This is a genomic window from Cupriavidus sp. GW823-FHT07A04, from assembly GCF_058794615.1.
This window is the reverse complement of sequence record NZ_JBXAHA010000012.1, coordinates 115,343-170,951: the sequence shown is the minus strand read 5'-3', so window position 1 is coordinate 170,951 and position 55,609 is coordinate 115,343. Positions and strand designations below refer to the sequence as shown.

At 62.0% G+C, this 55,609-nt stretch carries 58 protein-coding genes and 2 pseudogenes (2 of these 60 cut by a window edge); 29 read left to right on the top strand and 31 right to left on the bottom strand.

Annotated features, from left to right (window positions below):
* The 4 genes and pseudogenes from AC1Q7Q_RS21740 to AC1Q7Q_RS21725 form a co-directional block, all read left to right on the top strand.
* On the top strand, positions 1-69 hold the final stretch of the coding sequence (locus AC1Q7Q_RS21740; RefSeq protein ID WP_492371010.1) for a hypothetical protein. 174 nt of this gene lie to the left of the window's left edge; 69 of the gene's 243 nt are visible here — the last part of the coding sequence; its start codon lies off the left edge, out of view; the stop codon is at positions 67-69.
* Positions 70-81: 12 nt separating this feature from the next.
* Positions 82-1,119, top strand: a complete 1,038-nt coding sequence (locus tag AC1Q7Q_RS21735) for a ParM/StbA family protein (protein WP_492371009.1) — start codon at positions 82-84, stop codon at positions 1,117-1,119.
* Positions 1,120-1,557: 438 nt separating this feature from the next.
* A complete protein-coding gene (locus AC1Q7Q_RS21730; RefSeq protein ID WP_492371008.1) occupies positions 1,558-2,166 on the top strand; it encodes a hypothetical protein in 609 nt (202 codons plus the stop codon).
* A gap of 10 nt (positions 2,167-2,176) precedes the next feature.
* Positions 2,177-2,446, top strand: a pseudogene (locus tag AC1Q7Q_RS21725) (type II toxin-antitoxin system RelE/ParE family toxin); the annotation flags it as partial.
* A 227-nt stretch (positions 2,447-2,673) separates the two neighbouring features.
* Here the strand turns inward: AC1Q7Q_RS21725 and AC1Q7Q_RS21720 are convergent.
* A complete protein-coding gene (locus AC1Q7Q_RS21720; protein WP_492371007.1) occupies positions 2,674-3,690 on the bottom strand; it encodes an RNA-guided endonuclease InsQ/TnpB family protein in 1,017 nt (338 codons plus the stop codon).
* A 66-nt stretch (positions 3,691-3,756) separates the two neighbouring features.
* Positions 3,757-4,206 (bottom strand): IS200/IS605 family transposase, encoded by a 450-nt coding sequence (gene tnpA, locus AC1Q7Q_RS21715; RefSeq protein WP_492371006.1) that lies wholly within the window; start codon positions 4,204-4,206, stop codon positions 3,757-3,759.
* A gap of 39 nt (positions 4,207-4,245) precedes the next feature.
* Here tnpA and AC1Q7Q_RS21710 point away from each other — a divergent pair, with 39 nt between their 5' ends.
* The gene (locus AC1Q7Q_RS21710) at positions 4,246-5,523 is read left to right on the top strand and encodes an RNA-guided endonuclease InsQ/TnpB family protein (RefSeq protein WP_492371005.1); all 1,278 of its coding nucleotides are present in this window, start codon (positions 4,246-4,248) and stop codon (positions 5,521-5,523) included.
* Between the two features lie 19 nt (positions 5,524-5,542).
* Here AC1Q7Q_RS21710 and AC1Q7Q_RS21705 read toward each other — a convergent pair.
* Positions 5,543-5,713: pseudogene (locus tag AC1Q7Q_RS21705) on the bottom strand (helix-turn-helix domain-containing protein); the annotation flags it as partial.
* 98 nt (positions 5,714-5,811) lie between these two features.
* Positions 5,812-6,282 (bottom strand): lytic transglycosylase domain-containing protein, encoded by a 471-nt coding sequence (locus AC1Q7Q_RS21700; protein WP_492387210.1) that lies wholly within the window; start codon positions 6,280-6,282, stop codon positions 5,812-5,814.
* A gap of 908 nt (positions 6,283-7,190) precedes the next feature.
* On the opposite strand from AC1Q7Q_RS21700, the gene AC1Q7Q_RS21695 reads away from it, so the two are divergent.
* The 7 genes from AC1Q7Q_RS21695 (at position 7,191) to AC1Q7Q_RS21665 (ending at position 12,704) form a co-directional block, all read left to right on the top strand.
* The gene (locus AC1Q7Q_RS21695) at positions 7,191-8,195 is read left to right on the top strand and encodes a CAP domain-containing protein (protein ID WP_492371003.1); all 1,005 of its coding nucleotides are present in this window, start codon (positions 7,191-7,193) and stop codon (positions 8,193-8,195) included.
* A 120-nt stretch (positions 8,196-8,315) separates the two neighbouring features.
* A complete protein-coding gene (locus tag AC1Q7Q_RS21690) occupies positions 8,316-9,314 on the top strand; it encodes a CAP domain-containing protein (RefSeq protein ID WP_492371002.1) in 999 nt (332 codons plus the stop codon).
* A 63-nt stretch (positions 9,315-9,377) separates the two neighbouring features.
* Positions 9,378-9,575: a YqaE/Pmp3 family membrane protein gene (locus tag AC1Q7Q_RS21685; RefSeq protein ID WP_492371001.1), complete on the top strand. Its 198-nt coding sequence runs from the start codon at positions 9,378-9,380 to the stop codon at positions 9,573-9,575.
* A 418-nt stretch (positions 9,576-9,993) separates the two neighbouring features.
* Positions 9,994-10,284 carry an RNA chaperone Hfq gene (gene hfq, locus AC1Q7Q_RS21680; RefSeq protein WP_492371000.1) on the top strand — a complete coding sequence of 97 codons (291 nt, stop codon included), beginning with the start codon at positions 9,994-9,996 and terminating at the stop codon, positions 10,282-10,284.
* Positions 10,285-10,410: 126 nt separating this feature from the next.
* Entirely contained in the window at positions 10,411-10,587 is a 177-nt protein-coding gene (locus tag AC1Q7Q_RS21675) for a hypothetical protein (protein WP_492370999.1), read from the top strand.
* Positions 10,588-10,598: 11 nt separating this feature from the next.
* The gene (locus tag AC1Q7Q_RS21670; protein WP_366942072.1) at positions 10,599-10,679 is read left to right on the top strand and encodes a BcsR/BcsP family cellulose biosynthesis protein; all 81 of its coding nucleotides are present in this window, start codon (positions 10,599-10,601) and stop codon (positions 10,677-10,679) included.
* Positions 10,680-11,165: 486 nt separating this feature from the next.
* Complete coding sequence (locus AC1Q7Q_RS21665) at positions 11,166-12,704, top strand: Fic family protein (RefSeq protein ID WP_492370998.1); 1,539 nt, start codon at positions 11,166-11,168, stop codon at positions 12,702-12,704.
* Between the two features lie 93 nt (positions 12,705-12,797).
* Here AC1Q7Q_RS21665 and AC1Q7Q_RS21660 read toward each other — a convergent pair whose 3' ends face one another.
* The 22 genes from AC1Q7Q_RS21660 to AC1Q7Q_RS21555 form a co-directional block, all read right to left on the bottom strand.
* A complete protein-coding gene (locus AC1Q7Q_RS21660; RefSeq protein WP_492370997.1) occupies positions 12,798-14,144 on the bottom strand; it encodes a shufflon system plasmid conjugative transfer pilus tip adhesin PilV in 1,347 nt (448 codons plus the stop codon).
* Between the two features lie 111 nt (positions 14,145-14,255).
* Positions 14,256-14,873 carry a type 4 pilus major pilin gene (locus tag AC1Q7Q_RS21655; protein WP_400103176.1) on the bottom strand — a complete coding sequence of 206 codons (618 nt, stop codon included), beginning with the start codon at positions 14,871-14,873 and terminating at the stop codon, positions 14,256-14,258.
* A 198-nt stretch (positions 14,874-15,071) separates the two neighbouring features.
* On the bottom strand, positions 15,072-16,199 hold the full coding sequence (locus AC1Q7Q_RS21650; RefSeq protein WP_400096860.1) for a type II secretion system F family protein: 1,128 nt from the start codon (positions 16,197-16,199) through the stop codon (positions 15,072-15,074).
* Positions 16,200-16,228: 29 nt separating this feature from the next.
* Positions 16,229-18,007 (bottom strand): GspE/PulE family protein, encoded by a 1,779-nt coding sequence (locus tag AC1Q7Q_RS21645; RefSeq protein WP_492370996.1) that lies wholly within the window; start codon positions 18,005-18,007, stop codon positions 16,229-16,231.
* Between the two features lie 16 nt (positions 18,008-18,023).
* Entirely contained in the window at positions 18,024-18,482 is a 459-nt protein-coding gene (locus AC1Q7Q_RS21640) for a hypothetical protein (RefSeq protein WP_400096862.1), read from the bottom strand.
* A 15-nt stretch (positions 18,483-18,497) separates the two neighbouring features.
* Positions 18,498-19,748, bottom strand: a complete 1,251-nt coding sequence (locus AC1Q7Q_RS21635) for a hypothetical protein (RefSeq protein ID WP_492370995.1) — start codon at positions 19,746-19,748, stop codon at positions 18,498-18,500.
* 41 nt (positions 19,749-19,789) lie between these two features.
* Positions 19,790-21,556: a secretin GspD/PilQ domain-containing protein gene (locus AC1Q7Q_RS21630; RefSeq protein ID WP_400096864.1), complete on the bottom strand. Its 1,767-nt coding sequence runs from the start codon at positions 21,554-21,556 to the stop codon at positions 19,790-19,792.
* A gap of 43 nt (positions 21,557-21,599) precedes the next feature.
* Positions 21,600-22,058, bottom strand: a complete 459-nt coding sequence (locus AC1Q7Q_RS21625; protein WP_400096865.1) for a toxin co-regulated pilus biosynthesis Q family protein — start codon at positions 22,056-22,058, stop codon at positions 21,600-21,602.
* A 74-nt stretch (positions 22,059-22,132) separates the two neighbouring features.
* Positions 22,133-22,747 carry a hypothetical protein gene (locus AC1Q7Q_RS21620; RefSeq protein ID WP_492370994.1) on the bottom strand — a complete coding sequence of 205 codons (615 nt, stop codon included), beginning with the start codon at positions 22,745-22,747 and terminating at the stop codon, positions 22,133-22,135.
* Positions 22,744-24,012, bottom strand: a complete 1,269-nt coding sequence (locus AC1Q7Q_RS21615; protein ID WP_400096867.1) for a TraB/TrbI/VirB10 family type IV secretion system protein — start codon at positions 24,010-24,012, stop codon at positions 22,744-22,746. Before AC1Q7Q_RS21615 ends, AC1Q7Q_RS21620 begins: the two co-directional genes overlap by 4 nt.
* Positions 24,012-24,824, bottom strand: coding sequence for a TrbG/VirB9 family P-type conjugative transfer protein (locus AC1Q7Q_RS21610; protein WP_400096868.1), 813 nt, complete (start codon positions 24,822-24,824; stop codon positions 24,012-24,014). The genes AC1Q7Q_RS21615 and AC1Q7Q_RS21610 overlap by 1 nt, the downstream gene beginning before the upstream one ends.
* Positions 24,821-25,537, bottom strand: a complete 717-nt coding sequence (locus tag AC1Q7Q_RS21605) for a VirB8 family type IV secretion system protein (RefSeq protein ID WP_400096869.1) — start codon at positions 25,535-25,537, stop codon at positions 24,821-24,823. The genes AC1Q7Q_RS21610 and AC1Q7Q_RS21605 overlap by 4 nt, the downstream gene beginning before the upstream one ends.
* 154 nt (positions 25,538-25,691) lie before the next feature.
* Positions 25,692-26,984 (bottom strand): type IV secretion system protein, encoded by a 1,293-nt coding sequence (locus tag AC1Q7Q_RS21600; protein WP_492370993.1) that lies wholly within the window; start codon positions 26,982-26,984, stop codon positions 25,692-25,694.
* 28 nt (positions 26,985-27,012) lie between these two features.
* A complete protein-coding gene (locus AC1Q7Q_RS21595) occupies positions 27,013-27,756 on the bottom strand; it encodes a hypothetical protein (protein WP_492370992.1) in 744 nt (247 codons plus the stop codon).
* Entirely contained in the window at positions 27,753-30,215 is a 2,463-nt protein-coding gene (locus AC1Q7Q_RS21590; protein ID WP_400096872.1) for a VirB4 family type IV secretion system protein, read from the bottom strand. The genes AC1Q7Q_RS21595 and AC1Q7Q_RS21590 overlap by 4 nt, the downstream gene beginning before the upstream one ends.
* A gap of 5 nt (positions 30,216-30,220) precedes the next feature.
* Complete coding sequence (locus AC1Q7Q_RS21585) at positions 30,221-30,526, bottom strand: VirB3 family type IV secretion system protein (protein ID WP_253932276.1); 306 nt, start codon at positions 30,524-30,526, stop codon at positions 30,221-30,223.
* The gene (locus AC1Q7Q_RS21580; protein WP_492370991.1) at positions 30,526-30,849 is read right to left on the bottom strand and encodes a hypothetical protein; all 324 of its coding nucleotides are present in this window, start codon (positions 30,847-30,849) and stop codon (positions 30,526-30,528) included. The genes AC1Q7Q_RS21585 and AC1Q7Q_RS21580 overlap by 1 nt, the downstream gene beginning before the upstream one ends.
* Positions 30,821-31,810: a TadA family conjugal transfer-associated ATPase gene (locus AC1Q7Q_RS21575; RefSeq protein ID WP_400096873.1), complete on the bottom strand. Its 990-nt coding sequence runs from the start codon at positions 31,808-31,810 to the stop codon at positions 30,821-30,823. Before AC1Q7Q_RS21575 ends, AC1Q7Q_RS21580 begins: the two co-directional genes overlap by 29 nt.
* Before the next feature lie 72 nt (positions 31,811-31,882).
* Positions 31,883-32,518, bottom strand: coding sequence for an IncC plasmid conjugative DNA transfer DtrJ family protein (locus tag AC1Q7Q_RS21570; protein WP_400096874.1), 636 nt, complete (start codon positions 32,516-32,518; stop codon positions 31,883-31,885).
* A gap of 10 nt (positions 32,519-32,528) precedes the next feature.
* Positions 32,529-33,038, bottom strand: coding sequence for a hypothetical protein (locus AC1Q7Q_RS21565; protein ID WP_492370990.1), 510 nt, complete (start codon positions 33,036-33,038; stop codon positions 32,529-32,531).
* Positions 33,039-33,056: 18 nt separating this feature from the next.
* Entirely contained in the window at positions 33,057-34,913 is a 1,857-nt protein-coding gene (gene traD / locus AC1Q7Q_RS21560) for a conjugative transfer system coupling protein TraD (protein ID WP_400096876.1), read from the bottom strand.
* On the bottom strand, positions 34,913-36,049 hold the full coding sequence (locus tag AC1Q7Q_RS21555; RefSeq protein WP_492370989.1) for a TraI domain-containing protein: 1,137 nt from the start codon (positions 36,047-36,049) through the stop codon (positions 34,913-34,915). The genes traD and AC1Q7Q_RS21555 overlap by 1 nt, the downstream gene beginning before the upstream one ends.
* Before the next feature lie 647 nt (positions 36,050-36,696).
* On the opposite strand from AC1Q7Q_RS21555, the gene AC1Q7Q_RS21550 reads away from it, so the two are divergent.
* Genes AC1Q7Q_RS21550 through AC1Q7Q_RS21540 form a run of 3 tightly spaced genes read left to right on the top strand, consistent with a single transcriptional unit; the run spans position 36,697 to position 38,763 of the window.
* On the top strand, positions 36,697-37,632 hold the full coding sequence (locus AC1Q7Q_RS21550; RefSeq protein ID WP_492370988.1) for a hypothetical protein: 936 nt from the start codon (positions 36,697-36,699) through the stop codon (positions 37,630-37,632).
* Complete coding sequence (locus AC1Q7Q_RS21545) at positions 37,616-38,242, top strand: hypothetical protein (RefSeq protein ID WP_400096879.1); 627 nt, start codon at positions 37,616-37,618, stop codon at positions 38,240-38,242. The genes AC1Q7Q_RS21550 and AC1Q7Q_RS21545 overlap by 17 nt, the downstream gene beginning before the upstream one ends.
* A complete protein-coding gene (locus AC1Q7Q_RS21540; protein ID WP_400096880.1) occupies positions 38,239-38,763 on the top strand; it encodes a FlhC family transcriptional regulator in 525 nt (174 codons plus the stop codon). Before AC1Q7Q_RS21545 ends, AC1Q7Q_RS21540 begins: the two co-directional genes overlap by 4 nt.
* A 63-nt stretch (positions 38,764-38,826) precedes the next feature.
* On the opposite strand, the gene AC1Q7Q_RS21535 is transcribed toward AC1Q7Q_RS21540, so the two are convergent.
* The 4 genes from AC1Q7Q_RS21535 to AC1Q7Q_RS21520 all read right to left on the bottom strand — a co-directional run bounded on the left by AC1Q7Q_RS21535 (position 38,827) and on the right by AC1Q7Q_RS21520 (position 42,339).
* On the bottom strand, positions 38,827-39,360 hold the full coding sequence (locus AC1Q7Q_RS21535; protein ID WP_400096881.1) for an AAA family ATPase: 534 nt from the start codon (positions 39,358-39,360) through the stop codon (positions 38,827-38,829).
* Between the two features lie 336 nt (positions 39,361-39,696).
* On the bottom strand, positions 39,697-39,837 hold the full coding sequence (locus AC1Q7Q_RS21530) for a hypothetical protein (RefSeq protein ID WP_400096882.1): 141 nt from the start codon (positions 39,835-39,837) through the stop codon (positions 39,697-39,699).
* 3 nt (positions 39,838-39,840) lie between these two features.
* Positions 39,841-40,353, bottom strand: a complete 513-nt coding sequence (locus AC1Q7Q_RS21525; RefSeq protein WP_400096883.1) for a hypothetical protein — start codon at positions 40,351-40,353, stop codon at positions 39,841-39,843.
* Positions 40,354-41,307: 954 nt separating this feature from the next.
* Complete coding sequence (locus tag AC1Q7Q_RS21520; protein ID WP_492370987.1) at positions 41,308-42,339, bottom strand: carbon-nitrogen hydrolase family protein; 1,032 nt, start codon at positions 42,337-42,339, stop codon at positions 41,308-41,310.
* A 279-nt stretch (positions 42,340-42,618) separates the two neighbouring features.
* Between AC1Q7Q_RS21520 and AC1Q7Q_RS21515 the strand changes: the two genes are divergently transcribed.
* Both AC1Q7Q_RS21515 and AC1Q7Q_RS21510 read left to right on the top strand, forming a co-directional pair.
* Entirely contained in the window at positions 42,619-43,689 is a 1,071-nt protein-coding gene (locus AC1Q7Q_RS21515) for a hypothetical protein (protein ID WP_492370986.1), read from the top strand.
* Complete coding sequence (locus AC1Q7Q_RS21510; RefSeq protein ID WP_492370985.1) at positions 43,689-45,554, top strand: ATP-dependent helicase; 1,866 nt, start codon at positions 43,689-43,691, stop codon at positions 45,552-45,554. Before AC1Q7Q_RS21515 ends, AC1Q7Q_RS21510 begins: the two co-directional genes overlap by 1 nt.
* Here AC1Q7Q_RS21510 and AC1Q7Q_RS21505 read toward each other — a convergent pair.
* A complete protein-coding gene (locus AC1Q7Q_RS21505; protein ID WP_492370984.1) occupies positions 45,551-46,069 on the bottom strand; it encodes a hypothetical protein in 519 nt (172 codons plus the stop codon). The two genes, AC1Q7Q_RS21510 and AC1Q7Q_RS21505, sit on opposite strands and share 4 nt — an antisense overlap.
* Positions 46,070-46,401: 332 nt before the next feature.
* Between AC1Q7Q_RS21505 and AC1Q7Q_RS21500 the strand changes: the two genes are divergently transcribed.
* The 12 genes from AC1Q7Q_RS21500 to AC1Q7Q_RS21445 form a co-directional block, all read left to right on the top strand.
* On the top strand, positions 46,402-46,536 hold the full coding sequence (locus tag AC1Q7Q_RS21500) for a hypothetical protein (protein WP_492370983.1): 135 nt from the start codon (positions 46,402-46,404) through the stop codon (positions 46,534-46,536).
* A gap of 143 nt (positions 46,537-46,679) precedes the next feature.
* Positions 46,680-48,110, top strand: a complete 1,431-nt coding sequence (locus AC1Q7Q_RS21495) for a recombination directionality factor (RefSeq protein WP_492370982.1) — start codon at positions 46,680-46,682, stop codon at positions 48,108-48,110.
* 54 nt (positions 48,111-48,164) lie between these two features.
* Positions 48,165-48,695: a hypothetical protein gene (locus tag AC1Q7Q_RS21490; protein WP_492370981.1), complete on the top strand. Its 531-nt coding sequence runs from the start codon at positions 48,165-48,167 to the stop codon at positions 48,693-48,695.
* A gap of 143 nt (positions 48,696-48,838) precedes the next feature.
* Positions 48,839-50,179, top strand: coding sequence for a metallophosphoesterase family protein (locus tag AC1Q7Q_RS21485; protein WP_492370980.1), 1,341 nt, complete (start codon positions 48,839-48,841; stop codon positions 50,177-50,179).
* A 59-nt stretch (positions 50,180-50,238) separates the two neighbouring features.
* The gene (locus AC1Q7Q_RS21480; protein WP_492370979.1) at positions 50,239-50,592 is read left to right on the top strand and encodes a hypothetical protein; all 354 of its coding nucleotides are present in this window, start codon (positions 50,239-50,241) and stop codon (positions 50,590-50,592) included.
* Positions 50,593-50,621: 29 nt separating this feature from the next.
* Positions 50,622-50,843, top strand: a complete 222-nt coding sequence (locus tag AC1Q7Q_RS21475) for a hypothetical protein (RefSeq protein ID WP_492370978.1) — start codon at positions 50,622-50,624, stop codon at positions 50,841-50,843.
* Positions 50,844-50,928: 85 nt separating this feature from the next.
* Positions 50,929-51,171, top strand: a complete 243-nt coding sequence (locus AC1Q7Q_RS21470) for a hypothetical protein (protein WP_492370977.1) — start codon at positions 50,929-50,931, stop codon at positions 51,169-51,171.
* 99 nt (positions 51,172-51,270) lie between these two features.
* Positions 51,271-51,726, top strand: a complete 456-nt coding sequence (locus AC1Q7Q_RS21465) for a hypothetical protein (protein ID WP_492370976.1) — start codon at positions 51,271-51,273, stop codon at positions 51,724-51,726.
* A gap of 78 nt (positions 51,727-51,804) precedes the next feature.
* Positions 51,805-52,050, top strand: a complete 246-nt coding sequence (locus AC1Q7Q_RS21460; RefSeq protein WP_492370975.1) for a hypothetical protein — start codon at positions 51,805-51,807, stop codon at positions 52,048-52,050.
* A gap of 367 nt (positions 52,051-52,417) precedes the next feature.
* Positions 52,418-54,832, top strand: a complete 2,415-nt coding sequence (locus AC1Q7Q_RS21455) for a hypothetical protein (protein WP_492370974.1) — start codon at positions 52,418-52,420, stop codon at positions 54,830-54,832.
* A 182-nt stretch (positions 54,833-55,014) separates the two neighbouring features.
* Entirely contained in the window at positions 55,015-55,530 is a 516-nt protein-coding gene (locus AC1Q7Q_RS21450) for a hypothetical protein (RefSeq protein ID WP_492370973.1), read from the top strand.
* On the top strand, positions 55,530-55,609 hold the beginning of the coding sequence (locus AC1Q7Q_RS21445) for a hypothetical protein (RefSeq protein WP_492370972.1). The gene runs 1,009 nt beyond the window's last position; only the first 80 of its 1,089 coding nucleotides appear in the window; it begins with the start codon at positions 55,530-55,532; its stop codon lies off the right edge, out of view. Before AC1Q7Q_RS21450 ends, AC1Q7Q_RS21445 begins: the two co-directional genes overlap by 1 nt.

Here is a 55,609-nt window from a genome sequence, read left to right as displayed (position 1 = left end):
GTTTTCCCGGCGCATTCGCCAGTTGCGGCAAGCCAAACCGCATCCAGAATCGGGAAACACGACTTTTAAGGAGAAGAGGGTATGTCGACTCACAACGGAGCCCGCTTTGCGGTAGGGATGGATGTTGGCTTTGGAAACCTGAAGACTTGCTGGGGCGACGGCGAACTGATGTACCCCGCACGCACCAAGTCAGAGGGCGCTGCGCATAGGAGAGATTCGCATCGTCTAAATCGCAAGGAACATACCCTGGACGAGATACGGGTTACCGTCGACGGGCAAACCTACCTCGTTGGCCCAGATACGCATCTCCACACCTTGGAACCGATGGTCGCGGACGATTTCTGCAACCGTCCGGAGTACAAAGCGCAGGTGATCGGCGGCCTCTATTACATGCTTCGAAAGACCGGCGTTCTTCGCCGCACTATCCCGGTTCTGGTCCTCGGTCTTCCGGTTTCGACCTTTAAGATCCACCGCGATCAGCTGCTCGATCAGTATCAGCACAAGGCACTCACCGTCCCGGTCCCGAGCTCGCTGCAGGGTACTTATGGAAAGGAGGTGATGGTCAGGGTCGAAGAGGTCAACATCCTCCCGCAACCGGTCGGCAGTCTGATCGCCTGGTCCGTGGACGAAGGACAAGATCGGAGTCGCGAGATTCAAGACGACCGCAACAACCTTACGATTGACCCTGGCGCCCGCACGTTCGATTGGTACGCCTCAAGAGGAACAAAGCCGGTCTACGACGAGTCCGGCGCAATTCCAGGTGGGGTGACATCGATCGTCTACGCGCTGGCCGACTACATGACCAAGGCGCTGGGAACCTACATTGATTATCGGACCGCCGAGATGTGCCTGTCGCGCCAGCAGTTGTCCGTTGTGGGACTAGGTAGTGTCGACATGCAGCCGTTCCATGTGCGAGCCAAGGAACTGGTCGACGAAATGGTTGACGGGTTCATGAACCGCATTAGGTCCTCTACGTTCGACAACGTGCTCCTCACCGGGGGCGGCCTGGGTCTGTTTGAGGAAGCGCTTCGCAAGCGTTTCCCGCCGGACGATATCCGCAAGGTTTCGAATCCGATCATGGCGAATGCTCGCGGCTACTACCGCTGGGGGATCTCCTGAGCAAGTGCGCGGCCGCCCCGCCAAAGCCAAGGATTCCGGCAAATAGTTGGCCAATTATTCGCCGGTATCGCCCGCGGTAGGCAAGCAGAATGCGGTTGCGCTGGCCTCGAGCAAGTTGCCCACGTGGGCAACATTTTGGTATGCTAACTCACTGATTCTATTGGGGACGAGTTTTCACAACGGCGAAAAGATTGCTCAAATTTGGCCGGTGTCAGATAGACTAGTGCGCCATTTCGCCCAGGTTTCGGTGCGCTCGGCATATTCGCGCCGGCATACACTATCTCTGTGCTGCATGCAGATTCCGGCAAATAGTTGGCCAATTTTTTGCCGGAATTCGGCTCGCCCCCAAAGGCCTAAGCGATGGGCGTATTCTCCCCGCGGAACATTCTGCGCAGCTATCGATGCCGAGACGGTGCAGTCTCGGCTTAAACTATCCAGATGCCATCGCTATTTCCCCCACCACCTCCTCCTGATCGGTACTTTACGGTCGTCCAACTGGTAGAGCGCGGTTGGAACAAGTCACTCATCCAGAGACTACTTGGCGATGCCGATGATGCCTTCCGCCTCACGGATGCAGGCCGACCGTCGCTCATCTACTGGCGCTATCGCGTCCTGCATGTTGAGGCGTCGGCTGCGTTCGCCAAAGCAAAAGAAACGGCCCGCGAGCGAGCAGCTAAAGTCGCTCCGACACTCGAGCGCAAGCGCGCTCTCATCATGGAGGTGTCGCAGCAGATCGCCATCGATGTGCCCGAGATCGCGATGCGGGAACTACTCGTTGGTCGCTCCTACTTGCTATCGGACGCCGAGGCCGCTGTAGAAGCACTGGCGCGGAGGATGCGGGTGTTCGAGTACGAGATCGACCTCTATCACTGGCACATCGGCATAAGGGAAGCGCGGAAGGCGTTGCGCCTGCGCATCCTCGCCGCTATCTCGGAGAAATACCCTGACTTGCGTGCGGCGTGTGAAGCGCGGGCGCTACTCGAGTCGGGGGCGGCCGATGGACAGCCGTTCGAGATCCAGCCGTCGGGCGAGTATCCGGCCGTCTAGCGCGCCGCCCCTGCTGGAACAATTCGGGCCTGGCCTTCGGCACCCCCATTCGAGCGGGATCCAAGGTTCAAGGCATGGCCATATGCGCGAGCTGCGCATCCAACACGAAGGCCGACCGTATCGTGTTCTCTACGCATTCGATCCACGCCGGTCGGCAATCTTGCTGCTGGGCGGCGACAAGACTGGCAACGACCGATGGTATGCGGAGAATCTTCCGCGGGCGGATGCGCTATACGACGCACATTTGGAAGAATTGCGACAGGAGAAGGGCGATGGCTAGGAAGTTCTCTGAGTTGCGGTCAAAAATGACCGTAGAGTCTCGGGCGCGATCGGACGCCAAAGCCCAGCGTTTAATTGCCGAGATGGCATTGGGAGAGTTGCGTCGTGCGCGCGGCCTATCTCAAGAAGCGCTGGCGTCCGTGTTGACATCCTCCCCGCCGTGAACGACGAGGATTCCTACTGCATCTAGGCCGCGATGGCTTCGATTGCTTCGGCGGGTTCCTGTTTCTACGGGCGGCCCGACTGCGCCATCCCTCCACAGGCAAACAAGCGCTGTCCGCGCTCTAAAACGTTGATCGCGCCGACGTGGTCGGCATTGTTCTCGTATTCGCAGGCGACACAGGCAAATAGCGCCTGTGTCTTGCGATTCTCGGCCGCGATATGGCCGCAACACGGACATGTGCGGCTCGTGTTGACCGCCGAGACCGCGACGAAGAAACCGCCGCGCCATGCCGTCTTGTATTCGAGTTGGCGTCGGAACTCGCCCCATCCCTGGTTCAGGATTGCCTTGTTAAGCCCCGATTTCGCGCGGACGTTGCGCCCCGGCGCGTCGGAGGCGCCTGCGGCCGATCGCGTCATGTTGCGCACCTGCAGGTCCTCGACGGCGATCATTGCGTGGTTTTTGCTGATCGTGTTCGATGTCTTGTGCAGGAAGTCCGAACGGGCGTTTGCGATGCGCGCGTGGATGCGCTGCACGCGCGCCTTCGCCTTCTTCCAGTTCGATGAGCCTTTGACCTTGCGCGCCATGCAGCGCTGATATTTCGCTAGGCGATGTTCGTGCTTCTTGAAGCTGGCGAGCGGTGCGACGAACGTACCATCGCTCAGCGTCGCGAAGCGGGCGACGCCGACGTCGATACCGACGGCCGGACCGTGCGGCACCGGCTGCTCGACCTCGCGCTTCGTGAGGATGGATACGTACCATTTTCCCGCGCGCAGCGAAATGGTCGCACTGCGGACCTCGCCGAGCACCAAGCGGCTGTTGCGGTAACGAAACCATCCCAGCTTCGGCAACGAAATGCGGCCGTTCTGGCGGTCGAGCTTGATTTGCTTGCGATCGGGATAGCGGAAGCTATCCGCCGACGTGCCCTCGCGCTTGAATTGGGGGAAATCCGCGCGTTTGGCAAAGAAGTTTTGGAACGCGCGATCAAGGTCAAGAATCGCCTCGTCTACCGGATGGCGCGGTGCACCGGCAAGCCACGGCGTCTCCGCGCTGTTGCGCCACTCGGTGAACAATTGCCCGCGCATTCCCCTTCCTAGTCCGGCCGGTTCGCATGCGAACCTATAGGCAAGGCCGACCGGTCAGGAGGGGGTCTAGCGGGCGGTTTTTGTTTTTGCCGCAGAATTCCTCGCATGCTCTTCGGTACCTTTGGCCTCGACATAAGCTCGCACGGTTTCCGGCGTTGCCCCGCCGACGCTGGCAACAAAATAGGCCCGATGCCAGAACAGTGGCTTCCTGTAGAACGACGCCAGGTGGTCCGCAAAGCGATTCCGCACCCGCCTGGCACTTGCGGTCTTCAGGTTGTTGATGAGCACCGATATCTCCAGCGCTGGATGGATATCGATTAGCAGGTGGACGTGGTCGGCCTCGCCACCGAATTCGACGAGGTTGCAGCGCCATGCGGCGAGGCAATCGGCAAAGGCCTCCTTGAGGTAGTCGAGCAATTCCGGCGTTAGCGTCCGTCGGCGATACGTCGTCACAAAGACGATATGTAGCTTAAGGTTAAAAACGGCATGCGAGCTCGATTTAGTTGTGTCTTCCACAGATGCGCCTTAATCGTTATTCATGCTATCGTGGCATCTATGGAGCGCCGCAAAGTCACCTTCAAACTGTATCCCAACGCTCGCGAAGCCGAACAGCTTGCGACGTGGGTGCGCTTGCACTGCGAACTCTATAACGCGGCACTCGAAGAGCGCATCGACGCGTATCGCAAAGCCGGGAAGTCCATCGGCTATTACGACCAGCAGAACGTGCTTCCCGCGGTCAAGGCGGATCGTCCCGAGTTCGTCGAGCTCGGTAGTCACGCCCTGCAGGAAACGCTTCGCAAGCTTGATCGTGCGTTCCAGGCTTTCTTTCGTCGGGTCAAAGCTGGGCAGACGCCAGGGTTCCCTCGCTTCAAAGCGAGCGCCCGATTCTCGGGCTTCTGCTATCCCGACCCGGCCGGCTGGAAGCTGATGCAGCACGGGGGCCGAGGCACCACGTTGCGCCTTGGAAGCGGCAAGGCCGCCATGTCGATACGCGCACGCGGCCAGCATCGATTCGGCGATGATGCCAAGCCAAACGATCTGACGATCACGCGCAAGAATGGAGCGTGGCATGCATCGGTTACGCTGCGCGTCCCCGAACTGGCCTGTGCGCGCGCTCGCGTGAGCGACGAGCACCGCGGCGTGGACTTCGGCGTGAGTAACTGGGCCACGTTCGACAACGGCGAGACGGTTGCGAATCCGCGATTCCTGCGCCGGGAGTTGCCACGCCTGGCGGCCCTGCAGCGGCAGCGGGCAAAGAAAAGGAAGGGCTCGTTGCGCTATAAGCGCCTGAGCAGGCAAGCGGCGAAGTTGCATGAGTGTATTGGCAACCTGCGCAAGGAATTCCTGCATCAGCAAACGTCCCGCATGGTGTCGACCTGCGCGATGCTCGCGACCGAGGAACTCAAGACCAAGAATATGAGCCGGTCGGCCAAAGGCACGCAGGAACAGCCTGGCCGGCGGGTGAGGCAAAAGGCGGGCCTGAACCGGGAGATCCTCTCGGTCGGGCTTGCCATGGCGCATCAAATGCTCGCGTACAAAGCGGTAGAAGCTGGTACGCGCCTGCATGTGTCGAACACGCGCCAACTCAAACCGTCGCAGCGTTGCGCGCATTGCTGGGAAATCGTTCCCAAGCCCCTCGCGCAACGCATGCATCAATGCGCGCACTGCGGGCACACGATGCAGCGCGACCAGAACAGCGCGTCGGTTGTTCTCATCGATGCGCACACGCCTGGAACGGGCGTGGCGGCGAGACCGAAACCGCTGGCTCGGCAACGAGCCAAGTCAAAGTCTGTGACCCGCGAAACCCCCGCTACAACGTCGACAGACGTTTAGCGGCGGGAGAGTTCATGCACTTCTTCATCGCAAACTTGCAGATGAATTTTCCGCCCGCCGCGTAGTTTTCCTTCTGCAACGCCAGCGCCTTGTTATAGACGAACCGGCACGCGCCGGCGAACTGACGCATCTTGCGCGCCTGTTCGCCGGTCGGCATGAGTTCGAATTTAAAGGATTGGAAACGTTGCATAAAATCATGTTACCAGCAGCTTTCACGCGTGCAAGGACGGCTACGCTGTCCGCGCTATCCTTCCTCCCCCTGAAGGGGGAGGGTTGCCGCGCACTTGCTCAGCGCGCCGCTCCAGTCCAACTCTCGACTGCGGCCTTAACCTTTGGCCAGTAGGCATCTCTATACTCCGGCGTTTCTGAGTGGTAGGCGCCAACGGCCAGCCAAGAGTTGCCGTAGCGGTCTATCTTCTTCCGGTAGAGATAGGCCGCCACCATGACGTTCGTGCAGGGCACCATGAGCTGTGCCGGCGCAATTCCGAACCGCTTGAGCTCGCCCAGGTGCACGCTGTTAATCTGCATCGCGCCGTAATCGATCGAGCCGTCCGTGTTCCGGCTTACGCTGTCGGCGCGAAAGCCGGATTCGACAAAGGCTATGCCGCGCAGAACATATGGATTGACGCCGTAGCGCGCGGCTGCCTCGTCGAAGCAAAAGGCTTGGGCCGGCCCAGCCGCAACGAGGGATAGCGACGCAACCAGCTTCAACCAAAGCGGGGCGGGACGTCGTGGCCTGACGCCCATCAGTTCGGACAAATCTGATAGGTCACGCCGCCCCAGGCCGATGCGTAGGGTCCTCCATCGTTCCATGCGCCCCATTGGGTTGCCACCCCGCCCGGACGGAAACCCCGCGCGGCCATCACCGAGACCATCGCGTTATACATCGATCCCCCTGGGGAGAGCTCCGAATAATTGGGCCAATCCGCTCGCCCTGCAATAGTCGCAATTACGATTTGGTCGCCACCCCACGCGTATCGCACAGTTACCGACGCCGGCTCCGACGAAAAGTCTGAAGCCCATCCGACGATACTAATGTACTGGTTGCCCGAGTAGTAGCACGCCGGCGGCGGTGGCGGTGGGATATAAGCGGTGTAGCACGTCCCTACCCCGGGAACCCAGGTGGAGCCGCCGCCTTGGTTCGTGGCATATAGGCCATGGTTGCCGCAGTTGTCGGGGGGCGGAGGGACAGGCTTCGGGAAACACCTCATTATTCCATTTGGCGCGAGTCGCCATTCGTCGCCGGGTCTGCAGTCAGCGACAGTGAATGGCACTTCCGGAAGGGTAATCAGCTCAGCTCGCGCGTAACCAATGCTCGATATTGCGGCGGCTGCCACGAGTCCAAAATGCGCTAGACGATGGGACATTAGAACTCCGGGATGTTCGATGATGATCGAAGATAGCAGCTCTCGCGCTACGCTCCTGACTTGCCAGTATGCGGACGAAAGATTGGTCTTCAGAGGACGAATGGAGAGCCTTTAACGTGCGGATTCCATCGCTATGCTCAGTTGCGTAACCCGAATCTCTGCTTTACCCCTCTCATGTAGGGAATTAGCCAATCCATTAAGACAAATTATCGTCGCGTGCTACAGTTGCGCAGAAGAAAATTCGCGATAAATTGAGGTCGTGCCCTAAAGCACGAACCCCATTCCTGAGGTCAATTAATCATGAAGAAAACCATCGTATTTCTACTGGTTCTATCCACCTTTGCTGCGCTGTCCGGGTGCGGCGGCGGTGGCGGCGATAACACAGCTAGCAACGGTAGCCAAGCGGCTACACCGTCGACACCAACCACGCCAACGACGCCGGTAGTGACGACGGACTCCACAATCGTCGCGACTGCGCCGGCCGGCACCTATTCGGACGCCGATAAGCTGGCTGCGTATAACTATCTGAACGCGCAGCGGGTCACGTGCGGCTTTGGGGCGCTGGCACAGAATGCGGCTCTGGATAAGTCCGCGCAATCTCATGCCGAGTATGTTGCGACGAACGTGGATGCGGGCCGCGCAGATGCCTACGGTCATACTGAAACCGGGGCCTACACGGGATTCACCGGTGTCACGCCACTGGATCGAGCCAATTTTCGTGGGTACGGCGGGATTCTTGTCGGGGAGGACTTAACGGCCGACGTTACAGCAAATGCCGCAATCCAGAACTTCCTTGGCGCAACGTATCATGCAGTCGGCGCATTGCGCAGCGATCGAGAGGTCGGGATTGGGACAGCAATGAGCTCGACGTGGAATCTCCCAGTCGTTGCCTTGAATTTTGGCCTTCGCTCGGCCGCTGACGAACAGCTTTTGGATTCGAAGATCGTTGCTACCTATCCTTGCGACGGGCAGATCGGCGTAACTAAAGAACACATCGGGGAGACCCCGAGCCCAATTCCAGGCCGCGATTTCTCAAAGAATCAGCCCGGTCGGGTGCTTGTCGCGATGGTTCGAGTTGGCCAAACGCTGACAGTATCTGACTTTTCGATCGCACCTGCGGGGGGCACAGCCCTCAAGGCAATCCTCCTCACGAACGCGACGGACCCGAACAAGATGCTGTCCAGCAACGTCGCAGCACTGATCCCCGATGCTCCGCTTGCGGCCAAGACGACCTACACGGCGAAGCTGGTTGGCACGAACAACGGCCAGCCGATCAATAAGACCTGGAGCTTCACGACGCAGTGAGCGATGGTTCCGCATTTTGGAAGGCCCGCTTCGGCGGGTTTCTTCATTCCGGCCGCGGATCGCGATGCACCAATTATTCAAATAACGAACTTGATATGCGCTTTGCGCAGAATCTTTGTCATGAGAAAGTCGATCGTATATCTGTTCATGCTGACCGCGCTGTCGGGATGCGGTAGCAGCGGCGGTGTATCCCGCGGGCTAGTCGCTGGGAGCCCGGCTTCCCCGGACGGAACCTCGTCAGCATCCATCGGTTCTACGCTTTCCGATGCGACCATCCTCGCTTCCGCGCCTGAGGCATCCTACGCCGACTCCGATTTGCGGGCCGCGTATGACTACCTAAACTCTCTGCGCGTGCAATGCGGCTTCGGCGCGCGTATCCAGAGTGTTGCGTTGGACAAGGCAGCGCAGGCCCACGCCGAGTTTATCGCTGCCAATCTGGACGTTGGCCGTTCGGATGCCTATGGGCATACTGAGAATCCGTTATATCCCGGTTACACAGGCACCCTCCCGCTCGACCGAGCCAACTCGTACTCATATGGCGGCATTGGCGTCGGTGAGAATTTGGCCGCCGAACCCTCTGCGCTGCAGGCCGCACAGGTCCTGACTTCGGTCACCTACCACACGGTTGGGACGCTAGGCTTCGATCGCGAGATTGGGATCGGGAGATCCGAGCGAACGACGACCCTCGGTGTGCCGATCACCGTTCTCAAGGTTGGCTTCCGCTCGGCTTCCGATGTCCAATATTTGGATTCCAGGACTGTTGCGACTTTCCCATGCGACGGCCAGACTGGCGTCACGACGACCCATGGCGACGAAACGCCCAGCCCGCTGCCTGGCCGAAGTTTGTCGATCGATCCCGCTGGCCGAGTGATTGTCGCAGTCGTCCGTGTCCATCAAAATCTGTCCGTGTCCGAGTTCACAATCGCGCCAAGCGGCGGGGGACCGCTCAAGGCAACGCTGCTCACGAGCGCATCGGACCCAAATAGGCTCTTGCCGAGCAACGTCGCCGCGCTGATTCCAGATGCCCCTTTGGAAACGAGGACGATATATACGGCAAAGCTGGTTGGCACGAACAACGGCCGGCCCGTCACCAAGATCTGGAGCTTCGCCACCCAGTGAGCGGCGGTGCTTTGGATGGCCCGCTTCGGCGAGTCTTTACGACCAACTATAGGAGCTTTCGAGATGCGCTTACTAATTGCCCTAATCCTGCCATGGCTCACCTTCTTCACCATCGGCCGGCCATTCGCGGGGATCATCTGCCTGATCTTGCAGCTCACGCTGCTCGGCTGGATCCCCGCGACGATCTGGGCCGTGTATTCGCTCAGCCAGTACAAGACGGACCAGAAAATCCAGAAGACATTAGGCCAGAAAGGTATTTGAGAGCGATGTAAAAGCCCGCGCTGTTGCGACAGCCAGTGCGCATACTTGATGATCGGAGCTCAATGTTGTGTCGTGACGGTCTCGGATTCCGTCTAAGCTTTGGATGCGTAGCGTGTTATTACAACTGGGCGGTTGGTTACTCGCGACGCAGTGAAACCTTTCGTCATGGTCCCAGGCCCGCTTCGGCGGGCCTTTTCTTTTGTGCGCCAAGGATTGCATTGCCCAACACGAACAGAGTACATCTTTTTTGTGCTGGAAATATACAGAAAACGCGGTGTATTAATCCCCCAATAAGTGGGAATATAAGACCCATCAGATCGCCTATGCTAGATTCGTCGCTAGGCTCCCCGTCTCGGTCGACGCTCTCGTTAAGTCGCCGATCCCGGCGACTTTTTTTCGTCAGTCATCCCAGCCTCAAATGCAACGTGTCGCCCTCGGTCCGCAAGACTGGCTCCTCAATGCCGCGCGCAAGGAGCGAAGGCGTGTGCAGGTCTATCTGGTATCCGGTGCCAGGTTGCTTGGCACGATCAAGTCGTTCGACAACTTGGTCGTGCTGCTTAACACAAATGGCGTCATGCACGCGATCTACAAGCACGCGATCACGTCCGTCCAGTTGGACGACCCTGGCGGTCTGGCGCGCAAGAGATCCGAAAGCGATCCCAAGGCACCGGTCGTGGTCGTGCGAAAGCACCGTCCGACACGGGACTGACGGCTGACCCGCAGAAAATCTCGATTGCGCAGAATTTATGATTTATGCGCGCCTTTTGAAGCTGTGCCGCTTGCAAGGCCTTGCGCTGCGGACGATAGTTTCCGTTCGCTCCCCAGCAAGATCGACATGCAGCCAGATAACCAGCCGGTCCGAATTTCGCTCGAGGAACTGAGGTCGTTCGCCTCAGTGCTAACCGATCTGTCTCTGCTTAAACACGCGACCTTGCGGGTGATCGCCGAACAAGAGGATCGTCGGCGCCGCCACGAGGCGAAGGCGGTTGAGCAGCTCATGCAGCACGACTAGCACGCCAGCTCGTGCGCGAGAAATCGGCTAGGCAGGCCCGCGAGCGCTGGCCGCTGTTGGCCTCATGCGAGCGAATCGCTGGGACGAGGTAGCACGGGTTCTGCGCGGCGGCGCCCGTGTACCGGATGTGCCCGCCTCGCACGTGCCCTCATGGCGAGCGCAGAGCAGCCGGCCTGCCGCGGTCGCGCTACATCGGCAGCCGTCGCCGGCACCCGTCCCGACGGCCGAGCCGCATGTAGCACCATCCCAGCCGCCCCGCTTTCCCGCAGCCCCGAAGGTTGCCCCGCCGGTGCGCCGCGTCCAACCGAGTTGGCGACCGTCTTTGCCCGCCTGGACGGTCGCGAGAGGCCGTCGGGCATCCCTGCGCAGGCACCGGGCCGCAACTCCTTCCTCGACAGGTTGAGACGCTCCTGAGGCAATCTAGACATAATTTACGTGTTGCAGCGTGACATAATATACTTGTTACAGAAATTCATAGAATACTTGTGCTAACATCACAGAAAATACGTGCACAACCAAAACATAAAATACTTGCAAAAACAGGTCGGTAGTCTTATAGGGCACTTTTAGGGTGAAAAATGGCAACTTCGCCGGCAGCACGGCAACTTAGCGAGGCACTTGCGGCGCTTAAAGCGCTTCAAGACAAGGGATCCTCCGTCTTCCAGACTGACGAATTCTCTCGGCGCCACCGCGAATCCCTCCAGAAGGCTGGCTTCATACAGCCAGTCATCAAAGGCTGGTACATGGCGAGCCGGCCCGAAGAAAAACCCGGAGATACGACCCCCTGGTATGCGGCAATGGATAGTTTTCTAGCAGCATACGCAACCCACCGCTTTGGCAACAACTGGCACGCCTCCCCGGACCTCTCTATCTTGCTACACGCGGGAACAACGGTGTTGCCCAAGCAATTCGTCATCCACAGCCTTACGGGCAGTAACAACAACATCCAGCTGCCGGATGGGTATTCACTCTTCGACCTAAGGGTGAAGGCGATGCCGTCAGTCGATGAGCTAACCAAGGTCCGTGGCATCTCCGTTTTGAGGCTACCCACAGCTCTCAGCCGGGTCGAGCAACCGTTTTATCGAAGCTATCCGCGCGATGCGCAAATCGCGCTCGCTCAGATACCGGACGCATCAGAACTCAACCGAGTGCTTCTCGATGAAGGGCGAAGCCATTTCGCGGGACGCTTGGCGGGCGCGTTTCGAGCCATAGGGCACCAGGATATTGCGGACGACGTGTTGGGCGTGATGCAGGCGGCTGGCTATACAGCGCCGGAGGTAAACCCCTTCGAGTTTGTGCATACCATCTTGTCCGAGGATGCGGCGGGGCCAGCGGCCCTGCGGGTGCGGCTCATGTGGGCGGATATGCGAGAGCGGGTGCTGGAAATTTTCCCGCCGGAGCCTGGATTGCCTGCTGACGTGGCCGGTTATTTGAGTGCCGTGGAGGATGTCTACAAGACGGACGCATACCACTCATTGTCAATCGAGGGCTACAAGGTCTCCGACGCGCTGATCACCAAAGTGGCGAACGGTGATTGGCACCCCAAGGAATCCCAATCCGACAAGGACGCCAAGAACGCGATGGCGGCGCGAGGCTATTGGCTCGCGCACATCGAAGTGAAGAGAACCATCGAAAAGATCCTGACCGGCGCAAATGCTGGCCAAGCATATCAGGCCGACCATGCACAATGGTACCGTCAGCTATTCGCTCCAAGCGTCGATGCCGGGATTCTGACCCCGGCGGATCTTGCCGGCTACCGCGGGCACCAGGTATATATCAGAAACGCGAAGCACGTCCCCCCACCCAAGGAAGCCGTGCGGCAGATGATGCCTGAGCTGATGAAGCAGCTTCGGGCCGAACCGAGCGCTGCTGTCCGGGCGGTGCTCGGCCACTTCATTTTCGTGTTCATCCATCCCTATATGGATGGCAACGGGCGCCTAGGCCGATTCTTGATGAACGCGATGTTCGGGTCGGGAGGCTATCCCTGGACGATCATCCAGCTTCCGCGCCGCGCGGAATACATGGAGGCGCTCAATGCCGCCAGCTTCGACGGCGACATACGGCCGTTTGCTGAGTTCGTCCGCTCTTCCATGGAGAACCCTCCAGCTGGTATCTGAGCTTGGCCAACACTGCTCGACCGAAAGAAAGTACAGACCTTCTCGGCAAGAAAAAGCCCGCATGCGGGCTTTTCTTCGATCTGCCTCCCTCGCTCAATAAGCACAGCCTGTCGTGAACGTCCCAACGAGCTGACCGCCCAGGTTGGCCGTATCGTTGCCGCTGTACCATGCGGCCGACGATCTTGCGGATGCCTGGGCGTACCACTGGCTCCCTTGGTCGACTGCGGCGAAATATGTGCCTTGGATGGGGGGCGACACATAGCCTGTCACGTTGACTAGGAAAGTCTTCGAGGTGTACAGCGCCCAAGGTGTCCCGCCCGGGCAGTTGTCCTTGGCGAAGGTCATGCCGTCCGTGACGTTCTCGATCTTGCGGGTGACCGTCATCGTCCCGAATGCCGTCGTCAGTAGCTGATACTGCCCACCTCGGCAGATGTAGCCTACGTTGCTTCCACTAGTGGCTATCTGCCCGTTCGTTCCGCAGGCCATGCCGGCGATGATATTGGCGACGGCCGTGCCGACTGGCTGCCAGATGCCATTGCCGCATACCACCAGGCCGGTGCCGTTGGCATTGGTTCGTGTCGATCCCGGGACGGCACAGACGGTGTTGGCAGTTGCTGTCCCTCGGAGATAGTTCTCACCGGTGGTCGAGATGTCCTTGGATTGAACGGTCCCGGTCGGATTGGAAAACCCGGCCGCGTTCAACGTCGACGTGTTCGTGCCGTCCGTGACCGTGACACTGCCGTTGCACTTGACCTTAATCTGGCCGTCAAAGCTCGTGATGCTCACGCAAGGCCCGATCAGGTCTGACGCGATATTCGCGTAACCGTAGCTGCCGAACCCAACCCGAATGCCGAGGATGCCAGCTGGCGTGCCAGGAACCGGATTGGGGGTGGTGCTGCCCCCCGCCCCGCTGAGTACCGCCGGCGCGGCCGGAAAGGAAATGTAGCCGTCCGAACCGATCGTCGAGCTGGCCGTGGCCAGCAACGGAATCCGTGGTCTGCCGGCTTCATCGGTCAGCGCTTGCGCCGAGTAGGCCAGCCCTACCACCTCGCAGTTGACTCCGGGGCACGCCTGTAGAGCCAGTTGAACCTTGAGCGTCTGGCCGAGAGGCGTCCGGAGGCCGAAGCCAGTTGGCAAATACTGCGTGGCGATCAGTTCCTGCACCGTCGGCGCGAGCGCATTCGCGAACCCGGGTACCGCGCCGGCGACAACCTGAGTCTTGTTGCCCACCACGTAGCGATTGACGGCGGTACGGATGGTGGTGGCATATTGGCCTGCGCCGACGGCCTGGTTGTCCTCGATCTCGCGGATCATCTCGGGCAGCTTCACCGTCGCAATGATCATCGCGGCAATGATGAGGTACAACCCCATCTCGATCATCAGGAAGCCGCCATCGCGGCGCTGCCGGTGAGCGGCCCTACGGATTCGGAGCTTTGGCATGGATGAGCGCAAGATGGATGTCGCGTTGGTGGAACTGTGGCGCGGCTCACGGCCGCGCCACTGGAGACTGCAGACGGACCGACGCTAGCACTGCGCGCCGGGCTCAGGTGGTCACAGCGCCTTGAGAAGCAGCGTGTTCTTGTCGTTGGAGCAGCTGATCTTCGACGGATCGACGACGCCACCGACTGCCTTCACGACCGAAGCGGTGCCGCCGTTCGGTGCGATCGACAGGAATGCGACGCTGCTGGCCAGCGAGGACACCAGCGGAAGGCAGGCGCTATCGGGGATCTGCGTCAGCGTGTACTGGACCGAGTCGTTGGCCGTGTTCACGGTGCCGGCGACGGCGGTCAGCGTGCCACCGCCCAGTGCCAGCGTCGGATTGGCGCCGCTCGAGTTCATGCTGCTCATATCGCGGAAGAAGCCACCAGACTTCAGTGCGGCGTTGGTGACGCCGGCGTAGTTGCCCTGATACCCCTGCTTGACCTTGCCGATCAGGCTGGTCAGGTCACCAGACAGCGAGTTAGCCTGGCTCGACGCGCTGTTGCTGGAGAAGTACAGGATCACACCGACCAGGGCGAGCGCGACAATGACCAGTACCAGGCCGACTTCGACCATGCTGTAACCGGCCTGCGCGCACATCAGGGTCAGTTTGGAAGCACCGGCGGCGCGAAGGCGCTGCAGTTCTGCGCGATGAACGGCGCGACGGCGGGATAGCGTTGAGGCTTGCATACGAGGTAGCTCCTTGAGCGGGAAATGGTCCTGGGTGTAAGGCCGCGATGCGCCGCCTTCGAGACACAGTTTCCTCGTCGGCGCCCGCAATTTCCGCTCGAAAGCGCTAGCAAAAGCGTCCTGATTCGGCGCGCCCGCGCAAAAAGCAAATCGGGGTGCCTCGCGGCACCCCGATGTGATTCCCAGCCAAGCGTCTGCCTAGCGCTTCAGGCTCTTGATCTGCGCTTGGTTCTTGAAGTCGTTGATCATGAAGAGCGTTGCGCCATAGAGTCCGAACATCAGCACCACGCACGTGAGCATCAGCGCGAACCGGGACTTGCCGGCCTTCTTCTGCATCTCGACTGGGGCCGTCGTCATGATGAGCGCGCCGACCTCATTGAGCATCGTCGACAGCTCCGCGTATTCCGCGATATCCACCACGCGGTAATAGTTGCGCTCGTTGACAATGCCCGTGTTGAACAGCGCGCCCTTGGAAGTCGGCTCTTCCTCCATATTCCGCATGATCTGGTCAATGTGCCATGCCAGCCAGCTCACTGAGTTTTGCCGGATGCGCTGTAGCGCGTCCGCGATCTGGATGATCTGCGAACCGATCAGCTTGGTGACCGAGCCCAGCGCCACAAAGAAAGCCGCGCCCTGGAAGTCCCGGTACATCTCATAGGGCAGGAAATGATTGTCCAGCCATGCGCGGCCAGGCCCAGTGTACCGCGGCAGCGACCAGAAGATCCAGACAAGGACGGCGGACATGACAGCGATCTCCAGTGGCCACCAGGTGCGGATGATCGTCGCCGCACCGAACAGGAAGCTGGGCAGCAGGCCGATGGATGCCGGGTCGGCATTCGCCGTCATGGCTTTCTCGAGCTGCGGCATGACCATGAATGCCTGAATGGCGAGGAAGACGTGCAGCAGCACGATCAGGACGAGGCCGGAGGCCATGGTCATGATCATTTCCTGCTTGGTCTTGGCCATCGCGACGATGTTCTCCCCCAACGACTGCAGGCCGGAAGCCAGGTCGCCGGCATTCTCCGACACGGCCAGCAGCGTCAGGTCCTCGTCGGGCACAGTGCCACGAATCGATTCGGTAAAGGTGCCCGTCTCCGCGAAGCGGGTCAGCCAGTACTGGGCCATCTTGCCGATCGCGCGCTTCTGGTACCGCTTGGCATAGTTCTCCAGGAACTGCGTGATCGGCACCCCACGCATGGCGCGCATGCTCTGCGCGAGGTCGACGTAGAACTCACCGCGCTCGCTGCTGAACTCGTGCTTGGTGGTAAATCCCACCGAGTGCACCTTGGCGACTGGGGCCGATGACGACTTACGAAAGAATGGCATTGAGTATCTCTAGTGCGTGTTGGAACTGCCTAGGCCACGCGGCGCAGGCCCGTCTCCGAGGCAAGCTGCATTTCGTACTGCTCGAAGGTGCCGAACTTGTATTCGACCTCGCGCGGATCGATCTCGCCGCGGGAGACCTTGAACATCGAGACTTCCAGCACCGTCTTGCCCGTGCTGGCCTCCTCATAGAATCGGGACCGGTTGAGCGAGCGCACGTAGGCCTTCAGCTCCAGGTTCTGCCGCTCCCGGAACAGCTTGAGCATGGTCTGATCCAGCTCGATCATCTCGGCGACGACCGTTCTGCCCTTGACACCGTGCAATTCCGGCAGCCCGGCCCGGCGGCAATGCGGGCAGCCCTCCGGATTGGCGAACCGCAGGACCTTCCGGTCGATACCAAACACGCGCTCGATGCGGGCAAGATACGCCTCGCTGATCCACTTGGCCTGCACATGGTCAACCTTGCACTTGGGACAGTTGATCGGCAACAGCGCCTGGTACACCAGCAGGTTCATGAAGCCAGGTGTCGCGATCACGTCGCGCGGGATGCCCAATTCGTCGGACGTGAGGCGCATGGTGATGGTGTCGATGGCGCTCGGTGCGTGCACCGTCGAGAAGGCGCGGTGACCGGATTCAGCGATATCTCGGAATAGCCCTGCGCTCTCATGGTCCCGGATTTCACCGATCAGGACCGCATCCGGGTCCATCCGCTTGAGCTGGCGCTTCACCGCCAGAAACGGGTCGTTGCCGGTATCGTTCATCGACCGGGACACGGAGAACTGGGTGGTGTCCGGGATGATGTACTCGACCGGATCCTCCACGGTGTACTTCGCCATGGTCGACGGCAACATCGTCATGATGGTCTGGGCGGTGGTTGACTTGCCCGACCCGACCACGCCGGCGGTGATCGTACCGCCGCCGAGGCGGCCGATGGTACGCTTCCAGGCCGCGATCTGGTCGGGCAGGTAGCCGAGCTCCTCGAGCGTGCGAATCGACTGGGCCTCGTCCTGGGTCAGCATCCGCATGACGATCTTGGTGCCCTTCGCGGACTGGTTGGAGGCCCAACGAAACAGCAGGCGGTGGTCGGCAACGTCCGCCCGGATCTGGCAGGCCTGCGGCTTGTTTTCGTTGAAGGCGTTCTCCGAGCCAGATCGGCTGTGGATGTTGTAGAGGTACGCCGACGTATCCAGCAGGTCGCCAGTCTTGATCTCGAATTCCCGCGGGCGGATCAGCTTGCCGTCGACCCGGAAGCCCACCTTGGACCGCTCCTGCAGCCGTTCAATCTCGAAGTGCAAGTCGGATGCGTTGGTTTCGACCGCGAACCCGACGATGTTCTCAAACTGTGACCAGAGTGCGGAGTTCCTGTTGCGCGAATTCAGTCCGCTGACCATCGCCTTCGTCTTCGGCTTGTTCTCCATTACCCCGTCGCGGCATAGCTCCACCATCACCACGGTGGATGCGATGTAGTAGACGGGCTCCGCTGCCTCACGTTTAAATGAAAGGGCCTTGATCAGCTCGTTGGCGATGTCCGAGTTGATCATGTTCTCGGTCAGGATCAGCGCGAAGCGGTTCGCCTCCGTCTCAACGGGGCAGATGTAATGCCGGAATGAGGCCTGAAGGTTGATCTCCTCGTACAGCTTCTTGGTGAACGGCGGCAGGTCGTCAATGTGTTCGACCGGCTTCGGGGCCGTCTGGTAGCCGCCCGCCGCGGCGCCGGTGCGGCGCCCATGACTAGCGGCCGGGGTCGCCGGAGCCAGGCTAGCGGAGAGCGGTGCTTGCGGCGCCTTCCTCCCAAACAATCGATTGAGCACGGTCGGTCCTTTGGGATCACATCGTGGGGGCCCAGACGGTGTGTCCGCCCTTGCCGCGTTGCCCGACAGGGGCGAGGACTGCACCTTCTGCGGTCAGGCGCCGCACCTGGTAACCGGCAACACGCGCGCCGGTGCGGATCGGATAGATGCGACCGTTCCAGTTGAGGTGCCCGTGGTAGTCCATGGTGCCGTCCACGTTGCTCACGCCGTAGATAGCCGCCACATATGGCTTCGCTTCCACCGCAGGCGCTGCGAGAACACCTGGGCCGCCTGCCGGCGCTGCTACCGCCGCACCCGGGGTGGCGATGCCGGCCACGCCGGCGCCGGGCTTAAGCAGTTCGTCATTGAGCCGCTTGATCGTGAGCTTGTTTTCCAGACTTTCAATTTCCCCCACCGTCGCGACGTCGGTTTGGGCAATCGCCGCCTGGCAGAGCATGGCCGCGGCAAGCGCGGTGATAATTTGGGTCGTCTTCACGGTCAGGTCCTTTTCTTACTTGGTGAGAACCGCGCCCGCCACTTTGACGGTCGCGAACGATTCGGCAGTGCCAGCCTTGCCATTGCGCTCCAGGTTGAGGGAAAGCGCGGTGAGATAGGCGTACTCGGGGAAGGTCTTCAGCATTGCGGCAGTGCGAAGTGGCAACTGCACGGTCCACGTCGCCTCCCGGTACAGACCCGGCACCGCATCTTCGGGAACGCCATCAGGGAGCCGGAAGGGCTTGATGTTGCCCATCTTCGGTTCCGTGCCGAGCACGGCCATCTTTTGCAGGGTCGGGATGAAGTCCTGTGTCAGCTCGGCCCGCGATCGGGCGAGCTTCAGCACATCCCCGACCGTCTTGGTGCTAGCCAGGGGCGCCGTGATCGAAACCCGTACCGTGCGCTGATCCGGGTCGAATGCCGCGGACTTCGCCCACTCGGCTGAGGCCGCTGCCAGGAAGCTCTCATTCGACGCCTGGGAGAAGTTGCGCTCGAGCCGGACCACACAGCCCAGGCGCGGGGTGTCCTTGGGTTCGCAATCCACCGACTTCACGCCCCAGCCACCGACCGACACCGGCAGTCCCCTCACCCAATCCAGGTAATCATCGATACTTGTGGCGAGGAACAGCGGCGAAGCGCTAACCACGCTGAGCGCTTGGGCATATTGTTCCGCCGGGGTCTGCGTCTTCCGCACCGCCTCTTCCGCGAGCTGCGTTGCCCGCCACTTGCTGTAGGTTTGCCAGCCGATGCCGATACCACCGAGCAGGACGAGCAAGGCGACACCCTGGATTGGCGTGACGCGCAGCTTCGGCCGGCGCATGGCTGCGCTGGGATCCGCGAGCAGCGCCAGTTCCAGCAGGCTCAGCGTCTCGATGCCATCCAAGCGTGCATCGCCGATCAGGCTGAATGGCTCGCCGCCACAGATCTTGGTGAACTCATCGATCAGCGCCTTGACCTCCGCGGCACGCAGAAAGGCGTGATCGAAGCCCTGGCGTGGCCGCCGGTGATGAATCCCCACGGCGACATAGCCGTCCTGACCGGGAATCTCCGACACGTAGATCAGATTCTGCACCCCCGTCGCGCGCAGGATGAGCTGCGCGCCTGCGTAGACCGTCGCTCGCTTTGCGGGGCGCCTCGTCTTCGCCGGGAGCAGCCCAACGTATTGCCCGGCACGGTCCGCCCACAGCATCGTGGCACCGGCCTTGCGCGCCACGGCCTCTTCACTGCCTTGCCGCAGCAGCACCTGCCACTGCAGGCCAAAGGCCACCGACTTCCCATCAATGGTAAGTATCACGATGCCCCCGGCGCTTAGATATCGGCGTCGCGGATCACCGCCGACACCAGCACGATGGTGGTGGTCCGAGTGCGGCTCTGGGTGAGCGAGCCGCCCAAGGCCAATGGCGCGCCGTCGCCCATTGTGCGGCGGTCGTACTGCGAGTTGACGCGGTCGAAGCCCGTCAGGATGAGGGTCTGCCCATTCTTGATCGGCACCTCCTGCGTCGAGCCCTCCCCGTTCACATTGGGCAACTGCACGGACTGGGCGCTGCTGCCGCTGCCGGACACGAACGTCTGCAGGCTCTGCAGCACCGACTGGTCCAGCGACAAGGTCAGCATCACGCTGTCCTTGTTGGTGGCGTTGGGGAACAGCACCAGTTTTAGGCCCGTGGAGTCCTGCGCGGTCTGGATACCGGGGGTGGAGCCTCCGCCAGAGATGGAGGCCACCCCCGGCGTGGTGTTGCTCACGTAGGAGAACGTGTTGCGCACGTTGTAGCTGATCGCGTGGCGGTTGCGCGTCGACAACGGCAGCTCGGTGGAGGTCTGGACCCGGCCGATCTCGGCCAGCGCGCGGATGATCGCCTGCGTACCGCTGCCCGCGCCGGACATGATGTTCAGCCCCAGCGTGCCGGCATTGCTGCTCACCAACGAGGCCGGCGAGACCGCGCTCAGGCTGAATGCCGGAATGTGAGCCAGGGCCTTGGTCAGCAAGGCGTTCCAGTCAACCCCGCTCTCCCCAGTGTCGGTGGTGGTGATCTGCACCGTCTGGACGCGCAGCAGGACCATGCGGGACAGAATCTTGATCTGTTCCTTGATGATGGCGTCGGCGCGCTCCACCGCATCCTGCGTATCGGTGATCGTGATGGTGCCGGTGGCCTGGTTGGCATTGATCGTCCCCACCCGCGTCAGCACGCTGTCGGCCGCTTCCTTGATCGACGTCAGCTCGTTCAGGCCGCTCGCCTCGCTGCGCACCGCGTTGGCCGTCTGTTGCGTCGTCAGCGCATTGCTGTTGTTGCTCTGGTAGGTCGGGCCCGACAAGGCCGTCGAATAGGAGTTCGTCGCCGGGGAAACGGGCAAGTTCCAACTCTTGGTGACCAGGCGGTAGAACTTGATCGCATTGGCCTGATCGTCGTACTTCCATTGGATCTGCAGCCGGCTCGCGATGTTGTCGAGGATCTGCGCCAACGGCGCTTCCATCCGCGGGAAGTCCAGGTCGGTAGGCGAGTCGGGCTGAACGATCCCTGCGCCGCCACCCGGTGCGGGCAGCGGCAGCGGTGCCGGCGGCAAGCCACTGCCTGCCGCCGGCGGGAGGCCCGTGGGCGACGGCAACGGCACCGGTGGGATCGGCTGGGCGCCCAGCGTACCGACCTTGGCCGCGCCCGTATCCATCGTGCCGCTCTTGGGCATGAGCGACAGCGCCGCGAGGTAGACGTCCGGCGTGATGCTGACGGTGATACCCGTGACCAGGCCGATGCGCTGCGCCGCCTCGGCGAGAGACACCCTCCCGGTGGGGAACAGCACGGCCGTCTTGAAGCCGCGCTGGAGTGCGCGCGGCAGACGGACGTCCCGGGCCAGCGGCACCGATCTTCCGACCAGGTAAGGACGGTTGACCTCCTGTGCCTGCTCGACATAGGCGCGATTGGCATCAATGGCGCGGTTGATCTCGGCGCGCTTGGTGTCGGCCTTGTTCGCCGCATTCTGATACTCGCCCAGCGTTCTCTGGGTCAGTTCCGGGGAAATGCAGCCGGCCAGTGTCGCAGCGGCAGCCGCGCACGCGGCGAGTTTGAAGGTGATATTCATTGGTTCCAATCCTTGGTGGGCAGGCGTTCCGATGCGGCGTGACTTACTCGGCGCGATCACACAGGGCAGTCGCCGGAATGACGCGCACCACGGCGTTGGTGTGGAAGCACGGTTGGACCGCGGCATCGCTCATGTCAGTGGCCCGCAAGACCTCCCGCACCGCGGACTTGAAGTCGCCAGAGAACAACGCACTGCCGACCAGCGGCACGTCCCTCTCCGCACTCCAGACCAGCGACCAGCCGGCCGCACTGGCCCAGCGGGTCAACAGCATGCGCACGTTCTGGTCGGCGGGGGTCACCTGCCAGCCCGATTGGGCCGGTGGCGCGGACGCAGAAACGGGTACGGAGGCCTCGCGCTGAGCGAGCCGCTCTGCGATCAGGTCCCGCTGAGCAGCACCCTGGGGGACGGGACCGCTTTCGCGGACGATGAAGTTGGCCGCGCCGGCTGAACTCGAGACCATCAGGCCCAGCAGCAAGGTCGCGCACGTTTGTTTGATGGCCATCTCGACCTCTCCGTTGAAGAAATTGATACCTGCTCGACGCGGGATCGGTGTTTCGCCACCCTTCCCCCGCTGCTTCATTTCGATGCCACCGGCGACGCTGGCGACACCTCGTTCCAAAGGGCATGGACGCGCACGATGAACTCGGGGTCTCCTGCCGCGCTGATCGATGTCCAGCCCTTGGCCTTCGCCTCCGCGATCGCCGCACGGATCTCGTCGTCGGAGGTGCCGGGGACGGCAAGCCGCGCGTCATCCGCATCCGCTGCGGCTGTCACTGGCGGCGCGATAGGAGGGGCGCGATCCGCCTTTGCCTGCACCGGCGCTGGAGCGACCGTGGGAGCGGGCGTGGGCGCCGCGACGGGAGCCGCTGCTGTTACCGCGGCTGGTGGCGCGACAACCTCGCGCGGCGTAACCAGATCCACGACATAGGCCTGGCTCGAGTTGACCGTGCGACGGATCTCGTAGCGGCGCCCGTTTGCATACGCGAGGATCTCCACCGGCATGCCGCGCACCAAGAACGCATCCTGGCGACGCACCGCGTCAGGGACGGTCAGGGCGACTCCCGGGTGGGCCTGGATGTACGTGTTGACCCCATCGTTGAAGACGATGCGCACGGGCGACTCGGCGCCTTGCGCCAGCGCGCAGGTCGCCGCGCCGGCCAGGAAGAGGGAGGCAATGGCTGTCTTGATCACTTTTCTGCGCTCCATGGCGACATGAGGGTGTCCCGCGACACCACGAACAGGAACTCGGAGCCGGCATCGCCGGTGAGCGTTGGCTGGATGTTCAGGTTGCGCTGTAGCATGGTCCGCACCGTCTCCGACAGCGACTGCGCGAAGACGGAGCCACCCAGTTGCGTACCGCCTGCGCCGACATTCACCGTGACGTTCTGCGACGACTTGGACGCCAGCAACGACGCCGCACCAACCACCAGCGAGCTGCCGAAGATCTTGAGGAAGTGGTTGTTGACGTCAGCATCCAGGCCGGACATCCCTTGCATGTCAGTGGCGGACGCGCCGGACAGTGGGATCCACGTGCCGTTGGGCAGGATCAGCCGTTGCATCGCCAGAAGCACGCGGGTCTGCCCGACCTGGACTTCGTTCCGATAGACGCCCACCAGCGTCGAGCCAGCAGGAATCAGCGGAACGCGCTGCGTGACCGAGTCGTAGACGGTCGACGTCACGCGAGCGGTGACCTTGCCGGGCATGTCGCTATTCACGCCCGTGATCAGCACGCTCCGAACCACGGTCCCCTCATAGACCGCGGCCTGCCCATAGGCCGGCTGCTGCCGATTGGTCAGATTCGGCGCGTCGTTCGCGGCTTGCTTCAGGAAGGCGCTATCGCCCGACCGAACGCTCGCCGCCGGTTGCTGTTGGCCCAGCTGCGACAGCAGCCCGAGTTGCCGTTCGGCGAGGGCGTCCGTGCCGGCAGGCTCCGCTGTCCCGGCCGGCCGCATCAGCGAGCCCAAGCCAGATGGCTCCGTGGCACTGGTCTTCTTCAGGGTCACAGTCGCCCCGGTCGCAATGGGAGCGGCCCAGATCTCTTCCTCACGGCTGGGCCCGCCAGCGCCGACGACCGGGTCCGGCGTAGCGAGCGCGCGCGAGGCCGCGCTACCGTTCCCCATCGGCGTCGGCATTGCAGCGGGCGTGCCGCGCCCCTCTGCCGCCGGCGTGCTCGCGCTGGCGTCCTCTTGCAAATCGCGCAACAGGCGCTTTCCGGCCAGTTCGGGTTCCGGCAGATCGGCCTTCGACACGGGCGCCGGTGCGGCCACGCTGTTGGGGGACTGTGGCCAGAACATCCAGGTCACCACCGCCGCCGCGAGGAGGATCAGCCCGAGAATATGCAGGTTGCGGCGAGCCTTGCCTTTAGTCAACGACGGCGAAGGTTCGCTACTCGCACCAGGCCGCGGCGCCGCCTTGCGTGCATCCTCGGCGAAAGGGTCTTTGAGATCCTGCGTCATCAGTTGCCCCAGCTCCACCGCGAGGTCTTGCGGATCACCCGCACTTCGCGCTTGCCGAGCTTCAGCAGCAGCTTGTTCGCGACGCGATCGACCACGACGTAGTCGCCCTTCACCACGTAATTGACCAGAGACGGCTTGTCGTCTTCATAGAGAAAGACACCAGGTTGATCCTGGACGCTGGGCAGCCTGAGGAAGGTTTGCCGGCCGTCGTTGAACACCGTGGTCGGCTTGAAAGGGGCGTCGCCCTCCATCTCATAGCCGAACTCATAGGCGGTCGGATCTGGCACGCCACCCAGCTCTTGCGATTTGAGCCGCGCCTTATCATTTGCCGCGGTCTCAACCTTGTCCCGCTCCTTGAGCGTCAGAGCAGCCTCCACCTCCGGGTAGTGGAAGGTCACCTTCTGGAAGCGCTTCGCGCCCGGTTCGCCCGAGCGCAACTCGAGCTGGTAGGTGCGCTTGTCGGTCACCACCGTGAGCGTCGTCACCAGATTCGGTCGCAGCGGCTTGATGTACAGGTTGCGGGGCCCGCCACTCACGCGCCACTGAATCGAATCCCCGATGGCCGGCATCTCGACCACGCCCTCGCCTGCCTCCAGTTCCAGGTGCGTGATCATCCCGGGTGTCGTCAACACCCGGAAGATCGCGTCGGGACTGTAGGTGAACATGACGATGCGGCTTTCGTCCGGCACCTCGATCGGCAGCGCGGCGGCCGACACCTTCTCGTCGGCCGACGCAGCAGGCTGGGGCTTGGCGTGCGCCGGCGGGACACAGATCGCGGCGCCGAGAAAAATGGTCAGGAGTCGTCGCTTCATTTCGTCGTCGCTTCATCATTGAGGTTGAAGCCGGTGATGTAGACGCCGGCGGGATCTTTGAGGATCTCTTCGCGCGTAGTCGGCTTGACCACGTTGAAGTTGATCGTCATTGCATAGCTGCGCGATTCGGGCGCGGCGCCGGGCGCGCGGCGCGTGGTGGTGCGAAACCGGATCAGCGCGGCATCGCCGCTGCCCAGGAAGTTGATCGAGAGGTTCTCGTACTCGCGCACCAGCCGCGGGTTGTCGCGCAGGAGCACGAGCGGGTTCTCCTTGCGACGCAGGTCACGCAGCTGGTCGCTCGCCGTTCCGATGGTCTTGGAAGCTGCGCGCGCCAGGTTCGCCTCGACCGTGGCCCCATTGATGGCAAACACCTGTTCGACCCACAGGTTCAGCGCGTAAGACAGCGCGGGCTGGTCCGGCACCCAGGCGCCCGATTGGTTGGTGTCGATGACCCGGCGCCCGGAGTCCGACTGGTGGATCACGACCGGCTCCACCGTCTTGAGCGGAAACAGGCGAATCGATGCCGCGCCGTTTGCGACCAGCGCCACCGCCTCGATGCACGCCACCAGGAACCAGCGATTGCGCTCGATGCGCGAGCCGGCGCCCATTTCATAGTGGACACGACGCGCGGCCTCTTCCGGGGGGCCGGGTGTGAAGTCGGGCGGGGCCTTGCTCGCGGACCCCGCGTTCGCGGATTTGCGGAATAGGTTCATGAGGCCCATTCTTGGACCGGCGGGAACTTTTTCAGCTTCGAATGCTGATGCGAATTCGCTCTGATTCGGGATTCGACTGGGCGTGTGGCGCGTGGCAAAAGAATAGGCCCGCCGAAGCGGGCCGTGGTGTGTTTGGATACGCAGCGTACAAGCGCTAGGACTTGCCTCTTCGGGCAGCCATCCTGCTCGCAGCACGCTGTCCACTGGTGCTGCTCACGGTCTTGAATGGTCGAGCCGGTCCCTGTCCTCCCTGGGAGGACGACCGAGATCCTCCGCCACTACGCCCGAGCAACTTGTTCGTAAGCATCGTAGCGCCCGCGGCTGCGGTCTTCACGCCTGGGATCTTCATCGCCACATCCTTCAAGATGCCTCCTGCCTCGCCCGCAGCCTTAGCCGTGCTCTTGCGACCATCCCCGGTCACCACACCGAGATTGCCCGGGAACAGCGTCGAGACAATCTGTGGTATCTGGCCAAAAACCCGCGATGCGATCAACGACATCCCGAGGATGACCAACGCATCAAGGGCAACCGTCAAGCCCTCCGCTGCTGAGGCATTGGCAAAGCTCATCGCCGCATTCATCCCTTCGAAAGGCGCACTCATCAACTTGAGCACCAATGCCGCAAAGAAGTTCAGCAGTAGGGCCTGGATCACAAATCCGATCCAAGCGGTAATCCACGGGCGGGTCCAAGCGGATGCACCGAAGGCGATGAAGACGGGTGCGACCGCTGCGCCGACCGCCGCGAGGAAAGGCCCGAGGAATATCACCGCAACGATGTCGACCATCGCCCGAACCATCATATACATTGCGACAACGAGCAGAACCATTGCCACCACAGTGCCCAGCAACACGCCGAGAAATCCCGCATCAAGAACTTTCGTGCAACCGAACTTCTTGATGATGGAAGTAGCGCCTCCTAGCAATGTGTGGAGCATCGTGGCGAAGAAGTCTGCCATTGCCACCCACGGCGAGGGAAGCACTCCCGAGATCGTTCTGGCCGTACTGCTGAGACCATCGATAACCTGCGGGTAGGCGCCCAAAAGCAGGGCAACAACAGAGGCTGGGACCACGACATCGATGACCACGGTCACTGGCGTGCCCTTGTTGGCGCCTAACGCAAGGATCATCCCCCAGAGGAGAGAAGCCACCGCGAGTGCGCCCCCCAACGCGCGGGACGGATTGAGCAACAGGTTACCGACACCCATCGCCGTGGTCGATAGACTTCCCTCGTAGTCCCCAAGCAGCTTAAATTTCGCGCCGAGCTTGTCCATGCCAGTGAAGTACTGTGGCGCCTCGCCGCATTTTCCTGCCCCGGTCGAGATGGATTCGAGAAAGCCGGGGGCCGATCCGCCGCCTCCCGGCGTGTCTGCGCGCGCGGATTGGATGAGAGCGACCGTCAGCACGAGCGCCAAAAGCGCCCGCAGACCGATCTGGACCAGGGAAGCCATGGGAAATAGATATCGGCAGGCCATCGCGCTACTTCAGCCCGAGTTGATGAAGGCGTGCGTCAATGCCATTCGCATAGTCACGGGCATTGCTGTCCGCCGCCTTCGCCGAAGCCGTATCTGCGGCTTCCTTCTTGGCCGCGCTGGCGAGCTGAGCCGCCACTGCAGCCGACTGCACCTGGTTCTGTTCGATGAGCGTGTCCAGCGCTGCGGTGGCGACCTGGATCGCCTGGGTGGCCCCGGGCACGTTGCCAATCTCGTTGGCGATCCGCATCCGCTTCCCCTGCGCGGTCTGGATGGCCTGATTGAGCGCATCGTGCTTGTTGAGCAGATTGGATGCGTTGGCGTTGCCCAGCGCCGCGCGCTGCGTCATGTTGCTGACAAAGTTGTTGAAATTCCCGCTCTGAGACGCCCCATACAGGCCCATCACATCGCCGATGAAGTCGCTCTTTTTCCCCAACGCCCGCAGCAACGTATCGTCGGCGCCCGACAGGCGCCCGATCTGCGCCACCATCTGTTCCGCCTGCGCCAGATCGCTGATGCCCAACTCCCGAAGTTGGATCATCTTGCCGGAGTTGACCAACATTTGCACCGTCCGCGCCGCATTGGCCACGGCGATAGCCTCCTGCTTCAGTGTGGACGCCGCCGTCGCAGAGGTCTGGATCCAGTTGGTTGGATCGAAGACGATGCCGCCGGGACCGCCGCCGGCGTGGGCTTCGGTGCCGGCGATCAGAGTCGCGAGCAGAGTCAGGTATGCGGGACGGAGTAATTTCATGACGATGCGGTCTCCACGAGGTAGTTGGCCTTCCAGTTGGGCTTGCCGCTTCGCTTGTGCTCATCAAAGCGGCGTTGCAGGTGCCCCTCGGATCGCAGGAAAGCGAGCGATTTCGAATCCAGGGCGGTACGGATGACACGCGCAAAGCCGTTGCTCAGAATCAGGTACTCACGCTGCGGCATCAGCGTCTTGACGATATCGACGTTCTCGTTCGTCAAACCAAAGTGCTTGATATAGCCCTCGCGATGCGCTTCCGCACTCTTGTTGGCGAGCAGGATCTTGGTCAGGATGTTGTCCGTCATCGTGGCCGAGATATCGGACGAGGTAATCGAGGTCGGCGACTGGATTGTCAGCCACAGAAAGGCATTCTTCTTGCGGAAGGTCTTGAGCCAGTCATCCAGCCGGGGGGCGAACGCGGGGTGATTGACCAGGAATGACGCCTCTTCCAGATAGATGAAGGTCGGGCGGCCATCGAGCGACTCATGGATCTTCCGGAAGGCATAGTCGATGAACGCGCGCGCCAGCCGATCCACCGCCAGCAGATCCTTCATCTCGGTGCAGGTCCAGCTCGACAGCGAGTAGTCGTCGGTCGACGAGTCGAACATGCCATACGGCCGATCCTCGAGCCATTCACCCAGTTCGGTGGTCAGATGCCTAGGAAGCTGAAGCGCGAGCGTGGACAGCCGAATGTCCTGCGTGGACATGGCCAGCCTCTGGATTGCCGAGTCGATCGCATCGCGATCCTCGGCGGTGCAGCGATAGCCACCCTCCATGATCCGCTGGATGACCCACTCCCGAGCCCACAGCTGCCCATCGGGCGAGCCGTCCCGCAACACCGCCAGTGGGTTTAGCTGCATCTGGCCGTGCTTCATGTCGATGTGCTGCCCGCCGTGCAACTCGGTCGTGATGCGGCAGGAGTTGTCCCGGTCGAAGATGTAGACGTTGGACTGCCCAATCTCCGGGTCGTAGTACCGCCGGAACTGACTGAGGCAGAGAGAGACGAAGGTGGTTTTTCCGCCGCCCGTGGGCGCAATCAGTACGGCATGGCCCACCTGCCCAACGTGCGGGATAAAGTGGTAGCGTCCGCCATAGCCGTCGATAAACTGCGCCAGCGCCGAGACGGGTCGCCGCAAGACTTCGGAGAAATAGGGGTGCTCGCGATTGCCTTCATCCATCGTGAAGATGGGCGAGGCGTCGGCCACGTTCTCCAGGCTGACCAGGTGGTAGCGGGATTGCCGCGCCCACTGCCCGGGCAGCATTGCTTCCCAGGACGGGCCCAGGTTCTGCCGTTCGCGTACCGATTCGAACTCGACATCCGCGAGGCGACCGTGGACCAGCTGGCAGGCGGTCGTCAGCTCGTGTTCCGAATCGGCATACACCGCGATGGAAAGATTGTGGTACGCGAAACCCAGCCCCTCGGACGACAGGCGCCGCATGGCCTCCTTGCACTCGTCGTGCAGGTCCTGTTTGCCACTATCCGGCTCGGGCGTCGCGTCCGCCATCTTTTGCGCCACATAGTTGAACGGCGAGAACAGCGTCATCCGGTAGTAGTTCACCGCCCCCTTCAGCTCGGTCTTCGCCTGTTCTTTGCCGAGAAAGCGGATGATGTGACAGATCGTCATTTCAACGTCGGACCCCATCAGCGCTTCGAGCAGCAACGGCGACGTGGGGGAAGGCCACTCCTTCACACCGATGACGCCGCAGTACCGCACGTCCCCTTCGCTCTGGAAGGCCATGACCTGCTTGCCGGTGGTGATATAGCCATTTGCGATCCAGCCGTCGAGCAGCACACCCTGCGGCTTCGCGGGCGGTGCCAGGCGTGTTGCCGGGTTGGCGAGATGAAACAGGGAATTGGAGAACGCCCGGCGCTCCAGCCGCTCAAACCGCATCGTGGGAATGGTGGTGTCGAACATACCCAGCAAGCCCTCGAACTCCCCTACCGCCTGCTGCAGCCGGTCCCGGTCCCGCAGCACTTCGGTGCTGGCCGAAACGGACCCCAGTGCGCCACGCAACAGCGCGACGGGAAGGCTCCTGCCCTCCTCGTTCATCAGCCGCGTGACGCTATCCAGATAGCCCTCAACGCCCTGGTGGCCGGTGTAGAGGAGAAAGAACCAATGCCGGAAGCGGTAGGAGATGCCCGACCGGAAGGTGTTGCCGATCAGCCGATCGAGCTGGGCTGCCGTGGTGTTGTCGAAGTCGCCTTCCGGATACGTGTAATCCTTGCGCTTGTCGACGATCCACCACCCGGTCAGCCGCGAGTCGAACTGCCCGAAGGCGCGCTGCAATTGCGTGACAGCCTGGTCGACGAGGTCGTCATCCAAGTTGTCCGGGTCCGGCCCTTGGTAGGCATACGCCGCCAGCAGGGAGCCATCCTTGCACAGCAGCAATTCAGACGTCACGAAGTCGAGCCACGGCAGGATCTCCTGCTGCGGGTGCTCGGCCTCGTCCTTCTTGTACATGATCTCTAGCATCGGACACCTCGCCCATAGCCGACCGGCCGCTGCGCCCCCTTGAAGCGGTCTCGTACGTGCGGCTGGTAGTGGTCTGCCGTCTCGGCATACTTGAGATAGATGTCGATCACCTGCGGATCTTTCCGATACGCCCAGCGCAACACGGCGTGCATCACGATCCCCGCTGCCAACGGAAGCGGCGTGGTCGCCAGAAAGCACGCCAGCCCCACGCCCGGCCAGATCATGGCCATGGCCTTCAGGCCGATGCCGCCCGAGAGCATGGGCTTCTGCAAGGCGAGATAGGTGACGGACTCGCGCATCAGATCGAGCAGGCCGGAGGGATCAGCCCGGTGGCGGCAACGAGCGTGTAGGCGGCGACGGCGATCACGCAGCCCAGGAAGATGTATTGGCCCAATTCCGAGAGGTGCGCCTGCTTGTTGAAGTAGCCGATCACCCACAGGAAAATCGCCAGCACCGCGATCGCGCCCACGATCTGCTTGAAGTAGTTGATCAGGAAGCAGAAGGCCTGCATGCCGCCGGAGGCGGACTGCGCAGCCGCGGAGGCGGAGAAGACCGCCAGCACCGTCAGCACGACGATCCGGTGCGGTTTGAGCCTAAACTTCTTCAAGTACGTATTGACCATGTTCATCCACTCCTTTGACAAGACAGATTTGTTCCACCCGGCGCTCGATGCCGACTTCGTGGTTGGTTAGCATCCGGGCATGCTTCTTTGCGTAGACCACCAGATGGATCGTCTTTGCGAGGTAGCGCCGAGTCGTCCTGGCGTCGAACTGCGCCCCCGGCGGCAAAGACTGCTGAAATAGGATTTCGATGGCATCGAGGGCATCCTCGGCGCCATTCGCGTGCACCGTCGTGAGCGTGCCGTCGTGGCCACTGTTCATCGCGCGGATCAGGTCATAGGTGTCGTCACCGCGCGTCTCCCCCAGGATCAGGCGGTCTGGCCGGAATCGCATCGCCAGCTTGACCAGCAGGCGCGCCGTCAGCCCGGCCTGGTGGTTGGCCACCCAGGCCACATGATTGGGGACCGTGATGTTGAGCTCGCGGGCGTCTTCAATCGTGATGACGCGCTCGTGCGGCGGGACCTTGCCGAGGAAGGCGTTGGCGAGCGTGGTCTTGCCCGAGGAGGTGCCGCCTGCCACCAGCAGGTTCTTGCCTTGCCGGATAAAGAGTTCGGTCACCTTGTCGGCCTGCGCCTTGGTCAACATCTCGCGGGCCACCAGCTGCTCCAGCGTGGGCCGCTTGTCCGGGGGCAGGTGCTTGCGGATCGAGAAGGTCGATCCGTCGGGTGCCGTCGGTGCGATCGCGCCGGCAAAGCGCATGCCGTCGAGCGTCGCATCCACAATGGCGTCGGCCGAGGAGGCGATGGCATCCTTGCGAACCTGTTTCGCGATAGCCTGAATGGCGATCTGGATCTCGTGTTCTGCGAGCCGGAGTCCGGTATCTACCACCTTCCCGGCCCGCTCGACAAAGACGGCCCCGCCCGGGTTGACCATGATTTCGCTGACCGCCTCGTCCCCAAGGACGGGCAGAAGCGGTTTCAGGCTGCGGGCGATCGCGTCGGCGATGATGTTGGCTTGGATCATGGGAACCATGATCCCGCGCCGCCAGCGGAAATCGCCGGCGAATCCACCACTGAAATCGCCCGGACTCGGCCGTCAGGCGCCCGTCTGCAAGTTGGCAGCCATGACCCAGACGGCCGCCGCGGTCGCCAGGAAGAAGCCGCCAAGCACCAATGGCGTGAGCGTCAGCGGAGTGATGGGCACGAACATGGCCAGCCCAATCGCGAGCAGGACGAAGTGCATGCTCGAGTAGAAGAAGATGGGATTGTGCTGGCCGAAGTCATACCGCTTCTTCAGCCGTGAGCCAATGCCGTCAACAAACGCGGGCAGCGCAAAGCCAATAGCGGCCGTGAGATAGAGAGGCCCCAAGGCTAGGACTCGCCACAATACGCGGTACACCAGCATCCAGAAGCCGGCCACCCAATCGCGCAGCCAACCGGTCGCGCCCGCGGACAACGAGGGCCCACCCATCCGTTGCGGTTGCGTGAGTGTCACGCTGCGCTTGACCCAACCCGGCGCAACGAACCAGCGTTCGAACTTATCGTCGGCCCGGCGGGTCACCTCCCGGTCCTGACCGCCCCACCCAGACAGGAACCGCACCTCGGCAGGGCCGATCTGGAATGACTCGGGCGTCATGACCCCTGGCAGGATCATCAGCGCCACTAGAGGCGCCAGCAGCCACCAGAATAGGATGTGCTGGTTGAACTCGCTTTTCTCTGCGAAGAGGATCATCGAAGGCCTCTCAAGGCGAAGGCAACGGAGGCCGGCTCGGGGGCACCTCTCTGTCGCGGTACTTCCTGAGTAGGGTCTCGGCCATCACCGGAGTGAAAAACTGGTTGGCAAACCGCTCGATGGCCATGGTCTGGCCGAGTTCGTTGGGGACCCAGATGAGGTCATCCTTTCCATCCGCGAAATCGCTAAGGCTTTGATGGGCAGGGTTCCAGGTCTCGCCAGCTGCTGACGTGCACGTATGCTGGTACATGTCGCAGCCCTCCTCGATCCACGTATAGAGATACCAGCCCATTGCGTCGCCGCCACGCCGTTCCGCCGCGAAATAGGCCGTCAGCGCCAGACGCACGGTCTCCCGCACTAGATATCGATCGTTGACCTTCCCATCGCCGACATACTGCAGAAAGCGGATTGTGAGGTCCTTGAGTAGCGGATGCGCGTACCAAACCTTCCGCGCCGCGGGCTGGACGCCAATCTCCGTGGCGAGCCGGACCAAGGGCGTGTATTCGTGTTTTTTAATCATTATTTTTTCTTCTTCTCTCTATTGCGCAATCAGTGGAAGGCGCCCCTTGTACAACGTGCTGCCGCCGAGGAAAGCAAAGTAATGTAGACCCGGCAATCTGGTCAATAGATCCGGCGAGACAAACGGCGAGTCTGTATCCTCGATCGCTCGCCCTGTGCTGCCCCGAAACTCGGTGAAGGCGGTGGAGCTCTCTGAGGTATTGGAGAACGAAGTGGACTGCTTCCGCGCGATCGTGCTGCCGAAGCTCTCCGAAATCCACTTCGCTGTCTCGTAGTCCTTCACCCGCAAACAAATCACGTTGTTAAGGTTCCCGAGCATCTGGCGTGCCTTCTCCCGTGACCCAAGCCGGACGATAAAATCCGCCTCAGTCTGCGTCGCCATGAAGGCTTTGATGCCGGCGCCACCGCCCTTATTCAAAATCTGGATCGCTTGATCATTGGTCAGCTCCGCTGACTCGTCGGCCATAAGGTAGACGTCTGTCTTGCCGGTTGTGTTATAGATGGCGCCCGCCACAGATGCTAGATCGGCGAGAAAGACACTGCCGATCGCAGAGCCGATGATGCCGTCGGCGAGGGAGTTCGTTGCCATATACAACACGGCATTCTCGTTGATGATCTTCGCGGTGTCGTAAATCGGACGCGCGTCGCCAACATCCTCCGGGTTGGGAGAGAGCATTGCACCGAGCTCACCGGAACCAAGCTTCTCCAGGATCGGCTCCAGAACCTGGATCATCTTCGAGTAGTGCTCCTTCGAATGCAGAACCATGGCGACCAGTCCGTCGATGACCTCGTCGACGTTCTCCGCCTCGGCCCTGTATTTCTGGACCATGAGATCAAGGCGGCTCACTGCCCGGCCCGCCGCTCCGCCACCGGCACTCATCAAATCTCGGTCCCAGGACGCACCCTCTGCAGCGAAGAAGCGCTGTGTCAGCAACTGCTCGAGTAACGGCTCCACGCCCAGCTGTATATAGCGCCTCACTTTACGTATGTTCGGTCTCTCACCGCACGCAACCATCCCGGACATGACGCGAAACAATGACTTCCAGGCAAAGGACCGAAACGATTCATCCGCCTCGACGAGATTGGTGATGCGCGTAGCCGCCTCGCTGATATTGCCCCAGTTGGCGAGCGGATTGATACGGATGGACTTGGACGGATGCGCCGGGTGAAAGTAGAGGAACTTCCTCCCCGCCCGCTTGCACTCTGTTCGCAACCGACGCTCCCAGTCCTGATCGCCCTTTGGGTCCAGAACAATGAGCGCGCTTCCGGGAAGATCAATGATCTGCGTGGAGATGAGTTCGTAGAGGCGAGTCTTACCGCTCCGTGTGGTCCCGACGATCAAGGTATGGCCGGGAAGGGAATCCAACGGCAGACGAACCGGGATCTCCGCAGGTTCCATGCCGTGGATCCACGGTACGCCAATGGCATCCTCCTTCAGCAGGACGGAGTTCGGCGGTGTGATGTGCCGCACCACGCTGTTAGGAAGCCAGCGCGGCAATGTACCGAGTTCTTCGGGATTTCGGCTGAGAATCTCCCGAGCGAGTTCGGCGTGACGCTGTTTCCAGAGAAAGCCCCTCCCTAGCCAGAAGGCCCCCTGTTCCCCGCTGTCCGGGTCCCGAGGCACCCTCTCTCTTCGAGAATGCACCAATACCTCGCTCACCGCGAGCTTCTCGGCGCGCAGCACCGACAGCGAGATACGAAACCGATAAATATCGAGAGCCTGGTGCGCACGCAGCGCACCGAGGGCGAGCCCGAATGGCGCGCCGACCCACCAAAGGGGAGGCTGCGCCGCCGACAGGAACATCGCGGACCCAGCCCAGACGCCCGCGGTCGCGACGTCGTAGTTCGGGCGGAACATATCTCGATAGGAGCGCATCAGTTCGTCTCCTCCTCGAATAGCGCTTTGCCAACCCAGCGCAGGAGAATCAAGTGCGTGGTCGATTGATCCTTTACCAGGCCTCCCTCGACGAGCAGCTTCATCGCCGCTGCTTGTGACATTCCGTAGCGACCGAGTGCCTTCTTCGGGAAGTGAATATTGTCTTCGTTAAATTGACACTCGATGCGGATCTTTGCTATGTCCTTATCGACTCGGATGGCTTTCAGCAAATCACTAAGTAGCGGGCTCAGTTGCTGCATCGACGGCGCGGCAGCAGGATTAAAGGCCACCGTACTTTCAGCCTGACCAGCCGAGGAGGCGTGTGGTGGCGCCGGCGCCGCCGGCTGGACTGGTGCCGGCGGCAATTCTGGGACGCGTGTCGGCACCACCGCCTCGGGCAAGGCGAGGATTTCGCTCAGCGAGAGTTGGGACTGGCCCAGTTGATCAATACGCCTAGCTCTCTCCCTCACGTCGATCTCAAACGCCTTGTCCTGAGCCACTCGCACGACACGGCATAGCGGCGACTCGACCGCGATCTTGCCGCGAACCGGAAGGATCGAGTCGACCATCGCTGCGATCACCGACTCCTCGAAATCTCCCCACAAGCCCGGTTCAAAGAAGCGACCTGCGATCAGCGCCGCCACCATTCGAGACGGTGCACGGACAGAAGGATTCCAGGACACCGTGAAGTTTTGCACTCCAGCCTCCTCCAACGCGCGCGCCAGCGATACCTGGTTCATCGGCGACCAGCGCCTTCCGGCCACCGTCACGATCGCAACGGCTTCAAGGATCGCCGGCACGGATGCGAGCGCCGCTGCGAATCCACCGTAGCGGTACTGCGGGTCCAAGGCCCGCCTCATCTCAGCAGTATGACTAGGGGCGAAGATCGCATCGTTCGCCAAGCGGAAGGCCATCATTCCGCTGATCACGCCGAAGCGCAACGCGCCGCCGTGCTCGCAGTACGCGTCTCGCGCGAGAGGAAGGGACAGCACACACATCGCCAAGCGGTCCAGCAACGGCTGCACATGCCGGTCAAATTGCGCTCGGTTGAATCCGGACGCAGATTGCAACGTATCCAAGAGGTCGCTGCCAAGAGAGGAAAGCAGCGTAGCGGATGACTGATATGAGAGTTCCATGGCTACCCATCTTGCCGCTCTTTGATTTCAGTCAGTCGACGATTCCCACGCCAATTCCATCACGACTTAGCGAAACGCTGTGTACTTTTCTTTGGCTTTGCATTGAAGATAGGACAATATGCTCGGCGAATTTTTTGATCAAATTTCGCCACTTCGACTTTGCAGCAGCTGGCATGAGGCGGTCGAAAATGTTCAATCCTAGATGGCCCACGCTGTCGGAGGTTGTCCCACGTGGGCACAATTTATTCCCGTTAAGTCTTTGATTCCAAAAGAGCCAAAAGATTCAGTCGGCCAATAAATTGCTCAATTTTGGCCGGCTAAACATGCCGGTTCTGGGTTCTGCACGGACAGCGACTCCCGGCTCCTCACCGAGCAAATTCCAAGTTTTCCCCACTCGCGTGGGGCCTCCCACAAAATCTTTTGGTATTTCGCTAGCATTCAATAGTTGCATTTGCTTGTTCGTGGGTGACCATCGAGAGGGGACAAGTGGATGGTAGTTTTGATTGTGGAATGGAGGATTTATGCTTAACAGAATGAACGGCAGGTTTGAGCTACCCGTAGACCTGGATCTCCCTCCCGAGATCAGAGGTGAGGTATACGCACTCTGTGCAGAGATCTTTGCCACGAAGAGACGACTGGCAAGGGAGGTGGTTGAGCTGGGCCTTTCCCTTAGAAAGCTAAAATCTGTAATGGGTGATAAGTTTGAGGACATCGCCCTTGACACTCTAGGCTTCGCCCGTACTTCGCTTTATAGATACCTAAAGGTGGCATCCGTCTACCTGGTCGCGAGCAACGGCATGGAGGATCCCAGCGTTCTCCGCGACGCTACGACCGTCACGGCCTTCCAGTTGCTCGACGGAGCGAGTGAGGAGATTCTCTGCGAGGTTAGAGAACGGGCCTCACGCGGAGAGCCAATCAATGAAGCCTTGGTGAAGGACCTGATGAGTACCCAGGCGCGCCTTGAGCAGAGCCTGGCTGCGGCCCAGGAACAAATCAAGGTTCAAAAGCACGAGCATGCCGAGGTCGAGCGCGAGTTGAGCGCGAAGATTGATCATCTGGAGAACGAAAAGACTGCGAGCAGATTGGCAGAAAGCCAAACTGCAAACATCGCTGCTGAAGCCCAACGCCGCGCCGATAGCCTTACGGAGGATATACTGGCACTGGAGGAATCAATTCGGACCCTTCAAGTTGAAGCGGATCGTGTAAAGGCCGAGCAGACAGCAGAACGTCAACCGGGTCGCCCGCTGACTGAGCAAGAGATCGTCGCTATCCGTAGTGCGGAGCTTGATCGAATCAAGCACGAGTTGGCCACAGCGACTCAAAAACTTGCTGACACTGAAGCGACGCGAAGGCAAGTCGAGGACGAGATGGCCCAAGCAAAAAGCGCGAACGACGAAGTTCGCAACCTGCAGTCCGACTTCCAGACGTTTTGTGGCTCCCTATCCAAGACGCTCGTTTTTAAGACTACCTTGCTGAGCGCTGAGTCGAAGCAGGTGCTCGCCGCGATGACCGAGAACCTGACCGGCATGCTACACACCATCGATCAATATTGCGGCAGGGGGAAAAATGGATCGCATCCCTGAAGGATTTGCTGACGACGTGGCGGCGCAATTGGTTCGCGGGGAGATCCAGAGATCGAACAGAGCAGTAGTTAGGGCGCTCATTACCGCCGCTTATGCTGGGGAGGGACCCGCCCCGGACTTCATCGGAGTAACAAGGAGCACGCTCCAACTGTTCGCGGAGGCATCTCCGCGCCAACTCGATGCTGTTTATCAAGTCGGACTCCCCCTATGGGACTTCACGCTCAGCGGTCGTCAATTGAATAGCGTTCTCACTGGGAGCGTCGTTGTTCGGACTTTCGCGGGTGATCCGGCCGCTCAAGCAGTACCCCAACTCGTCCTCAGCGAGGTACAAAAGGCAAACAAGGCGATTATTAAGGCACTGGTCACCGCATCACGGCATTGCGACGGTCTAACGCCGGAGTTGATAGGGGTACCGCCGGATACGCTCGACCTGTTGGCAAGAGTGAAGCAGAGTCAATTGGACCCCATCGATAGAATTCCAGCCCCGCTGTGGGTCTTTCGATTCGCCACACCGGCCGCTTTGGCCAGATCACTGCTTGACGGGGAGATCGGAGCGATGGCCATGACGCACCGCTTCCTAGCGGGCTTTAACGTTGGGATCCCGCAATGAAAGAGACACCCGTAAGCCGCGTCAAAATGCGCCAGGCACGAATGCTATGCCTGATGGGGGCTCGGGCCGTCACCATCACGTCGGCCACCGGTATCAGGCTCTCCGACGCGCGTGACATATACAAGGAGATCAACGGCACCGCGTCCCCCTCAGGGCAGACACCGCACTCCCTGGACTGGTACACCGAGCGTCCAGCACGGCAACTTCAAGCCAGCATTCTCCTGAGGCTCTACGCTCGCGCCACCCAGCGCGGGTACTCGGCCCAACAGGCATTCATCGCGACGTACGAGGTGTATTCGAACATCTATGGGGGAGCTAGTGGCCGGCTGCATACGCAGCGCCTGGTGGATCCCGAGCGTGCCCTCTATCTTGTCAAGCGCTCCGGTGACTTTGGCACCCTTAGTGCGGCAGGTGTTGGAGAGCCGGTTGCCATGCAGGCTTGCCGCTCCTGCGGTCTAGAGGTTCTCGGCGCAGTACGTGAACCATCCTTCATTTGCCCGCATTGCAAGTCCGAGAGTTAGGCCGCCGTTCCTCACCGGTAGCGCCACGCCCCGTTGGGTGCGTGGCGCTGGACAACGAGGACGTTAACGAACGTTTGTTCGGGACGATAGAATGGCGGCATCTTCCCTGCATGCATTTAGATCGCGGTCGTTATCGAAACGCTCAATCCGCACGCCGGCGGCCTGAAGGACACTCTCCAACTGAAGATCGCGCGCGGACATACCTCCGGCCGTCCATGCGCGTCGCGACACCACGGCCCGCTGCCGAAGGCGATCCCGCCTCTGCTTATCTGAGGCCTGCACGAGAACGATCCGCCAGCTAGAATCGAGCAACACCAAATGCGATGGGCTCGACGGTAAGCCGTCCAGGACCACACGAGGCCTTGCCATTGCCAGCTCGACCACCGCCGCGGCAACATCGTCTGGCAACGGTCTCCCCGGATCCGCCTCTCGCAGCCTGGCCATCAGCCGCACCGAGATATCGCTAGGTTGCATTCCCATTCTCGCAAGCCTTCGCAGCGCTCCGATACTGATATGCCAGTAACCTTGCTCGGCCAGTAGCTGCCCAACGGTGCTTTTGCCGGCACCGTGCAATCCAATCAGGCACAGGCGGCTCATCGGCTACGCCGCACGGCCGAAGGCTTCAGCGTGCACGCCCCCCCGGAACTTTGAGAGTGTAGCAATCATGGTCTCGATGTCCTTTACTAGGCCCTGCTCCAGCAATCGTTCAAACACTGATGGATCGGTTCGCCGTAAGGCGTTGAGCGTCGCCCGCGCGTCCCGTAGGTTGTCCGTCGCGTCGCCGATGTACTCGAGTGATCTGATTGGGTCCACAACCTTCTCCTATCAGGTTGACGTTGCCATTTGAGTTTCCCGTATCGCTTGTTGACCACTATCTTCGCCGTTGTACGACTAGAAACCCGTGCAGTGGCGACTCCCGCCCGGTCATAATTTTTAAAGATTGGAGCGAACGAGCGCCCACACTTCCCGCCAGTCCACCGCGTCGCTGACCACCCACAGGACCATGAACACCCCCACAAGGCGCGCACAGGTCCAGCGGCGGCGCATCGACGGCAGCAGCTTGCGGTCAAGCATTCTCTAACTCACGCGGGACAGGTTACCTTGCAGGACGCCGACAGACTCCATGTCGGAATACCGAACCTCTTGGGCGACCAACGTTCCGCCATTGCGCAGCGATGCCGTCCCGACCTCTTCCGCATCGATATGGCCCCAGTTCACCAGTAGCTCCGTCGCGGTCACCGTCGTCGTCCGGACAGTGCCGAGGTTGAACAGTCGCTTCACCGTGATCACTGCGCCTATCTCCGCGCCTTCGGCGAGGATCAACGTGCCATCCGGAATGTCAATCCTTCCTTCCGGGACGCTACCGGCTAGATATAGGCCACCCTCACGCACATCGACGTCACCTCTGATCACGCAAGTGCCCTTGAGGACGTGGCGAATATCTTCGGCCTGATGGTCGATCACCAGCGTCTTGCCATCGATGCGATAGCCCGGTGTCGCTGCGTCGGTGGCGCCAGGGCACTCAGCACTGGTCGCAGGCTGCGCAGGAACAATGGCGGCGATGTTCGGTAAGGGACTGACGTTGTTCATTTCGCGGAAGATGAAGGTTGGGATTGAAGCCGGGCGGCTTCCGCCGTGGCGTTGGCCCCCTTCTCTGGGTGACCTTGCGGCGTTTCCTTTGTCGAGGCAGGATTCGCGGGCTTCGTCGCCGGCGCAGCCGCGCCCTTCAATGTCACCTTTACGCCGGCGGCCTCATCTCCAGCCTGCATGCTCCTGGCAGGCCGCCCCTGATTCCCGGCATTCGGCGGAGGCGCGGGTAGCGGTAGCGGTAGCGGAATCAATGCCCCATCGCCGCTTGCTGCTGGCATCGCGGGCGGCAATGCGACAGCACGGGCGGGCGGCGTGGATGCATCCTTTGCTGCGGGCAATTGCGCCGGCTCATAGGCGGGCGTGGGACTCAGTGGGGCAGCAGGCGCTGGTGTGGCGACCGCTGTACCAGGCTCGGCGGGAGCGGGACGCACGTTCGACAGAGGTTGGCCCCCTGCAGCGCCTTCATCTTTTCGAACATCGGATGCAACCACTTTCCCGGCGGCGCCATCTGACGCCCCTGCGGGAATCCCCGGGGCCGCCGCAGTCGGTCGTGGGGTCGCTACCACCTGCTGACGGCTCTGTTGCTGGCTATGCTCGAGATACTGCTGTCCGCCGATTCCAACAAGCACCGGTATTGCAAGATAGGCGTACACGCCGTTCTGCGCTCGGAAACGCGACCACCACTTCAGGACACGCACCAACCGCTGTCGCATGGGCGCGGTTGGGTTGCGCGTCACCTCACGCTTGTCGCGCGTCTGCGGAACTTCTTCGCGTTCAGATTGCCCTACTTCGGTAGGGTGAGAAGCCGGCACCCTCGCTACAGTTTGCGAGCCGATGAGGGCGGCGATGCTGGGGCTGAGGTCGATTTGCATGGTGGTATTGAACGCGAAAACGTTGCCACCGTGGGACTCAAGTTCTCCCCAAAAATATGCGTGTTTCGATGTCGACGCCAGCTCAATGCACTGCTTCACTGATTAGAAGAGGGCTCGCAAAGAGGCGGGCCCATGACCTTGCCACCGAACGTTGAATCGCTAGTGCGCCCAGCGTATCCCACCATCCGTTCGCTACCAGAATAACCGGGGTGCCGTAGTGAAGGTGATAGAGCGGAAGCGATGTGCTGCCCTCAAAGCAAACAAGCAGACTCGCGAACTGGCCCGCGACGTCGATCACGCTGCCTGCTCTCGCGTAATCAGCTGGGTATTCCTCGACCAGCGGAATGGGTGCAATTGCCGACGTGAAAGTGCCCTCAGGCAAATGCCAAACGCCCTTGCGCAGAGTACCGCCATGCATCCGGATGCCGCCAACCAGGAGGTGCTGGCCGGGCTGCAATGCCGTCCTCAGATTGCGCATGGCTGCGAGCGGCAAGGCGCCGAGCCAGTTCTCCGGTGCGATCACGACTGGAGCCTTCGCGCTTCGCACGGTGTCTGCGAGTCGGATCATCGCAACCGCCGCCTCCTCGAAGGTGCGGGGCACCGGCGGGGCGGAGCGGAATTGCAGCGCATGCCATCCGACCACAGCCTTCGGCGGATCCGATATCGCCCGCAGGTTAAGGGCAACGGCAAGCAGCCCGCTTGCCAACAGGCACGTGGCCAACATACCCCTTCCCGCGCCGCCGACGTGTCGCCAACCTACGATGGCCAGCGCGACGGTCACATACAGGGCGACTCCGATGTATCCGCTAGCAGGGAATAGCCACCCTGCCGCAGCAAGCGGCGGCAATGGCAGCCAATAGGCGAGTGGCGGCAATGACGGCATGAGCAATTGCATCGCGCAGCGAAGCCACCAAGGTCCAGGCACAAGCGCCGGCGATGCCATTATCATTGCATAGCCGAACTGGACAAACACCGCGAGCCACCACGGTGCGCCCGACAGGTAGGCCGATGCAGCAACACACCACGCGACCCCTAGATACACCGGAAATGCGCGGGCATATCGGGCCTTCGGGGATTGCCTGTCCGTCATCCATGGCAAGAGGGCATATGCCATACCGCTCACCGGTGGCAATGAGATAGCCACCCCGAAAAGTAGACAGCGGATACTGGCGTTGGCGTGCTGACGTGCACGTTCGATGTTTGGACTCATACCGGCATCTGACCACGTAGCCCATCGGAGATCAGCGCCGAATAGGTTGTGAAGTGCGGGCGGAATTGGGATTCTCCATCTCGTGCAAACGGGGTTACCCGGCGAATTTTGAGCAAATTATTGGCCGTTTTGTCGCGGTGGCACTTTATCAATCAATGACTTACGCTAGATTTTCTTGCCCACGTGGGCAATTTCCTCGATGTGGAGCACGCCGGGCTGCCGTCAGCGTACAGCGCTCGATTGGCAAATCAAGCACGTTTTAGCAATGTACTTGGCAGCGCCTGGCCGCGCATCTCACGCACGATTGAGTGGCATCCACCTACACAAGGAAGAATCACGATGACCCTCACTGCCATTCACACAATCCAGGACGGGCTTGCGAGTGGCCCGGGCACGGAGCCGGACGAACTGCTGGAGGCCGCCGAAGAGTCGCGCGTCGCGCTGGCGGCCGAGGCCGCGGAGGCCGCCGGCGGCAACGCGGTCTCCGCATCGGCTGACAGCGCTACCGACCAGGCGCGCGCGGACGATCTGATTCGTCGCGCCAGCGCACAACGCGAGCGCGGCAAGCAGGAACTCAAGCGGAAGATTGCGGGTATTCCATCTGTCCAACAGCACGTGGTCCTCAACGATCAAGTGGTGGCCTCGTCATTCACCCGCTTCTTCTACATCATCGACAAGGGCGCCGAGCTCATGCGCCGCCGTGGAGACGCGATCATCGGCGAAGACCGCGCCGCCAAGCTGCGTGAGCAGCTCCAGGCTCTCATTGCAGACGTCGAGGTGGAGGTGCGCAAGAACCTGGAGGCCACGCAAGCGCTTGTCGCCGCCGACGCCTATGAAGATGGCGCAATCGACGTAACCTACACTGCGCCGACGTATGAGGACACCATCCAGATCCGCTCCCGTGAAGGTCTCGCACTGCAGCGCGTATTCACGATGTACGACCAGTTGCTGGCGTTGATGGTCAACCTCGAATGGAACGGCAAGATCGACCCCAACGAGGTCGACCAGATGCGCTATCAGGCCAAGCAGAAGATTCGCCCGATCTTCCGCTTTGCCGCCCAGGCCAATATCGGCATGAACACCTCACGGGCCAGGAATGCCAGCGGCCAGGTTCCGCGCGGCCGCCGCCGGGCCACGGCTGCCAAGGCCAAGGGCGACGACGCCATCGTGGAGGCCGTGAGCGGTCTTCAGGCGAGCCTGGCGGATAGCGTCGGCGCAGGCGATACCCACGCAACGCTGCCCGCCGAGATCTGATGGCGAGCGACGAACGCCTGCTCGCGGGTCTCAACCCCGAGCAGCTCGAGGCGGCGCGCTGCCGCACCCACTGTCTTGCCGTGGCCTGCCCCGGCTCCGGCAAAACCAAGACCCTGGCCGCGAAAGCGGCCTTTTTGCTGTCGGACGGCGCCTCGACCGTCGCTGCCGTCACCTTCACCCGCGACGCCGCGCTGGAATTGCGCGAGCGCATCGTCGCCATCGCCGGCGACGCGGCCAAGCCGCGCCTGCTCGTCGGCACCTTCCACTCGATCGATCTGCTGATGAGCTTCCCCAAGGGGCGCAGCGGCTTCGGCAGCGCCATCCTGGCGGACATGCGCTCGCCCTATGGCGACCGCTCATGGGACATCGTGCGGGAAGGCGAGCGGCGCTTCTATCTGCGACGCGCCCTTGCCCAAGCCGGCCTAGAGATCGAACTGGACGAGGCCACCCGCCTGATCGAGGACGCCAAGGCGGCCGGCAAGGGCCACGGCCTCGCCGACGCGCACCTTGAACTGCTGGAAACGTATCAGCGCATCCTGGAGCGAAACGGACAGGTCGACTTCCAGGACATTCTCCTGAAGACCAACGAGGCCTTGTTCTCCGGCGCCATGACGCCGCTACCGGCGGACTACCTGCTGATTGACGAGTTCCAGGATACCGACCTGGTGCAGTACCGCTGGGGCGCGCACCATGGTACCGCCGGCAGCCAGATCACCGCGGTTGGCGACGACGATCAGTCGATCTATGCGTTCCGCCGGGCGCTCGGCTATGAGTGCATGCAGATGTTCACCAAGGAATTCCAGGCGAGCACCATCCTGCTGGGCATCAACTATCGGTGCCGCGACGAGATCCTGGCGGCCGCGGGCAAGATGGTGCAGGCCAACCTCGGGCGGATCCCCAAGCTCCTGCAGGCGGCCAAGGGCACGGGCGGGCGCGTCGAGTGGGAGCGCTTCAGCGACTTCGACCTCGAGGCTGAAGCCTGCGTCGACGCCATCGCCGCCGCGGGGACGGATGGCGTATCGTTTGCGGTGCTCACGCGCGCCAACCGCCGCCTTGACCTGATTGAGGCCATGCTGGTATCCCGGCAGATACCCTATCGGCGGGCGGACGGCGAGTCCGTCCTGGACAAGCCAGAGGTGGCGCTGTTCGGTGCCGTCATCGACACCGTGGCCACGCAGAGTGCCCGGGCCGTCGACCAGGTGCTCGGCTGGGCCGGCTTGTCCGAGGAAAACCTTGCGCAGCTCCACCAGCTCTTCGGCAATGCCATCCGGATCGGCGCGAAGCAGGATTTCGAGACCACGACCCTCACCTCGGACGGCATCGCCATCTGGAAGGACTTTGCCAAGCGCCATCAGGCCTGGTCCTCCCTGAACAAGGAGGGCCTGTACCACCTGATGCTGCTCGGGATTCAGGAGTGGCTCTTGCTGCACGCGAAGGACGACCGGACCAAGCGCATGCTGGAGGTCGCCGCGGCCATCTACCACCCCGCCGGCAAGGGCCCGAAGGAGCGGCTCGATGAGCTGCGCCTGGCTCGCCAGAAGAAAAAGAAGGATGAATCCGGGCACAGCGCGGTGCGGGTATCGCTGATGACCGCCCACAGCGCCAAGGGGCTCGAGTTCGATCGGGTCTGGATTCTCGGCGCCGAGGAGGAGGCGTGGCCCTCGAAACACGGGTCGCTGGAAGAGGAACGGCGCCTGATGTACGTCGCCATGACGCGGGCGCGCGAGCAGCTGTGGATCAGCGCGGCCGGCAAGCGCCGCACCAGCCTGTTCGTCGCTGAGACCGGAATTGAGCGCGCGCCTGAAGGGAAGTACAAGACGTCGAGCCGGCCAAGCGCTCCGGCCAGGGAAGTACCCAGCTCCTAGCCGACGCGGTGTTCGTCGGCCAATTCCTGCGCCGTCTTGCGCGGGATCCGCAGCGCACTGGTCTTGACCGCGCCATACGCCATCAGCACCGGCGGCAAGACGGCCAGTTGCTGGTCCCGATCAATGCGGCCCTCAAATCTGGCCACATACAGGCAGCCATAGGCCTCGTCGAAGCGGCGCAGCAGCCGATACAGACGTGCCCCTTCCCCCGAGACCATCCGCAACGCCACCTCGGCGTAGATCACCGTGGTGGTCGTCGGGTGGATGGCGCGGCAGCGAGCGTCCAGCAGATCGATCTCCGTCTCCAATTGATCCAGGTCCCGGCGGAGGGCCTCCAGGTAGCCACGCAGTTGCGCGAAGGCTCGCATCTTCGTGGCCAACAGGTGAAAATCCCGTCTGACCAGGCGGCACACCAGCGCCGTCCGCAGCGGGAAGGTCGCGCGTGATTCAACGGGGGTTCGCACCTCTTCGATCCGATGCGAATTTTTGATGACGAGCGAGGGAATCGGGTCCATGGCAGCATTATTAGGGCTTCGCTTGTACCCGGTCAGGGCGAAACCGGCGGGAAATCGCACGCGACTCGCCGCTTTCCTTTACCGGCGCTACGCCTTATGATGAATGCACTCTTCAGCCGTGCAAGCGGCAATGTGTCTCCAGCAGAACAGCACCGGATTTGTTGCGGACTTGCTGGCTGACTCCCAGAATTCGGTCGTCATGTCGTGCCGGCACCCTCGCCTCTCCAGGTTGGGTTCGCCTGCCAACACGTCGCGCCCTTCCCCTTCGATCGTCGCCTCAGGCCATTCCGGCCCGCCTTGGCGTCCCTTCACTCCTCTCCCTGCAAACCGCCATGGAAATACTCGCCGTGCTGATTCTGGCCGTGCTCTTGCTTTTCGCCGTCGGGAAACGCAACGGGTCCGATCACAACCCGCAAATCGATCCATTCTTCTTCTCACACGACAAGGACAGCATGGATGACGAATAACAGCTGCCGACGCAGCGGAATGGCCTAGCCATTCCAGTGCACAGGCACACGGACTTCCCAAGCCTCTCCGAGGCACGCATGAAGATCCCCCGGATTTGCCGGTGGATAAACCGTTACGGCGATGCCGTCATGGAGAGAAAATCATGGAGAAGTCCATCCTGTCGGACCGACTCAACAATGGCACCGCGCGCCTGAATATCTCGGGCCGCATCCGCAGTGGCACCAAGCTGCTCACCGCGGCCGCCGCCAAGAACCCCAAGGCCGTCTCCCTCTTCGCCCCGGCGCTCGCCGGTGAGCAGAAATTCAAGGACGCCGAAGCGGCCATCGCCGCGCAGTGCAACATCGCCTATCCCACCCGTCCCGTGAACACGCCTCACTTCAACGTCTCCGGGGCAGACTTCGAGATGCCGGAATTCGCCCGGCACATCCTCGACACCTACGGCGAACAGCGCGGGGACGACGAAACCCGTCTCTATCGCTTTCCGATCGTCTTCCACACCGATCAACTGCTCGACTTCTTCCCGCATGCCTTCAAGTCTTACGGCGGCGCGGTCAACTACGAGTCCCGCTATGGCAAGGACGGCAAGCGCTACTGCATGTATCGCGAGCCGGTCACCCCCGAGCAAGTCCAGCAACAACGCGCTCAGCGGATGAAGTTTCATCCCCGGCGCGAATTGGTGCCGCGTGGCGAGTGCATGCCGGATAGCTGCCCCGAGTATCTGCAAGGGCAGTGCAAGTTCCGCGGGGAGCTGCAGTTCTATATCCCCGGCATTCCGACCGTTGGGCCCGTATCGATCGCAACCACCAGCCAGTACGCCGCCGAAGGCATCTTCACCGACCTGATGCGCATCAAGGCCGCGCTGGGCACCATCCCGCGCTTCAATCCGTTCCAGCCGGGCAAGCCGATCTACTGGCTCACCAAGGTGCAGGAGACGCGGACGTACTACGACGACCAGGGTGCCAAACGCCTGGGTATGCAGTGGGTGCCCAAGCTCACCGCGGATCTGGACATGGCGAAGGCACTGAGCCTGAACACCGCTCCGACGCTGGCGCTCGGCTTGGCTCCCGCCGCCCCCCAGAGCTGGCTGGCCGAGACCACGCCCGGTCGCCAGGCTACGGAGATGCCGACAGACGGCAACACGCCGTCCGCCACGCTGGCGGCCGATCCTCCGGGCGACTACGACGCCGAGCTGCGAGCCCGGGTCCTGCGTGCCGTCAACGACAGCAACGGCGACCCCGAACTGGTCAGCCAGTGGGCCACGCGGCGGTATGGGCAGGATTGGTCCCGCACCAATGCCTCGCTCGACGCCGTCCATACCGTCTTCCGCAGCCTGGGCAACGACGGTGAGTACGTCAACGCCCGCCTGCGTTTCGAGATCGCGGCATTGGTGAGCGGCATCGACGAGACCCTGCGCAAACAGTACTTCAAGGCGAAGCTGGGCAACGGCTGGACGCACAAGATCGACCAGTTGGCGACCGCTACAGGCGAACTCGAGGCGCTGGCCGAGCGTGGCGCGAACTATGCCAGCAGCTTGATGCTGAGCTTCCTGGACGATCTGCAACTCCCCGCCTAGCGGTCCGCGGTGGTCCCCACACCGCGAACCCCGTGCCGGCAACCGGCACTGCATGTGCGCCAGCATGACCGCAATCGGGTCCGCCTGTGCACGACACTGATCGCCGCCGAGACCGACATAGAGGCCGAGACCATCTGGCGGCTCTGGGCTGCGAGACTGATCGAGGCCAAGCTACTGCGACACGCCTTCATCAATGCCAACGCAGGTGATCGCGTCAAGCTGTGCAGTGCGTGCGACATCGAGATCCTCGACGTCGATGCCTTCGAGCACTGGCGCCTGATCGCAATCAGTCCATTCCACGAGGACGGCCAGCATTGCCCGGCTGTCTGGAGGGAGATCCACAACGAGATTAAGTTGGAATACGAAGCCCAGCACCGTCAGGAGGACGAGGCCGAGAATGGCCCCTTCGACGATACCTTCAACCAGAATCAGGAGAGGGGTGAGCAAGTTCGCCCCTTTAACTGGACCGCGGAGGATAAGTCCGACGCAATGGATGGGAAATGTCCATTCTGCGGCCTGACCGACACTTGCGACGATTGCGAGTCAGCGGGATCGGCGAGCACACCCTGTGCCGCGACCCTCTAAACAATCGCGCGTGCCTTCGTTGGCTTACCGCGCCCTCCCCCGACGTTCGGGGGCTTTCTCTTACGCGTTTTCCTAGCGCGCAACGGAAAGCCGTTCCCTCGCTTTCCATTCGCCACGTACGCGGCAGGTAAGGAGGAACTCCCATGAAACTCGCTCACATGAGTGATCTGCATTACTCCGCAAAAAATCTCGCCGAGTCCAACCGTTGCTTTGGCGCTGCGGTCGACCATGCGATCGAGATCGGCGTGCAGGCGGCGGTCATCACCGGCGACGCCACCGACCATGCGCTTGACGCCCACGAACCGGCCTTCCGGGAACTGGCCAAGCAGATCCAGCGGCTGGCCAATCATTGCCCGGTCCTCATGCTGCAAGGCACCTTCTCGCACGAGCCTCCGGGCTTGCTACGCGTCCTGGAACTGGTGGGCGCACGGCATCCCATTGCCATCGCGGACCGGATCGGCCAATTCGCCCTGGTGCAAGGCCAGTGGCACAGCAACGGGTTGACATGGGACGCGCCCGCCGATCTGGTGGTCACGTGCCTGTCGACCGTCAACAAGGCAGACCTGATCGCCACGGTTGGCGCGGAACACGCCGCGGTCGAGGTTGGCCAGGCGCTGCACCAGCTGCTGACCCTGTTCGGGTCCGTCAATGCCCGGCTCTTCGCGCAAGGCGTGCCGACGCTGCTGATCGGCCACGGCACGGTGGACGGTTGTCTGACCGAGCACGGTGTGCCGATGGCAGGCCAGGACCATGAGTTCAATCTGGGCTCGCTGTTCCAGGCGAACACCGATGCGGTCGCACTTGGCCACATCCATAAGCAGCAAGAGTGGCGGCGCGAGTTCGCCGGCAGACGGCAGCTGATTGCCTACGCCGGCTCCATCGGACGCTTTCACTACGGCGAGGATGGCGACAAGTCCGCCCTGATCTGGGACATCCGTCCCGGCCAGGCCGAGTACTCGGTCTTCGTGACGCCCGCTCGGGTCACGCTGGACCTGCACTTCGACGGCCCGCCCGACCTGGACGCAATCCGCGAGTTGGGCCAGCGCTGCGCCGGCGCTTTCGTGCGCGTGCGCTACCTGGTCGACGAGGAACACCTGCAGTCGGTGGACCGCGCGGCGATCAAGGCAGCGCTGCAAGGCGCGGCCGAGGTGAAGCTCGAGGGCAAGACCCTGGTGGTCGAGCGCCAGCGCGCGGCGGGGATCTCTACCGTCGCAAGCCTCGACGACAAGGTCAAGATGTGGTGCGAGCAAACGCAGTCACCCTTCGAACCCATGTGCGACCGGCTGCAGGCCCTGTCAGCCGAAGCGCCTGAGGCTATCGCCAGCAGCATCATCCAGCGTCTCAAGACGCGGGAAGCCGCGCGCGACACCACCGACGCCCTTGGCCAGGTACCGGTACCCGCCACCCACAACCCGACCGACAAGGTACCGCTGGCGATCGATGCCGACGTTCCTTCCTGGGTAACCGAAGACCTGTTTGCCTAACGGCACCCACGGCAGGACCTGGCTTCCACAGCCGGTCCTGCCCAACAACCCCATCAAACATGCCACAACAAAAGGACCAACGCGGGATCCGTCCCAACCATGAGCCGGGCACCCTGCCGGTCAATCGCCTCGTCGAGGTGACGGCCGAATGGCTGCCAGAAGGCACAAAGCTCGAGGCCTACTGGGACGACACCTACTGGAACAGCTGGGTGACACCGCTGTTCCCGCTCGCGTCCGTGCATCGGATCGTCGATCTGATGCCGGGCGTCGAATACCACGAAGCCGAGGATGCCGTTCTGATCCACAGCGGAAACGATATTGAGCAGTTCCACCCACTCTCCATCGAAGTGAACGGCCGGCCGGTGACCGTGTATGTCGTCGGGGCCGGCTTCTGCTGGGAACTGGCGACGTGAGCACCCAGCCAATTCGAAAGAGGCTCGAAATGACACAACAGGAACTCATTGCCGAGAACGAGCGGTTGCGCAAGTTGCAAAAGCAGCAGGTGGCCGCGCTAAAAGCAGTTTGGAAGTGCTACACAGCGACCCAGATTGGCCATGCGCGTGTCGGGAGTGTCGTCTGGTTGGTCGCAGAGGCACTGGATGAAGCCGGCGTCCGCCGTCAGCCTGAAGGCGACGCGGCCGAGGCCAGCCACCGGCACCACTGAACCACCGCAGACAGCCCATCTAACCACCCTTGCGGGTCCGCATCCGCAAGGGGCGGGCTCCGCGCCACACCGAGGAGATTCCACCATGGATCTGAATTGCATTACTGCCGAAATGATGGAGTCCGCGGCCCACAGCCCGGACCTCGACAGCGCGCTGAAACCGCTCCAGGCGGCAGCGGGCATCACCAGCGGCGACACCGCCGGCCTGTTCTTCAGTTTTATGGATAGCGAGAACAGCCAATGGTTCGAAGCCTCGCCGGCCCAACGCAATGTCTGGCTCCGGCAATGGCTGGCGCTGGAACAACGTCACGCGTCCCAGCAACCGTAGTCGCACCCCAAACCACATCGCCTGCCCCACGGCGGCGCCTCAATCGCTCGCTGCCGTCACGTCTGGCGGCGCTTTCGATTTGTCCACGGAGAACAATCCATGCATCGCACAAGCCGCCTGTTCGCAGGCTTCACCGCAACCCTGCTTCGCATGCTCTTTGTCTTCTCTCTGCATGTCGGCATTTTCTTCATCTTCCTCGCGGCGCTCCTGCACAGGCGCGCTGGCTTTCGTCAACGGGCCGCCGCAACCGTGGCCAGCTGGCCTGTTCTGGGCTCGGCAGTCAGCACGGCAGATCGCGCTGCGCAAACGGCAGCGCGACTTCATGCCGAGACAGCGAACGAGTGGGCTGCGCGCGTTGCGCGCCTGGTCAACGAAGGCGATCTGGAAGCGGCGGCCACCGCGGCTTACGTGGTCGGCCGCTACGGCGCCGAACTGCCACCGGCCGTCGCCGCGCACGCGTCTCTGAAAGCGGCATTTGAGCGAGGTACCGCCGACGCCAGACAGGAAGCGGCGGAACGCGGGGCAACCCGCGTTCTGGTGCCAATGACCCGGTAAGCGGCAGCCCTTTTCCAACCATCCCTAGCGGGTCCGTACCCGCAAGGGGCGGACTCCGAACTTAGAAATGGAGTCCAGATGAAGAAGGCTCTCAAACAACTCGCAGCGGAAACGCGACAGGGATTGACGGCGCCGACCAACAAGCAGAAGGAGTCCATCGCCCGCTACGCACATTCGCTTTCTGCTGTCTGTGTCGTTGCGGCCGTGAGCTTCGCCTTTGGGGCCGGGCACGCAGGCGGCTATGTTGTGCTCAAAACGACGGCACTCGCCCTATGGGGCGTGCTACTATTTCTCGGTGGTCTGCTCATCAGCAAGGGAGAATGAGATGGCAGGGGTTATCCTTCTAAGTGTTATCTGCGGGTCGCTCTGCGCATACTGCCTGTACATCGCAAGTCTGCCCTCCGACAAAGAGAAGAGGTCGGCGGACGAGCCGGTCTAATCACTCCGGAATTCCAGAACAGCCACCATCAGGTGGCTGTTCTTCTTCCAGGGCGACCGAAACGCGCTGCAATTTGCCTCCGTTTCGCCTGCGCTTTTCACTTTGGTTTGCGCTTACACTATGGTCACGCCGGGTCCACCGGCACTGTAAAGATGTTGCAGATTGATCCATGCGCCCACCCGGGCCTATCGATCAGTCTCCGTGGTTTCCAATTCGCCGCGCCAGCGGCAGGAGTTGAACATGAAACCACGCATGTTAAGCCTCGCAAATTTCATTGGTATCCAGTCCGGTTTAGGCAAGCCCGAGATCACCCTCGATCTGCGTCACCTGGATGCATCCACCATCCTCGTTGCCATCGCTGGCCCCAACGGCGCCGGCAAGACGACCATCATGGACAACCTTCACCCGTTCCGGGTGATGCCCTACCACGCCACCACCCCCACGCCCAACGGCTTCTCGTACTGGGATCACGTTGCCGGCGCACAGGCGGCCAAGATGCTGGAATGGGAACACGATGGCCAGGTGTACCGCACCGACTTGGTATTTCGCCAATCCGGCAAGACGAAGAAGCAGGACGCCTACCTGACCGTCCGCCAGGGCGAGCAGTGGGTCCCGGTCAACCTGCCTAACGGCACGGTATCGGACGGCAAGACGGATACCTACGATGCCTGCGTCGAGCATCTGCTCGGCAAGCCCGAAGTGTTCTTCACCGCCCACTTCTCCGCGCAATCCCGCACGTCCCTGTCGGCGATGAGCGCTGGCGACGTCAAGTCACTCCTCTCATCGATCCTCGGTCACGACCAGATTCGCGAAGAGGGTGCCAAGGCCAGCGCCGTCGGCAAGCTGCTGAACCAGGAGCTCGAGCGCACCCAGGAGGATCTGCGACTCGCGATGGCGGCGGCGTCTCGCGCCAGCGTGCTGGACAGCCAGATCGTCCAAGCCGGCGCGCAGCTGACTGCGGCAACCGCCAACGTCGATGCGGCGCAGGCGGAAGTCACGAAGGCCAGCGCTGCCCTCGCGGCCACGCAGGCGCAACTTGACGCGCAGGCGTCGGTGCGCCAGCAACGCGCGCAGCTCGAGCAACAGCAGCAGGCAGCCGGCCGGGAGGCCGCGCAGCAGCATGCCGGCATCGAAACCGAGGTGGCCGCGCGCAAGCGCGAACTCCACGAGGCCCTGACGCAGGGCCAAAGCCAACTCGCCGGCCTTGCCACCGAAGCCAAGCGGCTGCGCAATGACCAGAACACACGGCGAGCCGTCCTGGCGCAGGAGCCTGCCATTCAGCAGGCGGAAGTCGCTACCGCGCAAGCCATGACGCAGCTCCAGGCGCTTGGCCAGCAACGCGAAGCGCTCAACGCGCCCATTGCCACCCTGGCGCAGCGCCGCAAGGAACTGACCGAGGTGTCGGCGGCGCACCAGAAGACGATCGCAGACGGCTCTGCCAAGAACCAGGCCGTACAGTCGATGACGGTCAATGCCAAGCTGGCCGATGACGTGCCGTGCGCCGGGATGGCCCTGCAACCCAAGTGCCCGCTGCTGGCCAGCGCGATGGCGGCCAGGACTGCCCTGCCGGGCGAGATCGCCCAGCTGAAGGACATGCGGAAGACGTTCGAGGCCAGCAAGGCGCGCAGCGCCGCCCTCGCCACCGCCATCGCGGAGCTGGAAAGCAAGGATGCGCAAGCCCGCCAACTGGATCAGCAAATCCGCGCGCTGAACGATCAACTCTTACAGATGAGCCGCGTCGCCAATCAGCGCGAAGCGCTGGCCGCCGCCAAGCAGGCCCTGCCGATCGCCACACAACGCCTGCAGGAGATTGGCGCGACCGAGGCGGAACTGAGCCAGCGACTGGCCGACTTGACCAAACGCATCGCGGCGGTCGATCAGGACGCAGCAGCGAAGCGCAAGGCCACCGAGGCGGCCCACGCCGAGAAGCTCGCGAGCCTGGCGCAGTTGCTGTCCACCCTGCCACGCGTGATAGGCAGCGACGCCATACAACAGGCGCAGCACGCTGTCACCACGGCCGAGCAGATCCTGGCCAAAGCCAAGCGCACGCACGCGCAGGCGCAGAGGCAGCTCCATGGCTTGCAGCTGCAGTCCGCGGAAGCCACGGCCGTCGCGTCACGCACGGCCTCGCTTCAGTCACTGTGCACGGCGCTGTCGGACGAAGCGGCCTATTGGGCGCTACTGGCGAAATGCCTGTCGAATGACGGCCTGATCGCCCTATCCATCGATGACGCGGGTCCGGCCATCTCGGCGCTGTGCAACCGCCTGCTGGAAGATTGCTACGGTGGTCGCTTCGCGGTGCAGATGGTGACGCAGCGCACGACGCAGACCGGCACGGTTAGGGAGACGTTCGAGATCCATGTCACCGACGTCGAGCGTGGCGAAGTCAAGCCGCTCGGCAGAATGAGCGGTGGCGAGAAGGTCTGGGTCAACGAGTGCCTGGTACGCGCGCTGGCCCTGCACATGGCGTGCAGCACCGGCATGCACTTCCCGACGCTGTTCTCCGACGAGGTGGACGGCCCGCTCGATCCGGAACGCAAACGGCAATTCATCGCCATGAAACGTGCAGTGCTGGCCGCCGGCGGATACGAACGCGAGTTCTTCATCACGCAGACGCCCGAGCTGTCGGCCATGGCGGACGCCATCATCCACATCCAGTCGCTCTAGCAGCGACATTTATCAGGAGGGGCCACAGGCCCCTCCTGTCTTCCACCCGCGGACCGCCTTGGCGGCCCCCTCTCCTGCCATGGATCCAAGCAGGCTTTCCCTGCGCCGCCCCGACGCGCCGCAGGGAAAGGCTGTGCCTCCGACTTTTTAGCGCCCAGTCATGGGCAAGAACGGAGAGCAACATGACAGAGCAATTGCTCGACCTGTTCGGCGAACAGGTCGCAGAGAGACCCGCGAGGGTCCCCAAAGTCGAAGGCACGCAGGCTGGCCTGATCTCGGTCGACAGTATGTCGTCCAACGATCTCGCGAAGTTCTGCACCGGCATCGCCACCGCCCTCTGGGGCGGCGTCCGCGACGCCATCGTGGCCTACAGCGCCACCAAAGACATCCGGGCCGCGAAGGACGATTCCGACTTCTTCGGCATGCCAAACCTCTGGGAAGAAAAGATCCACCTGTTCGATGCCCTTTGCTGGGCCTTCGACTTGTTCGATCACCGCGCCATTACCCCGTTCGACGCCGTGTGCGATGAACTGGACCTCGATGTTCGGCGTATCCGTCGAAGCATGGCCAGGAACCTGCACAGCGAGTTGCGCGAGCTGTTTCGCGTGATCCGGATGGCGCTAGGTGAACCCAAGGCCGCGGATGTGGCCCTCAAGCTCGATGAATACGTCAACCTCGGAAATTGGAGAAACCAATAATGAAAGCAGATCGAATTGGCATGCCCGCGCGGCTGCTCTGGATCATCGTGTTCCTGATCCTGCTGCCGTACGCTCTGGT

Excerpts from the sequence above, each read along its gene's own strand:
- AC1Q7Q_RS21505 (WP_492370984.1), bottom strand. The coding sequence starts at position 46,069 with ATGGACCCGATTCCCTCGCTCGTCATCAAAAATTCGCATCGGATCGAA.
- AC1Q7Q_RS21650 (WP_400096860.1), bottom strand. The coding sequence starts at position 16,199 with ATGCCATTCTTTCGTAAGTCGTCATCGGCCCCAGTCGCCAAGGTGCAC.
- AC1Q7Q_RS21525 (WP_400096883.1), bottom strand. The coding sequence starts at position 40,353 with ATGAACAACGTCAGTCCCTTACCGAACATCGCCGCCATTGTTCCTGCG.
- AC1Q7Q_RS21510 (WP_492370985.1), top strand. The coding sequence starts at position 43,689 with ATGGCGAGCGACGAACGCCTGCTCGCGGGTCTCAACCCCGAGCAGCTC.
- AC1Q7Q_RS21735 (WP_492371009.1), top strand. The coding sequence starts at position 82 with ATGTCGACTCACAACGGAGCCCGCTTTGCGGTAGGGATGGATGTTGGC.
- AC1Q7Q_RS21555 (WP_492370989.1), bottom strand. The coding sequence starts at position 36,049 with ATGGAACTCTCATATCAGTCATCCGCTACGCTGCTTTCCTCTCTTGGC.
- AC1Q7Q_RS21450 (WP_492370973.1), top strand. The coding sequence starts at position 55,015 with ATGACAGAGCAATTGCTCGACCTGTTCGGCGAACAGGTCGCAGAGAGA.
- AC1Q7Q_RS21730 (WP_492371008.1), top strand. The coding sequence starts at position 1,558 with ATGCCATCGCTATTTCCCCCACCACCTCCTCCTGATCGGTACTTTACG.
- AC1Q7Q_RS21595 (WP_492370992.1), bottom strand. The coding sequence starts at position 27,756 with ATGAAATTACTCCGTCCCGCATACCTGACTCTGCTCGCGACTCTGATC.
- AC1Q7Q_RS21575 (WP_400096873.1), bottom strand. The coding sequence starts at position 31,810 with ATGATCCAAGCCAACATCATCGCCGACGCGATCGCCCGCAGCCTGAAA.
- AC1Q7Q_RS21475 (WP_492370978.1), top strand. The coding sequence starts at position 50,622 with ATGACACAACAGGAACTCATTGCCGAGAACGAGCGGTTGCGCAAGTTG.
- traD (WP_400096876.1), bottom strand. The coding sequence starts at position 34,913 with ATGCGCTCCTATCGAGATATGTTCCGCCCGAACTACGACGTCGCGACC.
- AC1Q7Q_RS21465 (WP_492370976.1), top strand. The coding sequence starts at position 51,271 with ATGCATCGCACAAGCCGCCTGTTCGCAGGCTTCACCGCAACCCTGCTT.
- AC1Q7Q_RS21530 (WP_400096882.1), bottom strand. The coding sequence starts at position 39,837 with ATGCTTGACCGCAAGCTGCTGCCGTCGATGCGCCGCCGCTGGACCTGT.
- AC1Q7Q_RS21675 (WP_492370999.1), top strand. The coding sequence starts at position 10,411 with ATGCAGCCAGATAACCAGCCGGTCCGAATTTCGCTCGAGGAACTGAGG.
- AC1Q7Q_RS21460 (WP_492370975.1), top strand. The coding sequence starts at position 51,805 with ATGAAGAAGGCTCTCAAACAACTCGCAGCGGAAACGCGACAGGGATTG.
- AC1Q7Q_RS21710 (WP_492371005.1), top strand. The coding sequence starts at position 4,246 with ATGGAGCGCCGCAAAGTCACCTTCAAACTGTATCCCAACGCTCGCGAA.
- AC1Q7Q_RS21485 (WP_492370980.1), top strand. The coding sequence starts at position 48,839 with ATGAAACTCGCTCACATGAGTGATCTGCATTACTCCGCAAAAAATCTC.
- AC1Q7Q_RS21470 (WP_492370977.1), top strand. The coding sequence starts at position 50,929 with ATGGATCTGAATTGCATTACTGCCGAAATGATGGAGTCCGCGGCCCAC.
- AC1Q7Q_RS21455 (WP_492370974.1), top strand. The coding sequence starts at position 52,418 with ATGTTAAGCCTCGCAAATTTCATTGGTATCCAGTCCGGTTTAGGCAAG.
- AC1Q7Q_RS21605 (WP_400096869.1), bottom strand. The coding sequence starts at position 25,537 with ATGAACCTATTCCGCAAATCCGCGAACGCGGGGTCCGCGAGCAAGGCC.
- hfq (WP_492371000.1), top strand. The coding sequence starts at position 9,994 with ATGCAACGTGTCGCCCTCGGTCCGCAAGACTGGCTCCTCAATGCCGCG.
- AC1Q7Q_RS21615 (WP_400096867.1), bottom strand. The coding sequence starts at position 24,012 with ATGACGCAGGATCTCAAAGACCCTTTCGCCGAGGATGCACGCAAGGCG.
- AC1Q7Q_RS21720 (WP_492371007.1), bottom strand. The coding sequence starts at position 3,690 with ATGCGCGGGCAATTGTTCACCGAGTGGCGCAACAGCGCGGAGACGCCG.
- AC1Q7Q_RS21625 (WP_400096865.1), bottom strand. The coding sequence starts at position 22,058 with ATGGCCATCAAACAAACGTGCGCGACCTTGCTGCTGGGCCTGATGGTC.
- AC1Q7Q_RS21500 (WP_492370983.1), top strand. The coding sequence starts at position 46,402 with ATGGAAATACTCGCCGTGCTGATTCTGGCCGTGCTCTTGCTTTTCGCC.
- AC1Q7Q_RS21685 (WP_492371001.1), top strand. The coding sequence starts at position 9,378 with ATGCGCTTACTAATTGCCCTAATCCTGCCATGGCTCACCTTCTTCACC.
- AC1Q7Q_RS21480 (WP_492370979.1), top strand. The coding sequence starts at position 50,239 with ATGCCACAACAAAAGGACCAACGCGGGATCCGTCCCAACCATGAGCCG.
- AC1Q7Q_RS21570 (WP_400096874.1), bottom strand. The coding sequence starts at position 32,518 with ATGATCCTCTTCGCAGAGAAAAGCGAGTTCAACCAGCACATCCTATTC.
- AC1Q7Q_RS21690 (WP_492371002.1), top strand. The coding sequence starts at position 8,316 with ATGAGAAAGTCGATCGTATATCTGTTCATGCTGACCGCGCTGTCGGGA.
- AC1Q7Q_RS21590 (WP_400096872.1), bottom strand. The coding sequence starts at position 30,215 with ATGTACAAGAAGGACGAGGCCGAGCACCCGCAGCAGGAGATCCTGCCG.
- AC1Q7Q_RS21695 (WP_492371003.1), top strand. The coding sequence starts at position 7,191 with ATGAAGAAAACCATCGTATTTCTACTGGTTCTATCCACCTTTGCTGCG.
- AC1Q7Q_RS21495 (WP_492370982.1), top strand. The coding sequence starts at position 46,680 with ATGGAGAAGTCCATCCTGTCGGACCGACTCAACAATGGCACCGCGCGC.
- AC1Q7Q_RS21535 (WP_400096881.1), bottom strand. The coding sequence starts at position 39,360 with ATGAGCCGCCTGTGCCTGATTGGATTGCACGGTGCCGGCAAAAGCACC.
- AC1Q7Q_RS21540 (WP_400096880.1), top strand. The coding sequence starts at position 38,239 with ATGAAAGAGACACCCGTAAGCCGCGTCAAAATGCGCCAGGCACGAATG.
- AC1Q7Q_RS21610 (WP_400096868.1), bottom strand. The coding sequence starts at position 24,824 with ATGAAGCGACGACTCCTGACCATTTTTCTCGGCGCCGCGATCTGTGTC.
- AC1Q7Q_RS21580 (WP_492370991.1), bottom strand. The coding sequence starts at position 30,849 with ATGGTCAATACGTACTTGAAGAAGTTTAGGCTCAAACCGCACCGGATC.
- AC1Q7Q_RS21600 (WP_492370993.1), bottom strand. The coding sequence starts at position 26,984 with ATGGCTTCCCTGGTCCAGATCGGTCTGCGGGCGCTTTTGGCGCTCGTG.
- AC1Q7Q_RS21545 (WP_400096879.1), top strand. The coding sequence starts at position 37,616 with ATGGATCGCATCCCTGAAGGATTTGCTGACGACGTGGCGGCGCAATTG.
- AC1Q7Q_RS21655 (WP_400103176.1), bottom strand. The coding sequence starts at position 14,873 with ATGCAAGCCTCAACGCTATCCCGCCGTCGCGCCGTTCATCGCGCAGAA.
- AC1Q7Q_RS21660 (WP_492370997.1), bottom strand. The coding sequence starts at position 14,144 with ATGCCAAAGCTCCGAATCCGTAGGGCCGCTCACCGGCAGCGCCGCGAT.
- AC1Q7Q_RS21565 (WP_492370990.1), bottom strand. The coding sequence starts at position 33,038 with ATGATTAAAAAACACGAATACACGCCCTTGGTCCGGCTCGCCACGGAG.
- AC1Q7Q_RS21665 (WP_492370998.1), top strand. The coding sequence starts at position 11,166 with ATGGCAACTTCGCCGGCAGCACGGCAACTTAGCGAGGCACTTGCGGCG.
- AC1Q7Q_RS21585 (WP_253932276.1), bottom strand. The coding sequence starts at position 30,526 with ATGCGCGAGTCCGTCACCTATCTCGCCTTGCAGAAGCCCATGCTCTCG.
- AC1Q7Q_RS21630 (WP_400096864.1), bottom strand. The coding sequence starts at position 21,556 with ATGAATATCACCTTCAAACTCGCCGCGTGCGCGGCTGCCGCTGCGACA.
- AC1Q7Q_RS21520 (WP_492370987.1), bottom strand. The coding sequence starts at position 42,339 with ATGGCATATGCCCTCTTGCCATGGATGACGGACAGGCAATCCCCGAAG.